Below are 57,671 nucleotides of genomic sequence, written 5' to 3' on the forward strand. Positions count from 1 at the left end.
GTCTATTCTCTTTAATAAAAGCATTTAAGCTTTCAACAATAGGCAAGAGCTCTTTAACTGGCTCTTGTATAAATATCTGTGAGCCTTCACTGGTAATACTTACCTGACTGATATCTTGGTTGAGTTTAATTAATGGCGCAAGTGATGTATCTATCGCCTTCCTGACAAATAATCGAATAAATACAATAACTGTAATTATGGTGACTATAAAAATAACGTCAATCAACCAAAGTACAAAATCAACTTCCTCAGAAGACGCTGCATAAGCTAAAGTCAGTGGCTCATCATTTGTTTTTTTATATGTGTCTACTGATGTATTGTCTTTTTCTTGTGGTATAAAACGACTATAAAACACCCGACCATCTCGGCCATCAGATAATTGTATAGGGAGTATTTTTGACTCGCCAATTTCTAAGCTTTCATATGGTAGGTTTTTAACTTCAAATAAATCTAAACTTTTTGAGCGGGTAAAAACACTTTCTTTGCTCCATAATTGAAAGTACTCAGGCTCTATTTCCCCTTCGAACTCGGGCAAAAACTCACTAGAAAAGTTAAACGAAAAACCTTCATTAGTTTTATGTACTAAGGTCATTAACATACCTGCTTTGGATTGCAGGCTGCGATCAAACTCATTATCTATCCAACTATCAACAGCAATGTCGGTTGCCAACAAAATGCATAAAACAAAGCTAGTTATAGTTACCGAGAGTGTAACAACTAATTTACTGCGAATAGATTTCATTATTGTCCTTGTACAATATAACCAAAACCACGTTTGGTCTGAATTGGCAGCTCCCCTCCTGCAACTCTTACTTTTTTGCGAGCAGATGATAAATGGGCTTCAATCGAGTTCTTTGATATCAAATCATATTGCCCTGCAAGGTAGGTACTTAGCTTTTCTGCACTAAACACTTTATTTTGATTGCTAAATAAACATTCGACAATTTTGTACTCGTTGGGTGTTAAGTCGATAACATTGTCAGCAACTTTTAGCAGTTTTAACTGTAAATTCAGTGCTAAATTATCAATAGTTATGATATCACTCATCATCTTCAATCCTCCACGGCGCATTAAATTTAGCAGTCGAGCGTGGAGCTCATCAAATGAAAAGGGTTTCGTCAGATAATCATCCGCTCCTGTTAAAAGCCCTAAAACACGGTCTTCAGGTTCTTGCTTAGCTGACAAAATTAAGACTTTAGAATCAAGCTGTTTGGTTCTTATGGTTTGCAATAAAGTAATACCATCGATACTCGGTAACATAATATCAAGTATTATAAGCTCATACTCACCTGTCATCGCCATACTCAGCCCTTGTGCACCATCACCGGTGTCATCAACCGCAAAGCCTAGATTTGCTAAGCCAATTCGTAAACTACGCCTTAGTGACGCTGAATCTTCAATTATTAATAACTTCATGTGTTAATCATTCACCTGAAATGCATCTTCATCATTAGGTTACGCCATATAGCTTAAGTTTTACTTAAGACTTGCTTAAGTTTCCATAGTTTAGCCAATATTAAGTTTAGACTCAGGATTTCTTAAGTTTCGGTTTTTAGTATTGCTGCAATTATTAAGATCGAGCACAACTATGACAGCAAATACTTCCGTTTTAAAACCCTTGTTGCGTTTTACTATTATATTGATATCAATCTTTATAACTTCCCGCATTGCTTTATTGTTTTGGCAACATTCAAGATTAAATGATGGTGATATTTGGCCGATCATATCAGGAGCAATCAGAATAGACTTAAGTAGCATTGGATACTTAGCAACTATTGGGGTTTTTATACTGATACTGCATGTAGTTGCACGCCCTAAAACAGAGCTTTTCCAGCGTATTTTTACACTTTACGGTAGCTGCGTTGTAACTGTAGTTGTTATTGTAGAAGCATCAACACCTGCATTCATCAATCAATATGATGTAAGGCCTAACCGATTATATATTGAATACCTTGATTACCCACAAGAAGTCTTCTCAATGTTAGTGCATGGCCATCTTTTTGCAATGCTAAGTACATTGCTTTTGGCCTCGTTAACAAGCGTTTATAGCTATCGCCTTTTATGCAGAGCATTCACACAACCACCGTCACTGAAAAAAGCATCCAATTTATCCATTCTAATGGCTGCTTTAATAATCTGCTTATTTGCTGCTAGAGGTACATTAAATCACCGACCGCTTAACCCTGCATTAGTCTATTTTTCTCAAGATTCACTAGTAAACTCACTTGTTCTTAACTCCACTTACAGTGTTGCGTTTGCGCTGAAAAATATGGGTAACGAAAAAAGTCCCAGTAATTTGTATGGCACAATGCTTCGTCAACAAATTATAGATACGGTCAAAAAAGCTTCTTATCGAAAACAGTTTGTCGCTGGAAATATTCCAACCTTGGCGCACAACAAGCCTTTTGTGTCTGGTGTTAAAAAAAACTTAGTTATAATACTTGAGGAAAGTTTAGGTGCCCGATTTGTTGGAGAACTTGGTGGGTTAGATATTACGCCCGAACTTGATAAGCTATATCAACAAGGGTGGGGGTTTGACAACCTTTATGCTACGGGCACGCGCTCCGTAAGAGGTATTGAAGCAATTACTACAGGTTTTACACCATCACCATCTCGCTCAGTAGTTAAACTATCTAAATCGCAGCATAACTTTTTTTCACTAGCGGATGTATTCAGTCAAGAAGGTTACAAAACACAGTTTATCTACGGCGGTGAAAGCCATTTTGACAATATGAAAAGCTTTTTTCTAGGAAACGGGTTTAACGATATTGTTGACATCAACCATATTGATAATCCCCAATTTATCTCCTCTTGGGGGGTAAGTGATGAGGACTTATTCAATCAAGCAGATAAAGAACTGACTAAATTAAGTAATTCGACAGAGCCATTTTTTAGTCTTGTATTTACTTCTAGTAATCACGATCCGTTTGATATACCACAAGGCAAAGTATCGCTACCCAAAGGACATAACCCTGAAAACTATAAGCGTGATCTTGCAATTAAGTATGCCGATTACGCACTAGGTAAATTTATAAATAAAGCAAAAACACGGTCGTACTGGGAAAACACCGTATTTTTGGTTGTGGCAGACCATGATGTGCGTGTTTTTGGCTCTGAACCTGTCCCTTTGAAGTCTTTTCATATACCAGCTGTTATTTTAAACAGCGATATGAAAAGTAAACGCGATCCAAGACTCGTTAGTCAAATTGATCTACCTGTTACTTTGATGTCACTTTTAGGAATTGACCAAGCAACCCCTATGCTGGGCTTTGATCTGACTAAAAGTTATCCAGTTGAACGCGCAATGATGCAGTACTACGACAATTTTGCATACCTAGAAAATGATCGCGCTGTCATCCTAATGCCAAATCAACAAACCAGCTATTGGCGCTATAACAAACAAACCAAAATACAAGAAAAAAATGAACAGCTAAACGTTGATCAAACGTTGACTGAAAAAGCACTAGCTCATGTGTTATTTAGCAACTTAGCTTACACCGAGCAGCTTTATCGTTTAGCTGATAAAAGTAGTGATAAGGAATAACTATGGAAATTGCTTTTAAAAGATTTTGTATTTCGTCTTGGCAAGTAAGTTACAGCCAATTTGTTTGCTTAGTTTCAATGTATATCGTTATCGCATTTAATGGCTTGTTTTTATACAATACTTTTATGGCTGCAACACAGTCAGGGCATATAAATTGGCTTTTTATCGCGTCGGTCCCTTTATTGCTTTTCTCATTGACTGTTTTAGTTTTAAGTTGGTTGTCCTTAATTACTTTTGTTAAAGCTATACTTCTATTTAGTGTTTTAGTTTGCTCATTTTTGTTTTATTCAACACTTAATTATGGCGTTATTTTTGACAAGAGCATGTTACAAAATATTGTTGAAACAAATTCAGGTGAAGCATTTTCATACTTGAACTTTCAGCTTGTGTTATTTATTTTTTTATTGGGGATTGTACCTACTTACTTATTTTCCAAGTTCACAATTATTGGGAGTTTTAGAGTTCGTTTAAAAAGTTTTACGAAGCTAAATCTATCAGCTTTGCTCTGTTGTGCCTTAATCGCTGTACCCTTTTATAAAGAGTACGCTTCTGTTGGCCGCAACAACCGACAGCTAACAAGTTATATCACCCCGTTTGCATTCTATACAGCAAGTTATAAATACCTGAGGAATAATTACTTTTATCCACCATTACCTTTCAAGGTACTCGATAACTTGCCCACTTTAAAAAATAAAACGAGCACCTCGCTAACTGTAATGGTTGTCGGGGAAACAGCTCGGGCGGCTAACTTTTCACTACAAGGCTATAGTAGAGCAACGAATACTTATACTCCCAAGTTAGGCGTAAAGTATTTTAGTGATGTTTCATCGTGTGGAACGGCGACGGCTATTTCAGTCCCCTGTATGTTTTCACGACTGAACCGCAAAGAATATGATTCTCGGCTTGCTAGTAGTCAAGAAAATGCTCTAGACATTATTCAGCGTAGTGGTGTTGAAGTAACATGGATTGATAATAACAGCAGCTGTAAAGGAGTGTGTGTTCGCATCAAATCAGACAACATTGAGCCGAATAAAGAACATCCGTTATGTGATGGTCATTACTGTTTTGATGAAATATTAGTTACAAAACTAGCAGACAAGATAGCGACTAGTAACGCTAAACATAAATTGGTTGTTCTACATATGATAGGTTCACATGGACCAACTTATTATCGTCGTTATCCTGAACACGAAAGTTTGTTTAAACCTGATTGCTCTCGAAGCGATATTCAGAACTGTAGTACAACTGAACTAACAAACACATATGATAATACTATCGCATACACAGATAAGGTGTTAAGCCAGTTGATAAAAGTATTACAAGCAAGTAACGAAACAAAGAAGTCACTCCTATATGTGTCAGATCACGGTGAGTCACTTGGTGAGAAAGGTTTATACCTTCACGGGTTTCCATATGCATTAGCACCAAGCGAGCAAACCCATATCCCAATGATTTTTTGGAGTAATAAACTCGCTAACTCTAAATTTAATCATTGTATTGAGTTACAACGCTCAAAAGTATTTTCACACGACAATATTTTTGACACTTTACTTGGCTTAACTCAAGTAAGCAGCAGTCAATACCAACCTGAATACGATATTTTTAACGCCTGTAAGGCCCTAAGTCTATAAAGAGAGTTTCCAATGCAATTTGATAGTGCAAATAAGCCGTCAGGTATTAATCGAGTAGTTTTAGCTTTTAAAAATTCACAGCGTGCATTTAAATGGCTTGCTAAAAATGAAGCTGCTTTTAAACAAGAGCTTTTTTTACTCGCTTTATCGCTAATTATTATTTCGATTTGGCAGATAGGTATTTACGAAAAGGTCATGCTACTAATCTCTGTTTTATTTGTGATATTCGCAGAGGTTGTTAATACAGCAATAGAAGCAACAATAGACAGAGTTGGCTTAGAGATTCATCCATTGTCAGGTCTCGCTAAAGATTTAGGCTCCGCAGCAGTATTAATTGCGCTATTGATAAGTTCATTCGTCTGGATTTCTGTATTTATAAGCTATATTGGTTATTTTTAAAATTTATCCAATCTCAATGATCGCTTATCGCTCATTTGCGACCGTCGCCTAAACTCGTTTTGGGGCAGAAACGAGTTACGGCTGATAGTCGGCTTATGGCACTGAGCCGAACTTCGGCAAAGGCCGATTAGGGGTCAGTCGAGCCTCTCAATCACAAAGTCGCTTTGAACAGATACCTCTAGATATAACGATGGCTGTTTTTAATGTATAGCGAACATCTCACGCGCATACTTCAAGCTTTTATGCGCGCGAGGTTCTCTCATCGAAACATAATCATTTTTTATTTCAGAGACGCTATGACATCGGTTCATCGAAATAGTTATGAGTTTCTTTATATGCAGGTCTCTGTTGGAGTCTAAAGATATATGCAGCAACCTTAGGTGATGGGGCAAGCATACCAAAAGTAACCGCAGAATCTAGTAATCCGCCGAAAACGATGTCTGCTGCTGTAAACTCATCTCCTAAAGCCCAGCCACTATGGGGAGTCATCGCTTCAATAGTCGCAACGACTCGCGTTTTATCACCCCATCCAGCTGTTGCTGAGTTAGGATGCTCCATATTTGAAGCCGCCAGGGTTAAAGCCGGCTCAATGGTATTTCCAGCAATGAATAGGTATCGGTAATATTTTGCTCTTTGATTAGACCCAATAGCAGGGGCGAGCTTCTTATCCAAATATTTATCAGAAAGGTATGCACATATCGCAGCTGTTTCTGTAATAACGTTTCCGCCATCTACCAGAGTTGGCAATTTACCCATTGGATTGATAGTTTGCAGATCGCGCAATTCAGGTGAATCTTCAGAAAAATTAATATTGATTTGTTCATGTTGTTCGTCTAGCTCTTTTAACATCCAATCAGTTGTAACTGATCTGCTCATTGAATTGTAATAGTGCTTCATCTTGTAATGTTCCTTTCTGAATAAGTTCAATTGTTAAAACACGGGTGAAATTGGTAAATGCTTTTTAAAAGTTTAGGCTCTAGCCGCTGTTTTGAAGTATATTTGTAAATATGTCACTTATTGACACATTAAATTATGGCGAAGACAAATTTTAAAGATCGTGTTGCAAGGCGAAGTCGTTTGCTTGGGCTGCTTCGTTCTGAACAGCATTGGACAACATCTGATTTACGAGAACACTTAGATGTTAGTCAACGAACCTTGATGCGCGAATTGGCAAGCCTAAAAGAAGAGGGATACCCAATCGAGTCAGATAGAGGTCGGGGAGGGGGTGTTCGTTTAGCTGGTCGATGGGGTATTGAACGGCTAATGTTAAGCCATAAGGAGGTGATTGAATTATTACTGGCGCTCTCAATAGTTGAATCACTAAATCTTCCCTTCATGACAAGCAATTTGGAAGTAATCAAGCAGAAGTTATATCAAGCATTTCCTGTAAATCAGCGTTCTAGAGTAAGCAGAATTCGCAAACGGATATTTGTAAGCACACATGTTAGGAGCGCAGCACCGTATCAACCATCAGATGCTAATATTGATATATCACAGACTTTATGTGAATCCTTTCTTGAGCAACGTTGTTTGAATATTAATTATATTTCGGAAAACAAGAGATGCTCTTCGAGGACAATAGAGTCTCACTATCTTATGCTCGCTTGGCCTGTTTGGTACATTGTTGCTTGGGATCATCTTAGAAATGCACCTAGAATCTTTCGTATAGATAGGATAAAAAGTGCTGAAATAGCGTCAAAGAGTTTTAAGCTTCGACCGGAATTAATTGCGAACGACCCTTACGCCCATTATTTCTCATCAATTTAATCTGTTTTATTGTATTAGTAAATGTCAGCTCATGGCATTTTTTTAAAGTTCGGCTGTGGGCTAGGAGAAAACTTGAAAATAAATTGAAAATAGATTGAAATGAAAATAAATTAGACACCCATCTTAAATTTTGTCTGTAGATTATGATTTATCGCCACTGACAATATTCATTCATTATCGTGCAATAAATTTTCATTCACACATATCAAAGTTACTTGTAGATTTCATCGCCGAAAAATTATCTTCTAACTCATAATGGGGCAGAAAAGAGTTAAACCGAAAAGGCAGCTTATGGCACTTGGGCAAAGTCCGCCTAGAGCGATAACCGGTCATTGGGATTGGCTAAATATCGTCGTTAATTGATTGGTTAAACTGCTCTTTACGCATATATTCATGAGCGCTGAGCGCATATTGTTCTATTTAACTTTTCTTTAAAGTTTTAGAAAACTTAAAACAATAAAGTAGACACCCATCTTAAAGTTTATATTTCGGCAATTTTTTACTAACGTTTAATTAGTATGAAAATTAAACTGGGTGAAATATGGCTACTGCAAGAAAACGTCAAATAAGTTTGACAGATACAAAATACTACCACTGTATTTCACGTTGCGTTCGTCGTGCATTTTTATGTGGCGAAGACCATTTTACAGGCCAATCATACGAGCACCGTAGAGGTTGGGTTGAAGATAAACTGTTAGAGTTAGGCAAGGTATTTTGTATTGATGTGTGCGCTTATGCTGTAATGAGTAACCACACCCATTTGGTACTCTATGTTGATGATAAAAAAGCCAACAGACTTAATGATAAAGCGATTGTTATTCGCTGGCATAAACTGTGTAAAGGCACCTTGCTAACGCAGAAATACGTGCAAGGAGAAAAGCTAAGTAAAGCAGAGCTCCTCTTTTTTAATCAAACGGTCACACAGTATCGCGAACGCTTATCAAGTATTAGCTGGTTTATGCGGTTGTTAAATGAAGATATAGCGCGTAAAGCGAATAAAGAAGATAACTGCACAGGCCGATTTTGGGAGGGCCGTTTTAAATCACAAGCCTTGCTTGATGAAGCCGCACTCGCCGCCTGTATGGCATACGTTGATTTAAATCCTATCAGATCAAAAATGGCAAACACGCCAGAAGAGTCATCACATACGAGTATTCAAAAACGCATTGAAAGCGCAACAAAAAGCAAGCAACCAAAAAAACTATTGCGTTTTGCCGGCATGCCACGTCAAATCATGCCAAAAGGGTTACCGTTTGAACTTAAATCCTACCTTGAACTAGTTGAATTAACAGGGCGTTGTATACGAGAAGGCAAACGCGGGTATATTGAAAGCACACATTTACCTTTACTAGAAAGAGTAAATATATCCTCAGAAAACTGGTTAAAACTGACCACGCAATTTACGCGCGTATTTCATGGCGCAGTAGGTAGGAGGACCTCACAAGAGAGTTACTGTGAAAACTTGAACAGAAAACGGCGTAGCAACGTTAGCAACAGCGAAAAGCTACTGGCATAAAGTTTAAAAGTCTTCGATAAAGAATTAAAACTGCATTCATGCAGTTGTTTTCGTGCGTGTAATCTAGGTTTAACAGCGATAACCGCTCACTTAATAAACGATTTAGAGGTGGTAATAGAAAATAGATAAGTTTTAGCCCAAAAGAGTAAACTTAATAGCACTGTTTTATTTGCTCAATTAAAGTGGCTGTCTAGTTTATTCGCTGTCTAGTTTATTCGCTTACTTAATAAACGATTTAGAGGTGGTAATAGAAAATAGATAAGTTTTAGCCCAAAAGAGTAAACTTAATAGCACTGTTTTATTTGCTCAATTAAAGTGGCTGTCTAGTTTATTCGCTTAAGTTTAAGAGCATCATGAGATCAATAAATCTCGACATGAATGGCACCGTTTTGAGGCTTAGTAAGATAATTTAATCTCGATTTGTATGGCACAACTTAAGGCCATAATAGGATCAATAAATCTCAATTTAAGTGGCGCTGGCCACAAATAAAAATAATTCTCAATTTATTTTAAAAACTAATTGCGAACAGTTAGCGTTTAGATTAATATACAGACTCAAATGTAATTGAGAGTGGTTTGTATTCATGTATATCTGTTTATGTCACGGTGTGACAGATAAAAAAATTGAACAAACAATCGACGAAGGTGCGATGACGATGCGTGAGCTCAGTAAAGAGCTTAAGGTCGGGAGTCAGTGCGGTAAATGTTGTTGCTGTACTAAAAAAATCCTTAATCGTAAGCTTATTGAAATAGCTGATATTACAGATCAAGTTGCGTAGCTACAGTATTAGTTACAAAGCAAAAAAAAGCAGCCTAAGCTGCTTTTTTTGTTTTTAATCTGCTCACATTTGCGATTGTAAGTAGTTTTCAATACCCGTGCTTTTAATAAGCTGTTGCTGGGTTTCAAGCCAATCGATTTGCTCTTCTTGCTCGTTTAAAATGTTATCAAGTGCTTCGCGGCTAATATAATCTTGTTTGCTTTCAGCAAGTTTAATTGCATCTTTAAGATCATCGAGTGAATCGAGTTCAAAGCTCATATTAGCGTTGATCATTTCTTCGCTGTTTTCACCAATGCGTAAACGGCCAAGATCTTGTAAATTAGGCAAGCCTTCTAAAAATAAAATACGTTCGATTAAACGATCGGCATTTTTCATTTTTTGAATAGACACTTTGTAATCAGCTTTATCAAGTACACTAAAACCAAAATCTTTAAACATGCGTGCATGTAAAAAGTATTGATTAATTCCTACCAGCTCATTTGCTAGGACTTTGTTTAGTGCAACAATTACGTCTTTATCGCCTTTCATGTGTTTGCTCCTATTCGCCCATTTGTGATTGGTGATAGTTTTGGCTACCAATTTTATCAATTAAGCCAAGTTGTTGCTCTAACCAGTAAACGTGATCTTCTTCTGTATCGAATAACAGCTTTTCTAAGATTTCACGAGACTGATAGTCTTTTTCTTGTTCACAAACAGCAATAACCTCTTTAACACATTCAACAACTTCAAGTTCAAGAGTTAAGTCGTTTTGCATCATGCTTTTAACGTCATGACCAATAATCAAGTCACGGCGTTTTGTCATATTTGGAACACCTTCTAAAAATAAGATGCGCTTGATAAGCCAATCGGCGTGATCTTTTTCTTCTTCCATCTCATGATTTAGGCGAACATAAAGTTTATCTAAACCCCAATCGTCATACATGCGAGAGTGGATAAAATATTGGTCAATGGCTGCAAGCTCATTGGCTAATAACTTATTGAAGCTGTCGATAACTTTTTGATTACCTTTCATAATTGTGACCTTCTAAAAGATTGATTGTAGGTAGTGTAGTACAAAAATCACTTTTTGCAAGTATTTTCCTTTTAAATCAGTTGGTTACTATTGATTTTGATTCTCGTTTAAGTTTGCATTGTTGGTTTAATTATGAACAGATTACGATTTATATTTCTGCTGCATTGCTTAAGGTCTAATCTAACTCGTTCTTTACTCTGTGTAATGAACGAGTTAGAGAAGCAGAGTATTAAAACTGGTATTTAACACCGACAGTAGCGGTTGTACCGAGGCCTTTTATATTATAGCCGCCGTATGTATATGACTGAGCGCGGGTAGGGAAGTAGTCTTCATTGAGTAAGTTTTCAATGCCTATAAAACCCTGCCAGTTATCGTCAAATTTGTATTGACCGCTTAAGTTAAAAATATTGTAGCTGTTGACGGGACCTTGATCGCCAACATACTTGCCATCGTCATTTGGTGCAAAGCGCTTTCTATCGCTAACATGTAGGTAACTCAGTGTCAGTGATGTTTTATCATCAGGTTGCCAGTTTAAGTTTGCTGTTGCTTTTGGCGGGCTTATTTGTTTTGAGCCTAAGTACACATCTGCTTCGGTATTTTTACCTTCAACATAACTATAGGTTGCCAGTAATTTAAGGTTTGAGGCAATTGTGTAATCTACTAGCGTTTCGTAGCCCCAAATTTCTTGTGGTGCACGTACTGGCTCATATACACCAGTCACTTCGTTAAATTTGTTAGTTGTGCCTAGTTCAGAGGTGCTGCGATAGGCTGCGATTTCAATACGTAGGTTTTCAAACTGTGAGTTAAAGCCAATTTCGTAATTATCGATAATTGAAGCCTGGGTTTGAATAAGCCCAATATCGTTTACTGTTGCTGCGCGAAGTAGGCGCCCAACATCTGATATATCAGAGCCTTGCGAGTAACTTATAAATGGGCTGAATTTTTCACTAAGGTTGTATTTAATACCAACGTTATAAGTTGTAGCATCGTAATCAATGGTGTCACCTTTTACATTGATCGGTATTGAGCATTGAGTTGGCGTTTTACATAGTTTGAGTGTGCGGTAATCGTCTACGCTTAAATCAATGCTTTCTTGGCGAACACCTGCTTTGACAATAAGGTCATTCGCAATTACCCATTTAGTTTGTAGAAATCCCGCAACGCTTTTCATATCCATCTCAGGAACCCAAACACGACCATCTACCAGTGGTTGTGAAGTGACATCATTTAATGCATCAATGCCATAAATAAAAGAAGCTTCAATTGTGTCGAAGTCTACTTGTGTATTAAATGTAGCACGCGCGCCTTTTTTGTCTGAGCTGATGACTGATTGGCCACCATCGAAGTTTTCCTCAGGGTTTGCGAGGTTTGGTGAGAAGAAAAATACGTTTTCTATATCTTGCATATAGAGATCTAGCGTCATTTGGGTGTTTTCAAATAATGCATAATCTGTGTATTTTAGGGTAATATTTTCGTTGCCTTCAGGGCCTTGTGGTTTACCTTTTTTTTGTAATTCTGGTGGTACATGAATTGCGTAGGTTTTTTCACCTAAACTCATATCACCATTTACATCACCAAGGTCTGTTTTTTGCTGTGAACTAAAGTAGTTATAGCTAAATTGTAGCTGTTTTTCGTCGTCAAAATCATAGCCAAGTTTTGTAAAATAGTTTTCTGTAACCGCATCGGACAAGCCGTATTGCAGACCTAGAATATCGCCTTGCGAATCACGCTGAACGCCGTTTTCTTCATAGCTTGCCGTTACTAAATAGCTAAATTTGTCAGCGCGACCGTTTATGGCAGCTGACAATCTTGCGCCAGCGCTTTCTTCTAGTTTTACTGCGCTAAAACGACTTGATAGGCTGATTTCGCCCTGTGTTTTATCATTACTTTTAGCGTGTTTGGTTATGTAGTTGATAATACCGCCGGAAGCGCCATTGCCGTAGATAGAGGTTGCGCCTTTGATAACCTCTATTCTGCTTATGGCACTTGGGTCGAGCGTTTTAATGCCTAAAGAACCATTACGCAATGGTGTTGATTGCGGCACACCGTCAATCATCACCAGTGGAGCGCGGCCGCGCAGTGTTTGACCTGTGTTACTTGAACTCCCAGTATCAGGCGCGAGGCCCGGCACCATTTGCGCAAGCAGGCTTTGTAGTTCAGGGTTAACTTTTAAATGCTCTTCAATCTGCTTTTGATTAATAACGGTAATTGATGCAGGGACCTCATCAATGCTCTCAAAAACACGGCTACCGGAAACAACAATACGCTCCATTTGTTCATCCGTTAGTTGCTCTTTTTTAATAGTGTCATCAGCAAAGGTTGTGGTGCTAACAGCAAGTGCCAGTAAGGTTAGAGAGGTTTTAAACATGAAGATCCTTATTTTTTCTTATTACTGTATTTAATAGGCTGAACTTGATGGGCGGTATAGTAAATGCAAAGAACTGTAAAGGCAATATGAATGATAATTATTTTTATTACTGACATTTAAAGGTGTTTGATAAGTATCTTTTAACTATTTCAACGGGGTTGATACATAACGCAACATTTACCTTATTGTGTATGATTTACTTGATGTTATGACTGAAGATTGTTGTAAAGCGACAATTTAAAAGAAGACTTAGCTGTTATTGATATTTAAATGTTTTTTTAATGTTATTCATAAACAATGGTTTACAATTAATCTTCGAGGTTTTATTTAGGTCGCGGTGTCATTTTATTTAAAGTTGCTTTGTTCGGTATTTTTTTTGCTAGCGTGTAAGTACGTTTTATTAATAGCGTAATTTATTCATTAAAATTGCTCTAATTCACTTGGAGGTGAAACATGGTAACCAGTAGTAATGAAGATCATGCGACTAAAGTGGCCGCTGTTTTTGAAAGTGAAGAACAGGCTAACAGGGGATTCGAAACTTTAAGTCAAGATGCGCAATTTGAGCAAAGCAACATAAATTTTATTGCTCCTCATGATAACAATTTTGGCGAAAAGGTAGAGCCAGAGGATAAAAATATAGGTAAAACCTTACTCAAAACCCACATTGTGTTTGGTGTTATTGGTTTAGTTGTAGGCTTAGTCATAAGCACGGCCTTTTTATTTATTGGGGTGGGGTTTATTCAAAACTTTGTTTTCGAAACTTACGCAGGTATAAGTACTGTGACTATTTTTATTGCTCTATTAGTGGCTGGTCTTATGTCAATTCGTCCAGATCATGACCCGTTGATCAACAACGTTAGAAAAGCAACTAGCACAGGAAAATGGGTGCTAATTGTTCATACTGATTCGGGTGAAAAAACTGAAAAAGCAGAAACATTACTTAAGCCCTTTGCGACATCTATATCTGCAACGTTGTAAGTATGCAGTGCGTATACCCAAACCACCTCAAGATGCGAGTTCCAGTTGGGATTAAAAGCGATTTAGGCAAGGCATAGATTGCAAGTAATAGTGGTTCTATTGTTAAAATCTATAACGCAGTTTAAATTGCTTTTAAACCAACCCATAGGGCGTTTCACAGAGACTTACTCTCTACGTTGTTACTTCTTAAAAGGGACTGCCATTCTTGCAAAGTAACGCCTTGATATTAAGCCCCTGTGAAACGCTGAATTCTGCATCTTGAGGTGGCTTGGGTATATAAGCGGTATTAACGATAATGCCGCTTATACCAAAAATAGACACCTGAAATCGAAAACAACAGTGGCAATAATGCAAGCAGCAACCACAGTGCTTGTAGCAATGAACCTGCAAAATCACCTATATGAAATTTATACTTAAAGTTCCATGCTTGTGTTGTAAAGTTAGCTTTTGATGCGTCATACTTTTGAAGCACTTGACCTGTGTATTGATTGGTCCATACCCAGCTGTAGGCGTGACTCTCACCAGGATTTTTAATTCGTAAAGCAATTGCGTAATGTGGTTCTTTTGGTAAATAAATACGAAACAGTACTCCTTTAGGAAACACAGATAAGCCATTTTCTAGGGCAACTGCGAATTGATCACGGTTAATATTCTTTGGTACCGTTAAAGTTGGTGCTGTTGGCCGAGCTTCAACAGTGTTTTGTGTAGTGAACTCAAGTACTGCTTTTGTTTCATCTTTAAAATTAAACGCCATTCCTGTGAACGCTATTAAAATTAACACTAAAAATAAATAAACGCCCAGTACTGTGTGCAACTGATACAGCAAAATTCGTAATTTGGCTTTAGGTTTAATGACAAGCCGCCTTATGCGGTTTTTAGGTTTTATCCATAGATATACGCCAATGAGCATGTTTATTATGAAAATCAATGCACATATAGAAACCCAATTTTTAAGTGGCTTTTGACCATCACTATCTTCATAAAGTAACCAACGATGCAGAGCCATGGTGAAACCATAGATGGTTGAATAATAATCATATTTTAGAAGGATATCAGCGTTATAAGGGTTTACGCTTACGTATTGTTTGTTAGACAGTTGTATTTGCCAAGCAAATTGTGGTTGTTGCTCAGGCATAAGCATGGTGACTTTTTGCTTAGTGTGAACTTCAATCGTATTGATAAGAGCTGGGTAGGCGATTGTGGTTTTTTCGGGAGTCACTGTCCAAAAATCAGGGTTGATTAGGCGTTGAATGTCCTTAGCATAAATTAATAATGCACCCGTCACGCTCAAACATATTAAAAATAACCCACTGATCAAAGTCAGTATTAAATGAGTACGACGTAACCACAGCTTCAACTGCTCACCTATAGTTTGTTAAATAAAGATGAGCGAGTATAAATGATAGTACGATGCATTTTCAATTCTATCGAACTGGCTAATTAAATACATTTTAAAGAGCTGTGATTATCTTATTTCGATAATACAGTACTCAATAGCAAAGTTATTGTGTAAATAGGATTTTAAAGCATCTAAGTCTGGGGTTTTGTCAGCGCAAATGACTAGTTCACAGTGTGTTGTATTATCATCAGATTGCCATGCTTTTAAACTAAGTACTTTGCTTAATGAAAACTCACTAGTTAAATTTGATATTATGTTTTGGCGTTCGAAGTCAGCGGGGGCTGCTTGCATCAGAATTCGACAACTTTGCATAAGTAAAATTACGCCATGATAAATCACATAAGCAGATATCAATATTGTTGCCAGCAAATCTACTATATACCATTGATAAAGTATGATGAGGGTACCGGCAACAATAACCACCACCGAAGCCATTGCATCTGAAACATTATGAATAAAAGCCGCTCGTATATTGATACTTTTTTTTGCCCCAGCAAAGTAGGTAAGCACTGCTGTTGCCAAATCAATTATTAACGCAATTGCTGCAACCCACACTACAATCCAACCATCAATCGGGGTGGGGTTAAAATAACTCTTTATGGCTTCAATAATTAAAAAGCCACCGATGACGATAAGCGTTGTACTATTTAGTAATGTGGCTAAAATCTCTGCACGTTTATAGCCAAAATGGTAGTTATCATCTGCTATTTTATTCCCTATTTTTCGGGCGATTAAAGCAATGAAAATTGCGGCTGCATCACTTAAGTTATGCAGTGCATCAGCAATGAGGGATAAGCTGCCCGAAAAAATTCCTCCTACAACTTGTGCAGCTGTAAGGAGTACATTAATAAAAACAGCAAAAGCTAATTGGTAGTCACTTTTATTGTTATTTTCAGCGCTGTGATCATGACTGTGCCCCATTACAGTTCCTGCTTATTACTCTAAAGTTAAGTTTATAACATGAGGTTCTAATTAAACCTAGGGGGGGAATGAGCAATTGCCTGACCATATAAGAAAAACCTGATGGCGGTAAAGAGGCTTTGTTGTTTAAATAAGATCTGTTATTATTTAGTCGATCCGTTTACTAAGGTAATTTATTTGAAGCATTCAGTGGTGTTATTATTAGCCTTTATGTTACTCCAACCTATGTTGGATAGCTTTGACGTCGCTGATTATAACGGTGCTATTAAACAGACTTCTTCTATTTTACAGCAGCAATCTGAATTAGATAAACACTGCACTAGTAATGGCGATCATATCCTTCATCAAAGCGAGCATAAACAGCTTAGCGCAGATTTATCTGATGCGCTTGAGGACAGTCATTGTCATGTTTGTCATGTGCCCGTATATTTCAGCACTTTATGGCACTACCCCGTTTCTGCAATTGAAGGTGAGACAATAAAACTCTCTGATATTCGTCTCAGCTCACGTTTAATCGTGCCTGACTTACGCCCTCCCATCCTTTCATTAATAAGTTAACACTGTTTAGCCTCTTGGCTATTAATTTATTAGTTTGAGAATTAATTAACGCTTTAAAAGTCTGTATTAGCTTGTCTTAACGCTAAGTCATACATTGTATATGTATTATGCGAAGAAGACTGGTTTGTATGCTTTTAAATCAGCGATAGATTCTTAGTTTATGGGAATTGCATTATGAAGTTTTTTTACCTTAGCGCGCTTATTTTAAGTGTTTCTATTCAAGCGGCGCAAAATGAGCAGCATCAACATGATGAAAGCGAACCACACGTCACCGAGGAGCAAAAGGTAGGGCTTAGTTTAACCCCTACGCAAATGACTCTAGCAGATATCAAAATAGCTCCACTTACAAAACAGTTTTATCACTCTCAGATATATGCGCCGGGAGAAATTAAAGCAAACGGGTACACGAGTTATTTATTGTCACCACGGGTCGATTCAATTGTTGTAAAGCGTCACGCTACTTTAGGTCAGCATATAGAAAAAGATGCTCCTTTAATAACCCTATTTAGCGCTGATGTTGCCACTGCACAAACGAACTATCGACTAGCACAAGCACAGTGGCAACGCTTAAAAAAGATGACATCGGGTACTGTGAGTGAAAAAGATTACTTAACCGCGCAGGCTGAGTATGAAGTCGCTTATAGCCAATTGGCAGCGTATGGTTTGATAAGTAAAGATATTGAGCAGTCAATAAATACTCCACCTAATAAACTTGGTGAATATACGTTGTACGCACAAACTTCTGGTGCAATTTTGAGTGATAATTTTGCTCAAGGCCAACGTGTTGATTCGGGTGTTGAGTTAATGTTGATTGCAGATGAAAGTAATTTGTGGGTAGAAGCGCAGTTATCAGCGAATCAAACTGTAAAAATTGCTAAAGGGGCCATCGTACAAATTAAGGTTAATTCAAAACACTATCCTGCAACGGTCTCGCAAGAGGCGCACACTATCAATCAAGTGACTCGCTCTAGAGTTGTCAGGTTAAATGTCGCTAATGAACAGCATCAACTTCACCCAGGTATGTTTAGCGATGTTTATTTTTCGTTTCCAACAACAGAGCAAGTTTTAGCTGTGCCGCAGCAAGCTTTGGTAAGAACCAAAGATGGTGACTGGGCTGTATTTACCGTTAATGACAATGAAGAATTTGTAGAAAAAGAGGTCGAGCTCGGGGTTAAGTTTGTTGGCTTGCAAGAAATTAGAGGGATAGCAGAAGGAACTCGCATCGTCACACAAGGCGCTTTTTTTGTTGCATCAGAGCAAGCCAAAGGCGGCTTCGATCCGCATAACCATTAGGAGCGACGAGTATGTTTAATAAAATAGTTAATGCTGCTGTCGGCAATCGATTACTGGTTTTTTTAGCGCTTTGCGTGGTTGCTGCGATAAGCGCTATTGCGATCCCTAAATTGAATTTAGATGCGTTTCCTGATGTAACCAATGTACAAGTTGCAATTAATACAGAAGCGCCAGGTTTAGCTGCCGTTGAAGTTGAGCAACTTATCACCTATCCCATTGAAGCGGTTATGTATGCGTTACCCGATGTCGACCAAGTTAGGTCGATTTCAAAAACAGGCTTATCTGGCGTAACGGTGGTGTTCAAAGAAGGGGTGGATATTTATTTTGCGCGGCAACTCGTGTTTGAACGTCTGCAAGCGGCTAAAGAGTTGATCCCAGAAGGAATTGGCTTGCCAGAAATGGGACCGAACACGTCAGGGCTTGGCCAAGTGTATCAATACTTATTGGCGGCATCTCCTGAGTCTGGGCTTGATAGCATGGCGCTGCGTAGCCTAAACGATTGGATTGTAAAACTACTCATTTTACCTGTTGATGGCGTAACAGAAGTACTGTCGTTTGGTGGTGATGTTCGTCAATATCAAGTTAACCTCAACCCAAATAAGTTACTTGCTTATCAATTAGATCAGCAGCAAGTCGTGACCGCACTTGAAGAAAATAACACCAATGTGGGTGGCTGGTATATGAATCGCGGCCAAGAACAATTGGTGATCCGAGGTACTGGCTGGTTTAATGCGGGCAAACCGGGGTTACAAGAAATTGCGCAAACGCCGCTGAAAACCATTAGTGGCACAGTTGTTACTATTGCTGATGTGGCTGAGGTGTCATTAGGCAGCGAAATCCGCCAAGGTGCGGCAACCATGAGTGTTAAAGATGCACAAGGTAATATTACTTCTCTAGGTGAAGTGGTAACAGGTGTGGTGTTAAAGCGTATTGGTGCTAATACAAAACAGACCATTGATGGCATAACCTCGCGTATTCAATTAATTAATCAAGCATTACCTGATGGTGTGACATTTGAGCCTTTGTACGATCAAGCTGATCTGATCACCAAAGCGGTCAATACGGTTGTTGATGCGTTGTTGTTGGCATTTGTGTTTATTGTGGTGGTGTTGGCATTATTTTTAATGAATCTGAGAGCTACATTATTGGTTTTATTATCGATCCCAATTTCAATTGGCTTAGCACTTTGTGTGATGGCGTGGTTTGGGCTCTCTGCAAATTTAATGTCATTGGGCGGGATTGCTGTTGCGATCGGTATGTTAGTCGATGGCTCGGTGGTAATGGTAGAAAATATCTTTCGTCATTTAACGCAGCCAAGCACTCAATCGCATAGTAATGTTGAGCGCATAAAGCTAGCTGCTCAAGAAGTTGCCCGCCCGGTATTCTTTGCGGCGTTGATCATCTTAGTGGTATTTATGCCATTGTTTAGCTTTGAAGGCGTTGAAGCTAAGCTGTTTCAGCCTATGGCAATCAGTATAATGTTAGCAATTATTGCGGCTGTTATTGTTGCGTTGGTGATTGTGCCAGCATTAGCGGTGTACTTATTTGCCAATGGCGTCACGTTGAGACGCAGTGTGGTGCTAGCGCCTTTAGATAAAGCTTATAAGCTGTGTTTGGGCTGGGCAATGAATGTGCGTAAAACCGTGATTGGTATAGCGGGTGTGCTGGTGGTAATTGCGGGCGTGTTATTGCCACAGTTAGGCACCGAGTTTGTGCCAGAGCTTGAAGAGGGCACCATTAATTTGCGAGTAACTTTGGCGCCGTCTGCCAGTTTAGATACGGCATTGGCGGTTGCACCAAAGCTTGAAGCAATATTGCTTGAGTTTCCAGAAGTCGACTATGCGTTGAGTCGTGTTGGTCGCCCTGAAGTAGGTGGCGATCCAGAGCCAGTCAATAATATTGAAATATACTTAGGCTTAAAACCCGTAAGTGAGTGGCAATCTGCTGACAACCGCTCCCAACTGCAAGTGTTAATGGAAACAAAACTAGAGCAATTTCCGGGTTTATTATTTAATTTTTCACAGCCGATAGCCACGCGGGTGGATGAGTTATTGTCTGGGGTAAAAGCGCAGTTGGCGATTAAGCTGTTTGGTGCTGATTTAGCTGTGTTGGTCAGTAAAGGTCAAGCTATTGAACAAGCTGTAAAAGGTGTAGCTGGCGCAAAAGATGTGGCAATGGAGCAAATCGCCGGTGAGGCACAATTAGTGATCAAACCAAATCGCTTAGCGCTTTCTCGCTATGGGTTATCGGTGGGTGATTTAATGACCATTGTTCAACATGGTATTGGCGGTACAGCGGCAGGGCAAATTATTAATGCCAATGAGCGTTATGATATTTATGTTCGCATTGGCGCTGAGTTTCGTGACAGCCCTGAAGCCATTGCAGATTTACGCTTATCATCACCGACTGGTGCATTGGTTAGAGTTGGCGATGTGGCAACGGTTAATATTGAATCTGGCCCACCACAAGTACGCCGTGACGATGTACAGCGCCGATTAGTGATCCAAGCCAATGTTCAAGGGCGCGATATGGGCTCTGTGGTTGCAGATATACGAGCTGCGATTACTGAGCAAGTCGATTTACCAGCAGGTTATGGCATAAGTATTGGCGGCCAGTTTGAAAACCAACAACGAGCTCAACAGCGTTTATCAATCGTGGTACCTATCTCTTTAGCGTTAATCGCACTGTTGCTTTATTTTGCATTTGGCTCAATAGGCCAAGCTATGCTTATTCTAGTAAATGTGCCATTAGCTGTGATCGGTGGTGTGATTGCACTGTATGTATCAGGCCAATATTTATCAGTTCCCAGTTCAGTCGGTTTTATTACCTTGTTTGGGGTAGCGGTACTCAACGGAGTGGTTATGGTTGAGAGTATAAATAACCGTGTGAAAAGCGGTGATAGTTTAGATACCGCTGCATTTAATGGCGCATTATCGCGATTACGACCCGTACTGATGACGGCATTAACCTCAGCACTTGGTTTGATCCCGATGTTACTATCAACCGGCATTGGCGCTGAAATCCAAAAGCCATTGGCAACGGTAATTGTAGGCGGTTTATTCACGGCAACATTTTTGACTTTATTTGTATTGCCAGTGCTTTATACAAAATTTAGTCAGCAGTTCTATCGGAGCAATAACGACAGTAAATAGGTTTATTGAATAACCTAACACAAGACGCTCAAACTTGCGTCTTGTGTTATATAATGCATTATTATAAAGCGAAAGTTTGCAAAAGTGATTAAACATTGGTAGTGGGAACATAATGCTAAATAACCTGATTATGAATAAAGGGCAATCTATACGAACGAAATTGATTGTCACTTTTATTGTGGTTGCACTTGCTCCATTATTTTTAATGTCTTGGTTTAGTTTGCAACATGTAAGCAACTCCCTTGAAAAAAATGCTCAAGTAGAACTTGGTGAATTAAGTAGCATTGGTAGGCAATTTGCCAATATTTGGTTTGCTGACCACATTAAAGATTTACATTTACTTAATGATCAAATCAGTCATAGCCAGCTTAATAAACAACTGTTGATGGATAAGTTTGTTGCTAACTATGATTTTGTCGATGAAATCCATATTATTTTCAATCCCTTAAACACCCCAAACCCAGTTAACAACGGTGCGTTTGCTGCTTTACAGCGTGACCAATTAATCGAAATGTTGGCCGCCATAGAGCAAGGACAACAAAGTGTATTCATTTCTTCAATAGGGAAAGAGCCACATCACTTTGTAGCGGTACCGATGGTAGATAAAACGCGTGGTTTACACGCAATAATCATAGTGGAAGTTAACTTTCAAGGTTTACTCGACAATTTAGAGCATATCGATAACGATAACAAAGAGCTGACGTTTTTTATTGTTAAAAGTGGTGAAATAACCGGTGCTGAGTTATCCCCTAATTTATTGCCTATGGCTGATTTTTATACTAACTCGATAAATACTGAGCAAGTGTTTACATATCAAAAAGCTAATAACACATTACATTATGCAATTTTAACTGACTTGAATTTTGCCAACGCAAAAGGTTGGCAGTTATTGGTGGAAAAACCTGCAGCTGCCATGTTGCAAAGTGCCAGTGACTATAAGTTTGTTGCTGTGCTTGCCAATGCTTTGACATTTGTTGTGGTTTTACTTTTATCTTGGTGGTTTGGGCGGCGCTTATCTCGCCCCCTCATAAGCCTTGCCAATGCCAGTGCCGAAATTACGAAAGGTGAGCGCGCCCATATTCCTATTCTGCATGATAGCTGTGAATTGCATCAGCTATCGATTGACCTTGAACATTTAGTTAGCGGCAAAGTCCAGCAACAAGTACGGCTCGAACAACAAAGCTCAGCACTGCGACTGGCCTTAAAACAATTAGCAGAACAAAAAAGTGCCCTCGATGAGCATGCGATTGTGGCTGTAACGGATATTAAAGGAACTATCACGTTTGTGAATCGCAAGTTTTGCGAAATAAGTGGCTACGCTGAGTCCGAGTTAATCGGTCAAAATCACCGTTTGTTAAGTTCCGGCGTCCATCCGAAAGCGTTTTTTAAAAGTATGTACAAAGCCCTAAAGCAGGGCAAAGTTTGGCGTGCGCAAATCTGTAATAAGAAGAAAAATGGCGCTTTTTATTGGGTTGACACCACAGTCGCACCATTTTTAGATGAACATGGAAGGCCGCAAAGTTATATCGCTATTCGTACAGATATTACTGATTTAAAGCAACAAGAGCTAGATCTAGAGCAGCATAAAACGCAATTACAATTAGTGCTTGATAGCACGGCTGTAGGTATATGGGATTGGTATGTTGATACCGGCAAAGCCTATTTTAATAACCGTTGGGCGAGTATTATCGGTTATACATTAGATGAGCTGCATGCAACCGATTTTAAAACGTGGCAAAAGTACACTCACCCTGATGATTTAATTACTTCAGGGAAACTTTTAGAGCAGCATTTTAATGGTGAGAGTGACTATTATGTATGCGAAGTACGCATGCGACACCGATTAGGGCATTGGGTGTGGGTGCTAACGACTGGTCGAGTCGTTGAACATAACAGTGATGGCTCTGCAAAACGGATGATAGGAACTCACCTTGATATTACAGAGCGAAAAGAAACAGAAGCGCAATTGCAATTAAGTCGCGATCGATTTGCATCTTTAGTTGGTAATATTCCAGGCATTGTTTATCGTCGTAAATATGATGAACAATGGAGCATGCTTTATCTGAGTGAGCAAATAAAGCTCATCACTGGCTATGAAGCAACCGATTTAGTTGATAATTGTAAGCTTAGTTTTGTTGAATTGATCCATCCAGATGATGTGGCTAGTGTCGCTGAAAAGGTGAAAATCGATATAAGTGCAAATCAACCGTGGTCATTAGAATACCGCTTGGTTGGTGTTGACGGCAGTATCCATTGGGTGCATGAAAAAGGTCAAGCCGTGTATGATCAGGCAGGTAAGTTATTATATTTAGATGGTTTTCTTCATGATATTACTGATCGATATCATGCTCAGTCGCAACTCTATCGTCAGCAAAGTCTGCTTGAAGCCATGAGTAAGCAAGGTCAAATAGGAGCGTGGGAAGTAGATTTAGAGACTAACGCAATGTATTGGTCTGACGAAGTTAAGGCAATTCATGAAGTAGACAAAGATTATCAACCTGTTGTTTCTACGGCGCTCGATTTTTATCAACATGGTGAACACCGCGAAAAGATCACTCAGCTATTTTCAGAGGCAGTTAACTACGGCAGTAATTGGGAAGTCGAATCTATTATTGTTACTGCACTTGGAAATACATGTTGGGTTAAATCAATTGGCCAAGCTGAGTTTAAAGACGGCCGGTGCATCCGTGTCTATGGCTCATTTCAAAATATTGATGTTTATAAACACCTTGAGTTGGAAAGTAAAAAAGCCAATCAATATAATAAAAACTTAGCAAGTTTAACGGTTTCGCAGGAAGTATTAGCGGGTAATTTTGATGAGGTGAAAAGCTTAGTTGCGCAGTCTATGTGCGAAGTATTAGGCGTGCAACGGGCCTCGGTGTGGTTGTTTGATGAACTTAATGATGAAATGCATTGCATGAGTTTGTTTATAGAGCAACAAGGATTTGTTGAACAATCGTTAGTTCTAAAAGCCAGCGATTTTCCAATTTATTACCAAACGATATTTGAACAAGGCTTAGTTGCAATAGATGATGTTTATAACCATCCTGCGACAGTTGAGTTTATTCATAACTATATTGCAGATTTGAATGTCAACTCTATGCTTGATGCGGTGATCTCCACTGGTGAAGGGATTTTAGGCGTGTTATGCGCTGAAAGCGTTGGCGAGTATCGTACTTGGAGTCAAAACGAAGAAACTTATTTACGATCGTTAGCTACTTTGGTTGGCAGTGTGTTGATGTCGCAAAATCGTAAAAAAACAGCGGAAGAATTAAAAGTTGCCCTGGTTAAAGCGAATGACGCTGCCACCGCAAAAAGTCAGTTTTTAGCGACCATGAGCCATGAAATACGCACCCCAATGAATGGAGTGTTGGGAATGTTAGAGCTGATAGGACTCGAAACATTGTCTAAACCTGTGCAAACAAAAGTGGCAATCGCTAAAAATAGTGCACATGCGCTCTTATCGGTGATTAATGACATTTTAGACTTCTCAAAAGTCGAAGCTGGAAAAATCGAGCTTGAAAGCATTAACTTTAATGTGTGTAACTTACTTGGAGAGGTTGCAGAATCTCAAGCGCTTGCTGCACAAGATAAAGGTATCGAAATTATTCTGGATTTGGTTGCGGTTGTGCCAAGTCACTTTAGAGGCGATCCGGGGCGAATTCGCCAAGTGCTAACAAATTTACTCAGTAACGCCGTTAAGTTCACGCCTAAAGGTGAGATAGTGATCACAGCTTCAATTACTGCGATTAACAAACAATATCAATTGAGTATGAGTGTAAAAGATTCGGGAATTGGCATTGATAAAGCGAAGCAAAAAGATTTATTTAGCCCATTTTCACAAGTCGATGCGTCGACTACTCGTGAGTATGGTGGGACTGGATTAGGATTGGCGATCAGCAAGCAGCTGTGTGAGCTGATGGGTGGCGATGTGACTTTAGTGAGTGAAGACGGACAAGGTTGTCAGTTTACCGCAACAGTGATGTTGGAGCCGGGTAATGAAACTGAACGCAGCATACCTACTATTGATATAAGTAAGCTCACTATATTGGTAGTTGATGATAACGAAACCAATCGTATTGTGATAAGTCAGCAGCTTGCACAATGGGGCGCTAAAGTGGAGCTCGCTTGTAATGCAACACAAGCCCTTCAGCTATGTAAACAGCGCCTCGAAGACAAACTTAATATGTACGATATTGCTGTGTTAGATATGCAAATGCCAGAAATGGATGGCTTAGAGTTATGCCGAATACTAAAAGCTGACGCTGACTATAAAGCAATGCCTTTAGTAATGATGACCAGTATTGCTGATATGGAAGGAGTCCAGATCTTTAATGATGCAGGGTTTCAAGCGTACTTTCCAAAGCCGATCACTACGGCAGATCTGATCAGTGCCATGGCTGTTATCGCTCACGATAACGGATCAACTGATTTACCTTTAGTTACCTCAAGTTATATTTCATCACTACGAAGCCCTCATGATCAAAAACTGCATATTTTATTGGTTGAAGATAATCCAATTAACCAACAAGTGTCTAAGTTAATGTTAGGTAAATTAAATTATGAAATCACTTTAGCGGAAAATGGTCAACATGCGCTCGACATTTTACAAGGCGCACCCGCAGGGCGGTTTAATTTAATTTTAATGGACTGCCAAATGCCAGTTATGGATGGCTTTGATGCCACTCGTGCTATTCGAGCAGGGCAGGCTGGTAGTAAGCATCAACAAATCACCATTATAGCGTTAACGGCTAATGCAATGGATGAAGATAAAGAGCAGTGTTTAGCCAGTGGAATGAACGATTACCTTGCTAAACCCATTCAATTACAAACGCTCAAAGATAAACTCGAGCAGTATTAACCAAAGTAATAAAGAGATTTTATGACTGATATTATTTTAAGAGACGCGGTCCCTAGCGATGCCGCCACTATTTTGCACTTTATCACTGAACTTGCAGTGTATGAAAAAGAACCCGATGCGGTAAAAACTAATGAGCAGGCAATTTTAAACACATTGTTTAGTGATGATGCCACAGCACACAGCGTAATTTGTTTAGAGGGTGATACGCCAATTGGCTTTGCCGTTTATTTTTATAATTATTCAACTTGGCTTGGTAAAAATGGCCTGTACCTAGAAGATTTATATGTCAGCCCTGATAGCCGCGGAAAAGGCGCTGGCAAGCTAATAATGCAACATCTGGCACGCCAAGCACTCGCAAAAGATTGCGGGCGTTTTGAATGGGTGGTGCTTGATTGGAATCAACCAGCTATCGATTTTTATAACAGCATGGGTGCAGAGCCCCAAAATGAGTGGATTATTTATCGATTAACAGGGCAAGCGTTAATTGATTTTGCAGAGAGGTAAAAGCTAATATAAATAAAAATCATTTGCATTAAGTTGTTTTGGTGTGTAGATTAAACTCACTAATTTAACTTTGTGCAGGTGATCCAATGGCACGCCCTCAACTAAATGATAGCAAAGGTTTACCGCAAGTCGATCAAGCGCTTAGCCCTTGGCAGTCTAATATAATGGCTGGTAATTATGCATTTGAACGTGGTGCTTTACTCGAAGCTCGCGATAAGTACACCACTGCGCACACACTCGCGGCGCACCTTTTAAACCAATTTAGCCACGCAAAAATATGCCAATCAGTTATTGGTGCTATAGAGCATTGTTGCCCAGCCTTGGTTGTTGCAGCACATAATTTAGCTGACACCTACCGAGCAATGAATCAATGTGAACAAGCGTGTAAATGGCTGTGTGATGTTCACCTCACTTTGAGTAATTTGATTCAACATCCGTGCAATACAGTGCGCGCAGTTGTAGTTCATCACCACTATAAAACCCATTTAGAGCTAGTGCAGTTTGCTAAATTACATAGTAATCACCCGCATCTGATTGAAAAAATTAATCACACTTTAAGTTATTCACCTGATCAAACTGCAACCTTGCATTGATCAATTAACCACAGGCCTTAAAGGAGTAATCATGGCATATACACTACCCCCATTACCTTATGAGTACGATGCACTAGAGCCTCATATTGACGCTAAAACCATGGAAATACACCATACATTGCATCACCAGACCTATATAAATAAAGCCAATGCAGCACTTGAAGGGACGTATTACGCGGAGCAAGACACAGCAACATTATTACGTAAAATAACGACACTTCCAGAGTCATTACAAAAAGCGGTGCAAGAGCATGTTGGTGGTCATAATAATCATTCATTGTTTTGGACTGTTATGAGCCCCGATGGGGGAGGCGAGCCACAAGGCGAATTGGCTCAGGCAATTAATAGTGCATTTAATGATTTTGATAGTTTCAAAACGCAGTTCACCAATGCAGCTGTCAGTCGTTTTGGCAGTGGTTGGGCGTGGTTATGTGTTAATGCAAACAAAGAACTAGTGGTTCAGAGCAGCTTGAATCAAGACAGCCCTTTAATGGAAGGCAATACGCCTATATTAGCACTAGATGTGTGGGAACATGCATATTATTTGAAATATCAAAATCGTCGGCCTGAATACATTGCCGCATTTTATAATGTCATTAATTGGGCCGAGGTGCAGCGTCGCTTCCTTGCTGCAATTTAAGGGTTGAGTGCCGAAAACGGCTAGTAAACTGTGTTTTTTCGCGTAAGCTAGTTGTTAGTCGCAGTTAGTTTGAGCATTAATTTATGGATACCAGCCATTGGCAACGCGCCCGTCAAAGTCGTGATCATCGTTTTGATGGGCTGTTTTTTATTGCTGTCAAAAGCACTGGCATTTATTGTCGGCCTATATGTCCCGCCCCAACCGCAAAAGAACATAACGTAGAGTATTTTCAGTACGCTCATAGTGCGGCACTCGCTGGTTTTAGGCCTTGTATTCGTTGTAGACCCGACAGTGCGCCAGGCAGTAGCGCGTGGCAAGGCACACAAACCACAGCTTTGCGGGCAAAAGCTCTCATTGATAGTAATTTTAGCCAGCCGCAAAGTTGTGAACAATTGGCTGAACGTTTAGGGATCACCAGTCGTTACTTACGCCGTTTATTTGATCAACATTTTGGTATTTCAGTTACTCAATATCGTTTATTTAATCAATGCCATTTTGCTAAAAAGTTACTGCAAGAAACCAGCTTGCCTGTCTCTGAGATAGCCTTCGCAGCGGGTTTTAACAGTATTCGTCGTTTTAATGATGCATTTTTACAGCAGCTACACATATGCCCGAGTAAAATGCGCACCAAGTCTAAGCCTAATACCAGCAAAATAACGCTAAAGCTGCCTTTTAGGCCGCCTTATAATTGGTTAGCATTACAGCAATTTTTAGCAAAAAGATTGATTGCACCGATTGAGTGGTTATCCGACATTAGCTATGGCCGTAGTTTTAAGACTGAGCAATACCATGGTCAGTTTACGGCCACAATTGTAAAAGATAAGCATTATTTTTCAGTGGAAATAGACATAAGTGATCCCCGCTTTTTGCATCCTATATTGGCCAATATACGCCGTGTACTTGATTTAGATGCAGATACTGCTTTGATAGAACAACATTTGAAAACCCATGTTCACGGCGCTTTTAAGTTGACGGAGGGCTTACGCTTACCGGGTATTTGGTCTGCTTTTGAAGCAGGGATGCGGGCAGTGTTAGGGCAGCAAGTTAGCGTGACTGCTGCCCATAACTTAGTCTCGCAGTTAGTTAATGAATTAGGTGAAAAAGACCAAGCGCGTATTTATTTCCCTACACCCTCAGCGGTAGCTAGCAGTGAATTGAGCTTTTTTAAAATGCCGCAGGCGCGTAAAAATGCATTGATTAACTTAGCTAGCTTTTGCCAACAACATCCGCATTGTACGGACTTAGATCAATGGCTGGCACTAAAAGGTATCGGCCCGTGGACGGTTAATTACGCTAAGTTACGGGGGCAAAGTCAGCCAGACATCTTACTTGATGGTGATTTAGGTGTTAAAAAAGCGCAAGCAAATGCCTCAGCTTTTGAGAGCGGGGCATGTTCACCATTTCGTAGTTATTTAACTTTTCAACTATGGCAACAACTTATATGAATACAACACCACACACTATTCAAACGCAGATAATGAGCCCGCTTGATAATGTCATTATTCAAGCAACAAACAAAGGTGTGAGTTATGTTGGTTTTTATCCACCCACTCAATACCCTGAAACAAGTATTGAGCAAGTTACTAACCTTCATATTATTGAATGTGCCAAGCAACTCGAGCAGTATTTTAATAAACAACGACAGAGTTTTTCATTAAGTTTGGATACCCAAGGCACCAAGTTTCAACAAGCTGTTTGGCAAGCGTTAATAGCAGTGCCTTATGGGAAAACGCAAAGCTATAGTGATATCGCAATTGCATTAAATAACCCTAAAGCTGTTAGAGCCGTTGGCGCTGCAAATGGCAAAAATCCAATCAGTATTATCGTTCCGTGTCATCGTATTATCGGCGCCAGTGGAAAATTAACCGGTTATGCTGGTGGGCTAGAGCGTAAACAGTGGCTATTAAAACACGAAGGCATATTGCTTAATTAACGAGACTTCAAAAAGCCAATTAACAACAGGTTTTGTTTAAGGTGACATATAAAAGGTGATGAAAGAGCGAATATGCGCTAGCATACTCGCTCTTTTTTTGGATTTCAGTTCAAGGTAATTAAATGGCTCAGCTGTATTTTTATTACTCTGCAATGAATGCAGGTAAATCAACCACATTACTTCAATCGGCATTTAATTATCGTGAAAGAGGCATGGAGCCTGTGATATTAACAGCAGCTATTGATGATAGGGCTGGAGTGGGCAAAGTGTCGTCACGTATAGGGTTGCAAGCTGACGCGCATATTTTTGATGCAGATAAAGATGTATTTGAATTGATAAAAAGCCTCAATACTGAGCTAAAACGCCATTGTGTTTTAGTCGATGAGAGTCAGTTTTTATCAAAAGAGCAGGTTTTACAATTAACGGATGTGGTTGATGAGCTGGGTATTCCTGTGTTGTGCTATGGCTTGCGTAATGACTTTAGGGGTGAGCTTTTTATTGGTTCACAATATTTATTGGCCTGGGCCGATAAATTAATCGAACTTAAAACCGTGTGTCATTGTGGCCGAAAAGCAAACCATGTTCTGCGCACAGATGAAAATGGTCAAGCGATTGCTGATGGTAATCAAGTGGAAATTGGCGGCAATGACCGATATGTCTCGGTTTGCCGCAAACATTACAAAGCGGCGTTAAATCTCAGCCGTTAATGCCTGTATAAATGTATCGATGGATTCTTTAGTGATACCCAAGTGTGTCACTAAACGAAGCGGTGCACCGGGTGAAAACAATATATTTTGAGTTGCTAAGCGTTGACTAATAGCCGTTAGGTCAATCTCATTATCGACATGAGCATAAACGATATTTGTTTCAACTGTGCTAAGTGCGACATTAAAACCGCTCAGAGTATTGAGTTGCGTAGCTAAATACTGAGCATTGTCATGATCATCGGCTAAGCGCTTTGTGTTGTGTTCAAGCGCATACTGCCCAGCCGCTGCGAGCATACCTGCTTGGCGCATACCACCACCAAGCACTTTACGCCAACGGCGTGCTTTAGCAATAAGTGATTCGCTGCCAAGCAGCACCGAGCCCACAGGCGCGCCAAGCCCTTTAGACAAACACACAGATACTGAATCGAAATGGTTCGTTATGCATGTAATATCGACGCCTAGTTTAGCCGCTGCATTATACACTCTTGCGCCGTCTAGATGCAGCGCAAGGTTATGCTCGTCTACAAACCCACGCGCCTCGTTAAGGTATTCAAGAGAGAGAACTTGGCCACCAATGGTATTCTCAAGGCTGATTAATTTGGTTTTAGCAAAGTGAAAATCATCAGCCTTAATCGCCGCTTTTACTTTGTTTAAGCACAGGCTGCCATCGGCTTCGTTTTCGATAGGTTGAGGTTGAATTGAGCCAAGAACAGCAGCGCCACCGCCTTCAAACTTATAGTTATGGGCACGTTGGCCGCATATATATTCATCTCCACGTTCACAATGTGCCATTAAGGCTAATAAGTTGGCCTGAGTGCCTGAACTACAAAATAATGCATTGGCAAATCCGTGTTTTTGCGCGGCGTAATTTTCAAGTGCGTTGACACTGGGATCATCGCCATAAACATCATCACCTAGTGGGGCATTTTTCATAGTTTGGCGCATTGCATCACAAGGTTGGGTTACCGTGTCTGAACGAAAGTCGATCATTGTTAAGTTCCTTATCGTTGCTTTAGCTTAACGTTTGGCATATTTCTTCGCGTGTTGATTTATCAAAGTAAGACCACGCTAAAAAACGGCTTACTTTTTGCCCCTGAGCCATGTCGATTACTTTAACATCGGCCACTGGATGCTGGCTTAATATTTTCTGTAAAGCTGTTAGGGATTCTTTCTTTGATACCAAAGAGGTAAACCACAAACATTGCTCTGAAAAATCAGCACTTTCGTTGATCATCGTTGATATAAATTGTACTTCGCCGCCTTCACACCAAAGTTCATTATTTTGGCCACCAAAATTGAGCGTTGATTTAGGGGCTTTGCCAAGGTTACGCCATTTGCGTTCGCTGCCCTGTGATGCTGCTTGCTCATTTGCATGAAAAGGCGGGTTGCACAGTGTTAAATGAAATAAATCTTTAGCGTTAATGACATCATGAAAAATGTGTTTAGGATTATTTTGTAATTTAATACTTATTTTGCGGTTATTAAATTGCGCTAGCTGCTTTGCTAGTTTAACTGAAACGGGGTCAATGTCTGTGCCTGTAAATGCCCAATTATACTCAGCACTGCCTGTAAGCGGGTAAACTAAACTAGCGCCAGTACCAATATCTAAAACTTTTACTTGTTTTCCTGTAGGGATCACGCCGTTATTATCATCTGCAATTAAATCAGCGAGGTAGTGTATATAATCGACACGACCAGGTATTGGTGGGCACAGGTTATGCGCCGGTAGGTCCCAGAAATTAACATTATAATAGCTTTTTAATAGAGCTTGATTGAGCGTTTTAACTGCTTTGTTGTCACTAAAGTCGATACTTTTTTGACCTGAAGGTGTTTCAACTAAGTAAGGGGATAGTGCAGGCTCATTGTGTGTTAAAAGCGCAAAGTCATATCCTTGGTTATGGCGATTACGAGGATGAAGTTTTGTTTTTTTAGGCGCAGATTTCATGGGTACTATTTGCAGAGAGAACAAGCATGTAGTTTATCATTTTGATTGCAAAAGTGCTGTAAAATTAGCGGTGTTATATTTTTTAAATACTGGTAGGATGAGTTGCATGGAGAGGATAAAATAATAACACGGTATGTGACTATGTCTGTAACCCAAGAATCGGTATATATTAAGCTCAACGAACAGCAAACATTGCATTTAAGGCGCATTTATAATGCAACTAAATCAGGCCCGGCTGTATTGTTTGTTCACGGCGCTGTTGAAAACGGCAAAATATTTTACACTCACAGTAATAAAGGCTTAGCGCCTTATTTAGCTGAGCAAGGATATGTCTGCTACGTTGCCGACTTACGAGGAAGGGGAGAGAGCCGCCCAGCTATTTCATCTCAGGCTCAATATGGACAAACAGAGGCAATAACCGAAGATATTCCCGCATTTGTATCTAAAATTAAAGAGTTAGAAGGGGAAGCACCGGCTTATTGGGTTGCTCATTCGTGGGGAGGCGTGTTGATGAATAGTGTTTTCGCGCGTTACCCAAACTATATAAATGATGTAAAAGCGTGTGCATACTTTGGTACTAAACGTTCTTTATATAATCATCACCCCAAAAAATATTTCCAAGGTAATGTTATTTGGTACTTTTTAGCACCTATTTTAGCTAAAAAATACGGCTATTTGCCCGCCAAAAAATTAAAATGGGGCAGTGACGATGAAACGCAAAAATCGCATTATCAAAGTATGCAATGGGCCAAAAGACGACCCTGGGTAGACTCTGATGATGGCTTTGACTATGCAAAAGTGGTTAGTAATATGCACTTACCGCCTACTTTGCATATTGCGGGTGTAAAAGATAAAGCGCTGGCTCAGCCAATTGATATCCAAAAGTTTATGGATGAGTCAGGCAAAGGCAAGCAATCACTGCAAATTTATGGGCGCAAGCATGGTCATCAACATGATTATGATCACATTAATATGCTTACTCACCCAAGTGCAAAGCAAGATCAGTTTACTGATCTGCTCAACTGGTTTGCGGCTCATTAAGTAAGGTCTGTAACGTTTTCTCAAAGCGTTTGTAGTGTGCCGTTGCTTTGGTATTAATGGGTTCACGTACAGCACTTTTACTGAGTGTTGTAACAGGTTTTTTTGACTTATAAAACTCAAGGCAGTCAGGTTCAAACTCACAGCCTAAAAAATCGAACACGGTTTTAAGCTGTGATTCAGGCTCGTTTACAAGCTCTTCATACTGCACTGTGAGTATTGAGTGAGAAAAAGAACGATGCCAATGCTCCATCAGCGATTGATATAGACCATAGTATGTTTTGAACTCTGGTAATGAACAAAAATAAGGCTCATTTTCTGCAAAATAATTGCTATATACCGACCACGCCGTTGCGTCAAAGTTACGTTGCATATCAATAAATATTGCGTTGGGATAAAGCAGTTTTATTAACCCCATTGATTGATAATTTGCGGGTAATTTATTAATCATAAATTGGCGAATAGGTTTAGCCTGCTTTAACCTTTGTGTATAAATATCGCGAGCTTGTTCTATTATTGTAGGCGTCAATGCCATTACACAGGCTGGGTATGAAAGTTGTGTTTTATACTCAATAAATGGCACAACATCTCTGCTGATTGTTATATCCTCACCAATGCTGGCACACTCACTGTGACTGGCAAGAATCTGCTCTAATAATGTTGAACCGCTGCGTGGCATGCCAACAATAAACACAGGAGTCACGGAGCCGGTAAAGTTTTTATCTATATCGGTAAAAATTGAAGGGGGATGATTTTCAATTAATGCCTCATAAAAGCCACTCAACTGCTGCGTTTTAAAATCAGCTAATTGAAACTGTTGCTTATTAGCGAGGATATAATAATTTGCAGCTTGGTCGATATCATCAAGCTTGTCATAACTTTTAGCAAGTGCGTAATAACACACCATTTTCAGCCGTAGGTTATTTGTTTGCGTTAGCAAATGATGCAAATTACTGATGTAATTGTGTTGTTTATCAAAGCGACCTAATTGCACAAGTTCATATAGAATGTAGGCTGTGACAGGGTAAAGTCCGATACTCAGTGCTTGGGCAAATGTAGTGTGGGCTTTATCTAATTCACCATGGGTTAGGTAATGCTGTGCAAGGTAGTAGTGTGGATCAGGGTTGTGGCTTGCCAAAGATTTTGCATATTCTAATACTGTTAACGCATCATCAGGGGAGTTCACTCCGTTGAATGCATCTGCTAGTGCATGCAGTGGCTCGAGCATATTTGGTAAGCGTTCACACGCTCTTTGCAAAAGATAAACGGCTGCATCAAAACGCTCTAAACGAAGTGCTATTCGGCCTAAACCAAATAAGGCGCTGCCATTTTGAGGGTCGGTTTTTAGTATTGTTTTATAATGAAATTCAGCGTCTTTTAATTTGTTCTGCGCTAAAAGTTCATTGGCTTTTTTCAGTAGCATGCGTTTACGTATTTGTTTTTTAGTCACTATAAAACGAAAAAGGCGAAATGTGAAAGAGAACTCTTCCACATTTCGCCAGATACATTAATTAACGTTATAAACTTAGATTAGAAAGTATACGTCGCTTTTACGTAGTAGAAACCACCGTTGATACCATAAGGCGATGTTTCATAATACTTACCACCCCAGTTATTGTTAGGTGCTACGTCAAAATCAAGTTCCTCTGCATCTTGGTCAAGTAGGTTTTGTGCGCCCACTGAGAAGCTCATTTCGTCATTTAGGAAGTAGGTCACTTCAGCATCTAACGTAATCGCAGCATCTGCTGTTTTAGCCGTTGCATCATAATCTACATGCACGCCTTGGTATTCACCGTAGTAATTTACGCGAGTAAATGCAGAAAAGCTTTCCCACTGCTGTGCCCAGCTAAGTGTTGAACGATGATTAGGTAAGTCATTTTCAAGACGGCTTACTTTAAATTCACCAGTAATTGGGCTTGAACGTGTAACTTCTGTGTCATTCCAGTTGTAGGCTAAGCTAAATGTAGAGCTTCCACCGAGTAAATCAGCAGAATAGTTCGCAACCAAATCAACACCTTGAGTGGTTGTATCAAAGTCATTAGTAAAGAAACTTACTTGCGCTAAACTTTGTACATTTGGTACACCTGCGGCTTCCAGTGTGTCTTTGTCTGCTTGGCTTAACTCGATTTTTTCCGATTGACTGATACGATCTTCAACTTGAATATTATAGTAGTCAACGGTAAAGAATAAGTCACCAATTGTGTAAACAGCACCAAACGTATAACTTTGCGATTCTTCAGGTTGTAGTTCTGTACCGCCAAGTTGCACTGCAATTGGGTTCGTTGGTGGTAATAGCGCTGAATCTACTAACACACCGCTGCTTAAGTTTGTTTGCACGTTACTAACATTGGCTTGACCAACGGTAGGTGCGCGGAAACCAGTACTGATTGAACCACGAATATTTAAGTCATCAGTCAGGTGATATTGACCTGTTAACTTGTAGTTTGTTGTAGAGCCAAATGAGTCATAGTCTTCATATCGAAGTGCTAACCCCAGTAAAAACTCTTCTGTGAATGGTGCTTCTACGTCCATATAAGCAGCGTAGTTACGACGAGTGTATTCGCCTGCATCTGATGGTTTAAAGCCAGGGAAACCATTTGAACCAATACCAAAGCCTTGATCCGTAAATGGGCCGGCAGTGAATGAGGCTACATCGCCAGAGGTGACAGTAAAGGTTTCTTCATGCCATTCAAGACCACCTGCAACGTTCACGTCGTACGCTAAACCCCAATCAAAGCCTTTTGATAAGTCAAAATTAAAGTTCTTCTCGAGTTGTGAATATTTACCTGGACTAAAATCACGCGGACTATCTAAACCCAAAGAGGCATTAACCGTATCGTAAATAAAGTAGCGTGATTCGTTAAAGCCAACAGTACCACTTAGGTCATAATACGCGCCTTCAAGGTAACCGCCTGTGAATTCACCTTTGGTACCAATGGTTAAAGAGGTATCAACAATATTACCGCCAAAATTGGGTGTAAAACCACCCGGTATTTTTTCGTTGAATGCAAAGCAATTTGCAGCTGTTAATGAATCCAGTGCATTTTGATCTGGTGCACCATTGGCTTGAAGTTCAACTAGAGGACAGTTAATTTGTTCATCATAACCATCGAGAGAACCAACTAATACGGTCGGAGTTGCTGCATCCCATGCGTCTTGGCCTTGAGGATCATCATCACCAGGGCGACGCATATTAACACCATTTACATCACGTATGTTTCCGCCATAAACGCCCGGGCGTGTTGTTGGATTACGATAATAGAAACCACCACGCACGTCACGTTCAGAGTAGTTACCAAACATATAGAATTCAGAATCATTGGTTAGCTCAAGGCCAACGTTACCAAAAATAGAGATATCGTCATCTACTTTAGGTGCGCCCCAAACTTGTGCTAAAGAAGAAACATCTGGCACACCTGCAGCTGCAAGTGCAGCAGCATCTGGGCGTTGTACTGAGCGGCTTGTTGCATCTGCTGTTTTATATTGGAAGCTTAAGTTTGCAAAACCACTATCAGTAAACGGTAAGCCGACGTTACCAGAGATTTGCGTTGTATCACCGTCGCCTTCGTAGTATTCACCTTGACGAACTTCGAAACTACCGCCTTCTGAGGCATCTTTTAGTACAAAGTTCATTACGCCAGCAATGGCGTCAGAACCGTATTGTGCAGCAGCGCCATCACGCAGTACTTCAACTTGCTTTAACGCAATGCTTGGAATAACTGAGATATCAGCGCCTTGTGCGCCATCATTAATACCACCTCCTAAAAAGGCAATAACTGATGCACGGTGACGGCGTTTACCATTTAATAAAACTAATGTGCTGTCAGATGGAAGGCCACGTAGGTTAGCAGGACGAACGAGTGATGCAGCATCACTAATAGGATTTTGGTGAACGTTAAAAGAAGGCACAGACCCTTTAAGGAGTTCTAGCATGTCAGTGTTACCTGATTTGCCTAATTCTTCTCCACCGATAATATCGATAGGTACAGGTGAGTCACCAATTGAGCGTGGTGCCGAACGAGTACCAACTACGGCGATTTTTTCTACATTTTTTTTAACTTCGGTCGTTTGTGCTTCTTCTGCCATAACAGTGCCTGACATAAATAGGCCGGCTGTTGTGGTAGTTAAGGCAAGCTTAACAGCTTTATTCAACATGTTGTTTTTCAATTTCATTCTAATTTCCCCAGTTAGAATTATTATAATTTCCACACCAATATTAGTCTGTAAATCAAATAGGTGTAATTTATTTATACATATTGTTAACCAGTTGTGCAAGATGTTAAAAAGAAACGGTTTTTTTTATTTTTCTATAGAGGAAATTTGAATGTGGCTAACCCACATGATATATAACGATTTTTTCCAAGGAGTATTTTACGAATTGCTCGAAATTAGAGCTAAAAGGCTTGATTTTAAAAATAATTAATTTAATTTATTTAATGGCTCATAAGAATAATTTGCCATATTAAGAAACTTGGCCGTCGTTATTTGTTGAATCACGCCATTGCTTTAGCGCCTCACGGTATTCATCCCACACACACGGGCAACAACTGCCGCCGCCACAGCACTCGTCGGGAGCGGGTCTTTGTGGTTTATTTGTTTTTTCTTGCGTTTTTGGTTCACACATTTGCGGCTTCATTTACACGGGTACAATTTTTTGTTCTAAGTTACTCAAGTATATCACAGCAAATGTAAATTCTACTTTGTGAACGTGAGTGGCTGTGTGAAAATGCTTTCATGAGACTATATAAAGTAATTCACCGTGCACCTATTAGAGTTGTTAAAATAGGTAAAAGACGCCAGCAACTGCGTTTTAAGCGTGCTATGGTCGCGTTAAAAATTGCTTTAGCACAAGAAAAAAAAGAAACCAAAGAGATGCTCTCTATTTATCGTCGTTACACCCACGGTAATGTAACGAAAGAGGAGTTAACCCAGGCGAATAATCAATTTATTGATATTCTCAAAGGCTTAGGGCTTGGGGTGTTCGCTGTTTTACCATTTGCTCCCGTTACTATTCCTTTAGTTGTAAAACTTGGTAAGTGGGTAGGCGTGGATGTTTTGCCTAGTTCTTTTAATATTAATAAACCGCTAAAAGAAATAGATCAGCAAATTGCTGAAGATGAGCAAAAACATCACTCAGATGATCAATCTGTAAAAAAATAATGCCAGAACGAAGGGAGTAAACGCTTAAGCTATACCTTTTGTTTAGGGTTGTTGGTATGCTAGGTATAAATTTTTACTAAATGAGTCGTTAAATGAGTGCGTTAATTTGTCATACTCCTTCTGGAATACCTTTATCTTTTGTTACAAAAAGTAACCTTTCAGAATGGTTAGATCAGCAATCCATTTTTTTACAAAATTGGTTGAAAAGTTGTGACTTCCAAAGGCAGGGTCTAGCTTTAGTTGTTAATGAGCAGTCAGGTTCATTGGCTCATGCTTACTGTTTAGTTGAAAGTCTAGATGATTTTTGGCTAGCGGGCGATCTCGCATCAAAATTACCTGAAGGTCTTTACAAAATACAAGATCTTGATGATAAGTTAGAACAAATTGCACTTGGCTTTATGTTGGGTGGATATGAATTTAACGAATATAAAGCTAAAGCAGCAGTAAAAGCTCAATTGGCAATCGAAAACAAAGACGTATTTACGCGTTTAAATCAACAAGCAAGTGCAATTAACCTTGTGCGTGATTTAGTCAATACTCCAGCTGCAGATATGATGCCACAGCATTTATCACAAGTTATGGCTGATCTTGCAACTACCTACCAAGGGGAGTTCAGCGAGTGGGTTGGCGATGAGTTGCTTGAGCAAAACTACCCAACGATTCATATGGTTGGCCGTGCGAGTGAAAATAAACCGCGCTTGCTTGATTTAAAATGGGGCGACAAAAATGCACCTTTAGTAACCCTTGTTGGTAAAGGGGTGTGTTTTGACTCTGGTGGGTTAGATTTGAAGCCGAGCTCAGGCATGCGTAATATGAAAAAAGACATGGGGGGCGCTGCTCATGTTATTGGTCTTGCACAGCTTATTATGGCCGCGGGTTTACCTATTCGCTTGCGTGTGCTTGTACCAGCTGTAGAAAATGCCGTTTCGCGTAACGCATTTCGCCCAGGCGATGTGGTTAAAACCCGTAAAGGCATCATGGTAGAGATTGATAATACGGATGCAGAAGGGCGTCTGGTATTGTGTGATGCGCTGAGTGAGGCACAAAACGATGACCCAGAATTATTGATTGATTTTGCAACCTTAACAGGTGCATGTCGTGTTGCATTAGGAACTGAGCTGCCTGGTTTTTTCTCGACAAACCGTGATGTGGCTAATGGTATTATCGACTCAGGCATGGGGGTGAGTGACCCTGTTTGGCAACTTCCGTTATTTGATCAATACAAAAGCTTTTTAAAGAGTGATGTGGCTGATATGTCTAACTGCTCAAGTACACCATTTGGTGGTGCAATTACAGCAGCACTTTACTTAAAAGAGTTTGTCGAGCCTGCAACTGACTGGGTCCACTTTGACGTCATGGCGTGGAACTTACGTGCATTACCAGGTCGCCCTGCAGGCGGCGAGGCACTCGGTGTGCGTGCTGTATTTAGTTATTTAGAAAGTCGTTTTCACTAAACTTCATAAAGTTCTATAGGTAAATCATCGGGATCGGCGAAAAATGTAAAACGCTTCCCGGTGATTTCGTCTATTCTGATCTCCTCAACATCAACACCTTGCGCTTCTAGTACGTGTTTTGCTTGTTTTATATCATTAACTGAAAATGCTAGATGCCTTAGTCCCTGTGCTTCGGGGTAACTAGGTCTGATAGGTGGATCTGGAAAAGAAAAAAGTTCTATTTGACTGCCATCTGGTAGTGCCAGGTCCAATTTGTAAGAGTCTCGTTCAGCACGATATTGCTCATGAATAATGGGCAACTTAAGTATTTGAGTATAAAAATGTTTAGCACGTTGATAGTCGCTGCAAATAATAGCAACGTGATGAATCGCGAGTAGTTTCATATTGTTCCAATAAAAAAAGCGCGAATATTCGCGCTTTAAACGAGCTAAATTTTACTTATTGCTTACATGCAGCCGCCGCTGCAGAAACAAGCTCTAATCCTGTTTTACCACAAGGTGGTAAAGTTGCATCGCTTATTGCAATTGGCGTTACCCGATCACCCCATTTTATATAACTAGCAGCCCAAGTTAAACCAGCCCCAAATGCTGCAGACATAATATTTGCGTGGGGCTTAATTAAACCTTGTTCAACAGCTTCACATAGCGCAATCGCTATCGTTGCAGCGGATGTATTACCATACTCGCCTATGTTCACCATCACTTTTTCATCAGCGACTTTTAAACGATGTTGGATTGCTTGAATAATTCGAAGGTTTGCTTGGTGAGGGACTAATACATCGATTTCATCTAAGCTTAAGCTCGCCTGAGTTAGGACATCATCACAAGCTTCACTCATACCTTTAACGGCACGTTTAAATATTTCGCGGCCTTCAAACAATAAATCAGATGGACCCGCTGGGCTGTATTTATCTATATCACTGCCAAAATTGGTAATGTGTAAAATATCACGATCTTCACTGTCGCAGCCTGTCTTGGTGCCTAGTAAACCAGCAGGCGTATCAGCAGCCTCTAGAACCACAGCACCCGCACCATCACCAAATAATACTGCACTATCTCGACGATCCCAGTTTACATACCAGGTCATGCGCTCAGCAGCGATCACCACGGCTTTTTTAATCATACCCGCTTGAATTTGTGCTGTTGCTGTTTGCATTGCATATAAAAAGCCAGAGCATGCAGCATTTGTATCCATGGCAGCGGCGCCGATAGCACCAATATTTTTTTGTACCAATGAAGCGGTGTTTGCAACCATAGTTGACGGCGTACACGTTGCCAAAAGAACAAGATCAATGTCTTTGGCATCAATACCAGCACATGCAATAGCATGTTTAGCTGCAACCGTTGCAAGTTCAGCAGTACTCACATGACTGACTCGGCGCGCTTTTATACCTGTACGAGATGTGATCCATTCATCGTTAGTATCAACCAATTGGCTTATTTCATCGTTGCTAATGCGTGCTGGTGGAATGCATTTACCCCAACCAGTGATATGTGCGTAAGACATAGTGTGTTCTCTTTAAGTGGTCAGACATCTGTCATTAATGATGCGTTTATACCAAAATTCAGCTTATAACACTAGTTTGAAGCATGTTTACACTGTAAATACTGGTATTTAAAACAATTTACATCAATGGTAGTCGACAAATTAGCTATATAAAATGAATTCGGCTGATATTATTGTTATTCATACAAATATGATTAATCTAGGTCGTTCAAACGTAATGCGATAAATTAATACATCAACCTAGGCGTATGTCATTTTATGCTGTGCTAGCGATTTGTTGAGTAATAGTATGTAACTGGTTATTATCTATAAAAAAGTGAACTGCTAATTTATAAAGGGCAGTGACGATTTAACCCACTAAAAGGGTTTTAAACAACACTAGGAGCTACTATGGGTAGCAAAATTAAGGCGTCATTATTTAATCATTTAATCGAGTCTGAACGGCAATTACTCGAACCAGAAGTTCGCCAATCGGCCAACGCTTTAGATGCTTTACTCGATGATGATTTTATTGAAATCGCCAGTAATGGAACGGTTTTTAATAAGTTTCAAGTACTCACACGTCTTCCCACAGAAGTAGTTCCACAGTTTTATAATCAAAACTTTAAAGGCCGCATGCTCAGTGACGATATGGCTCAATTAAGCTATCAAGCTGCTTATAGACGCTCAGCACGGGCTGAGTTTAATTATTCCATTCGAATGTCACTATGGCGCTATACGGATTCGTCTTGGAAAATGGTGTTTCACCAAGGAACGCCATGTACTGTTTTTTCTATCTCAATGGATGAAGATTAACTCTTTTTTTAGGTTTATTGATATGGCATTTTTAACGCGGACAGATCCCGCTATTAGCCGATTGTTAATGCTACGTTCTGGTGCAATTGCAATACAACTACTTGCAGTAATTGCTGTTTATTTTCTGCTTGAGCATCAAATTGCACTTTATGAGTTATTGCTTGTTATCTCACTAGAAGCCGCATTTCAAATTTTTAGCGTAATTGCTTATCGTAATGTAAACAAAGCCAAAGAAATTGGCATGTTAATGCAGCTGACCGCGGATGTATTATTTTTAGCCATATTATTATCGCTCAGTGGAGGCGCAACGAATGCGTTTGTGTCGCTATTACTATTACCCATTATGATTGCTGCGGTGAGTGTGAGTGCAAAGGGCTTAGTATACATTGCAGCTTTGGCTATCACGGCTTACAGTTTGCTACTATTAAAAGTGCCTCAGCATAGTATGCATGATATGGATATGACGAGTCATTTTATCGGCATGTGGGTCAATTTTGTGATCAGTGCCAGCGTAATTGCTTTGGTGGTTGGGGCAATGAATCGTGCTTTGCGTTTTCGAGAACAAACCATCGCTAGTGTGAGAGAAAAGCAGCTACGTTCCGAGCAGATTGTCACACTTGATGGTGCGGCGGTACAAATAACGCATCAACTGGCGAGTCCAATAGCTAACCTACAGTTGATTTTAGAAGAGCTAAAGGAAGAGCTGCCTAATAATGAACTGATCACTGAAATGCAAAAGCCTCTCGCACAGTGCACAGCACAATTAAATAATTTCAGAGAGCTGTCAGCGCAATTGAGAACACACAGTAAAATAAATGCTGTAAAGTTATTAGATCTAACGCAACAAATTCACGACACCATGCTGTTACACTACCCAGATCAGCAGCTAAAATGGCAAAATGAAACGCCTAATGTCAGTGTTAAAAGCGATGCGATGTTATTACCCGCGTTATTAAATTTATTACAAAACGCGACAACCGCAAATCAACAAAACAATCAAAACCAGCTATCGTTAAGCTGGCAACTTTCCAACCAAGGTAGTGAGCCAGAGCTTAACCTGTTGATCCGCGATTATGGTAAGGGCTTCACCAAAGAGCAACTGAGTCAACTTGGGGGGCAAGTTATGCCAAGCCGCTCAGGAATGGGGTTAGCCGTGATGTTATCAAATGTTACGTTTGAGCGCTTACAGGGGTCTTTAACACTTTTTAATCATCAACAAGGCGGTGCTGTGGCAAAAGTAAAATTGGCAATAACAAGCGAAGGTGAATAATGAAACTGCTTATAATCGAGGATGATGAAAGCCTAGCCAGCACTTTATCAAGACGATTAACTAAACAAGGGTTTACTTGCAATGTGGCGCATAATAGGCAACAGGCTTTGATGTTAGCGGAGCAAGTCACACCGAGCCATATCTTATTAGATATGAAACTTGCTGATGACAATGGAATGGATCTTCTCTCCCCGTTGCGGGGTTTATTACCTCATTGCCAAATTGTTTTATTAACTGGTTTTGCAAGTATTGCAACAGCCGTAGAAGCGATGCGATTGGGCGCTAATGATTATTTAACCAAGCCGGTAGATATGCCGACCTTAGTAAATGCGTTGTGCCCAAATAATCAACTGCAAAAAGAGGTCGTTAATTCACCTGATTCGGTGATGTCAGCTGAAAGAGTAGAGTGGGAGCATATTCAACAAGTTCTGCATTGCAATCAAGGGAATATCTCTGCAACAGCTCGCCAGCTAAATATGCACCGGCGTACATTGCAGCGCAAATTACAAAAAAAACCTGTAAAACAGTAATTGCATAATTATGAGAGCTGTATCAGAAAAGTCAGATTTTCAGGATAAACAGGGACAGTGATTTTCTTGGAGATTAGGGTTTAATCTATTAAAATCAAATGGATACACCTTTTGTGTTTTTAGCTCATTAAAGTATGTATTGTTTTGCTAAGTGCATTTGTTGCCGCAATGGGATTCATTAACTAAAGTAAAAATATTCATTTTATTTAAGTTGTCATGATGAGCCCTTATGGATATTTCCCATGTTAACCTTTTTGCTGTTTTTATTGCTGCGTTATCTTCATTTGCGTTAGGTGGGATTTGGTATTCCCCATTACTTTTTCAACGCGCTTGGATGGAAGCATGTGGATTGACTGAATTAGATTTGAAAACAGTAAACCCTAAAAAGGTTTTTGCCGGGAGTTTCGTTCTATCGTTATTAATTGCCCTCAGTTTGTCACTTTTTTTTGGACCAACCCCTACTTTAGGCGTGAGTGTAGGCGCTGCTTTTCTAATTGGGCTTTGTTGGGTAGGAAGTGCTTACGGGATCACTTATTTGTTTGAACAACGCCCACTTAAATTGTTTTTGATTAACAGCGGTTATCATATCTTACAATTTACAATCATGGGGTTAATTTTGGGTTTGCTGCCCTAAGCTGATAAACTTCAGGCCTATTATTTGAACCTGTATTCTTGTGAGCTATGGCAAAACCGAACAAAAAAGGCCCAACGAAAACGGTAGATGTATTTTGTGGGCATTGTAAAACTCAGCTTTATAAATACCGCAAAGGGGGAAAAGGCGCACTCGTTAAGTGCTTTGTTGAGCGAATAAGCCAAGACTTCACTTCCACACCATGTATATGCCCTCAATGCGGGCGTCCCTTTGCCCGAGAAACTATGATCCGCGGCGCACCTGCTTATAAAATGATTGGTGGTAAAGTGACATTTAAGTGACTTTGCAAAGCCTCAATGGACATGTTACAAAGCAAACATTGTGGTAACATTTTTTGAACGGTTACCTTACAGATTTTTAATTGCAGTGAGGTATTTGAGTATGGAAGGATATAATTTTGATGCGTCGGTTTTAATACCCATATTAACTATTTATAGCCTTATATTCATATGTTCAAACCTATGGGTATCAGCTGAGCACTCAGTATCGAAAAGAAAAGTTGTTCTTTATTCGTTCTTTATTGGCATGTTCCTCACATTAATTTCGCCTTTGTATTTGTTTTTTAGATTATATAAATATCGCTTTAAACACACTTGAATATCAGTGTGTTTTTGCGGTTAAAATTACTTTCAAAAAGGCTAACTGCTAAATAGTTTTGGTTTATTACTCGGTTATTTACTCTGTATTACATCGAGGTGGGGCAATACAATAACAAAGAACCGCTTTCCTCTTATGCAGATCAAATCAAGCGAGGCGATTCAACTGACTGTTGAATACGTATAATCAAAAGCCATCAGATACTTTTGCGTAGTAAATGCATTATGCAAAAATAAAATGCGACTATTTATTTAGCTTAAGCTCCTTTTTAAATTCAGTTCGTTTTAAAAGCGGACATTTATCCTGTGTCAATTTTTCTACCCTGCTAAACTTACTCGGTTTGCTGTTTCAATGAATGAAAACAACCCTCCCCATGGAATGGGCCAGTAGTGTGGGTAATTATAGTAATGGACAAGGGAAACCCCGTGATTGCACTTTTATTTGATATTATTGGTATGACAGGTACTTTTTTAGTTGTGGGCGCGTTTTTTATGCTGCAACTGGGCAAAGCAACACCGACTGGTTTGCTTTATAACATAATGAATTTATCTGGTGCGATATTGTTACTGATAAGTCTTTGTTATAATTTTAATTTGGCGAGTTTTGTTATTGAGATTTTTTGGATAGCGGCGTCTTTAATCGGCTTGTACAAATATTTAAAAGCAAAACCAGTGACCTCAAACGCTTAACACGCGAAAAATTTTAGAAAAACCCGTACGCCGTGACACATTTGTATTAATATTGTAAATAGATGGTTATAATGCACCGTCGACCTTTTTTATTAATTACAGGTGTTGTGGCGTAATGACTTTGAAGCAAACTTTTTGTCTGTATTTGTGCTTAAGCGCAGCCCCTATTTTAGCTGCAGAATCTGAAGATTTATTTTCAATGAGCTTTGAAGATTTGCTCAACGTTCAAGTTGACATTGGCTCTAATACCTCAGAAACACTCGCCTCCGCTCCTTCCACTATTACCGTATTCAATAAACAAAAAATAAACCTTTTAGGTGTCGACAGTGCCTACGAACTAATGAATTTCGTCCCAGGAATGCAATCTACACGTGGAGATTGGGTAGGCGCAGTACCAAAAGATCATGCGCGTGGGGTCTACTTAGATAGCGGCAATGTATTAGTTATGATCAACGGCGAGCGTATTAATGAATCGTCGTTTGGCAAAGCATCTGTTTACATGCCTTTTATACCCATCGAGATAATTGAAAAAGTTGAGTTTATCCGTGGTCCAGGCTCTGCACTCTATGGCAGTAATGCGTTTATGGGGGTGATGAACGTTGTCACAAAACACGACGTTAATGAAGTCACAGCGATGATAGGTTCAAACGGCAAACGAGGGGTATCGCTCAGTGCTCATTATCAATTTAATGAAGATGTAAACGCATTTACTTCTTTGGCAATTAATAAAAAAGAGGGTGATTATTATCCTCAAGGTGTACGAGACCCTTTGGAGTCAATATATTTTGAAGCGGGTGTTGACATAAACGAGCTTCAGTTAAGAGGACGTTACAACAAAGTTGAGCTTGATGAATTTATCAACCTTGCAGGTTATTCTAAACAAAATCAACATCAAAGTGAGAATCACTTTGTTTCAGTTGCCTATGATTGGCTGCAAAATACAACAACACAATTAACAACAAAAGTGGCGTATTCAGAGCATGATATTCAAAGTGCCGGATTAATATTAGCGGCTAGCAATAACCCCTTCGCAGAAAATGATTTTTTAAATGGTCCTGCGTGGACAACGTCTGATTTAAAAGTAAACATTGACTTTAAACACCTACTCACTAACGATTGGGTTGTTAATGCAGGGTATGAGTTCTCGGATGCGCAGCAAAAATCAGCTGGTGTACGAACAAACTTTTATGATCAAGCAAGTGGTAACATAATCCTTGATGATGCTTATTATTTAGGCCAAATTAGCACCATCAAAGAGTTTGCTCCTTTTGCCAGCCTTAAAGCCTCATTTGAAACACACAGTGTGTACGGGCAGTTAAAAATCCCGTTGTCTGAAACTGTTACAGTTTTTCTTGGTAGTCGTTTTGACGATGTCAAAAATATCGAGAGTAAGTTGTCACCACGTTTTGCTACTATTTATCAACCAACACCTGCGAATACATTTAAGTTACAGTATGGTGAATCATTCAGAACCCCAGTAACCAATGAATTATATTCAAATGATGATGTTACTGTAGGTAATCCTGAGCTGCGATCTGAATATGTTAAAACGACAGAGCTTGTATGGCGTCATGAGGCTAAGTCATGGCATTCAAATATGGTGCTATTTCACAACCAATTACACGATTTTATCTCCACCATACCGCAGGAAAATAAGACCAACATGTTCACATTTTCAAATCAGCTTGATGATACAAACCGTGGTGTTGAGATTGATAGTAGATGGAATATAACGCCAGAGATTTCGTTGACAGGTACTTATACCCAGTACTTTGATGAGCCCATAAAACCGACTTTTAAACGGTTTGCAAGCATTATAAGTAGTTACCAGTTGGACCAATGGTTGTTCAGTATAAACGCTTTATGGCGTGGCGAAGTAAAAGGTGAAACTTTAACGGCGGCCCCCTTTGTACAATCAAGCTATATGCTATTCTCAGCAACATCACGATATTCGATAAACGATAAAAGTCATTTAACTTTAAAAATGTATAACCTATTTGATAAGCAGTATAATACCTATGATCCTCGCGTAGCTAATGGTGCAGTAGCTGGCGTATCTAGAGAAATATCGTTAAACTATTCAATGGACTTTTAAAAGGGACGAGCGCCCTCATGTTTTTCTTTAGGTAAGCGATACATAATGCAGCGCATTTCAATAAAATATATGGCGGGCTCAGGTGTTCTGCTTGTACTACTGGTTTGCGCATTTTGGTTTGGGCGTCAGTATGATTTACAACAAAGTGCAGGGCAAGCTAAACAGCAAGTCACGCAGTTAAGCCGATATTTAGATACCGAACTGGCTCGATTTTCTGCAATACCCCACCTTGTAACAGACAATCAATTATTGTCTGGCTTTATTCAAAATGATAATAAATCGACCAATGCGGTTAATAACTACCTAGCAGATATTCAGCAATCAAGTGGTGCATCTGATGTATACCTATTAGATTTGAAGGGGGATGTTATTGCCTCGAGTAACTGGCAGTTAGACTATACATACATAGGAAACAATTTTGCTTTTCGGCCCTATTTTTATGAAGCTATAGCGGGCAATAAGGTGGCTTATTTTGCGCTTGGCCTACGTTCAAATGAGCGAGGAATTTACTTTTCAGAACCTATTTACAAAGATGACGCTGTTATCGGTGTTGTCGCATTAAAAGTAAATGTATCGAAATTTGAAAATGACAGACAACTCCTTAATGCATCACAAACGAGTCACTTTTATATGACAATGAGTGATGGTGTGATTGCAATTGCTAGTAAAGCCCCTTGGCGATTAAACACTCTAAGAACGTTTAGTGAAACTGAGCGACAGGCGCTTATCTCTAAACGAAGCTACCTTGATCATATTCCAAAAAAAATAGTATCTCATATTAGTAGCAGCCGAGATATTAGGTTATTGAATATAATGCAGGGGGCAGGCCTTGCTCAGTATGTTTTTGCTGAATCAGACATTGAACAGCTAAACGCAAAGATTACTGTATTAGTGGATGTGTCGTCGGTTAACATTGCTCAAGTTCCTCGTCTTTTTTGGCTCAGTGTTTTTTATATTATTACTTTAGCTATTGGTTATGTCTTAATGTCTCGTTTTGCAGGCTATAAAAAGTTACTTTATTCGCGCCATAGTCTTGAGCAAGAGGTTATAGAACGTACAGATGCATTAGAAAAAGCGCAAATTGCATTAGTACAATCTGCCAAGTTAGCCACAATTGGGCAATTGAGTGCAGGCATAAACCATGAAATTAACCAACCTCTTAGTGCAATGAGTACTTATTTGTTCAGTGCAAAAAAACTGATTGCTAAGGGTAATGTTCAAGCAGCAGAAGATAATATTGTAATTGTGCAAGGGTTGATAGAGCGTGTACATCAAATTGTAGGTCAATTAAAACACTTTAGTAAACCAGCACAAACACAACTACGCTCACAAAACCTATCTCAATTGTTAAAAAATGCGATGTTGATTGCTAGTGCGCAACTTAAACAAAATCAAATTACAGTACGGCCCATCGAAATTGACGATTCGGTTACTGTTTGGGTCGATGGTATTAAGTTTGAACAAGTTTTAGTGAACGTAATCACAAACGCGAGCCAAGCAATGGCAGAGCAAAACGTTAAAGAGCTGAGCTTTGAGCTTGAGCAATTTGACGGGCGAGTGAAGTTTTCAATACTCGATACTGGCCCTGGTATTGAACAGCACGCACTAGGAACCATTTTTGAGCCATTTTATAGTACCAAGTCCAGCAATGGTCTAGGCCTTGGTTTATCTATTTCAAAACAAATTATACACTCATTTGACGGTTGCTTAACTGCGCATAACCGGCCAAGTGGAGGAGCACAATTTATTATTACCTTAGCCTCGGATAAAGGAAGTATATGACTGAGTTAGAGCAACAGTGTAAACAGGTTATTGTGATTGATGATGAAGCAATGATCCGAGACTCTATCAAGCAGCTGCTTGAGATAGAAGGCTATGAAGTTCAATGCTTTAATGACCCACTTAGCGCTTTATCTAAGCTTACTCGACGATTTAACGGTGTCGTGATCAGTGATATCAATATGCCGAAAATGGATGGTTTAGCGATGCTCGAGCAAGTCCGAGCATTTGATAGTGAGCTCCCCGTCATATTTTTAACTGGGTTTGCAGATGTCTCAGTTGCAGTCAAAGCTATGCAATTAGGGGCGTACGATCTCTTTGAAAAGCCACTCAACGAACAACTGCTGGACTGCCTTGCACGCGCTTGCGATAAACGAGCCTTAGTGATGGAAAACCGAGCCTTAAAGTTAGCGGTTGAAAAAACATCTGCACCAGGGGTTAGAATTTTAGGCGAAACGCCACAAATGCAGCATATGATGCATCTTTTAAACACGGTAATTGATACTCCCGCAGATGTGATGATAGAAGGTGAAACTGGCACAGGTAAAGAGCTGGTGGCTCGATATTTACACGACCAAAGTAGCCGCTCCAATTGTAATTTTGTGGCAATAAATTGCGGTGCAGTGCCTGAACAATTAATCGAAAGTGAGCTTTTTGGTGCTGCCAGTGGCGCTTATACCGGCGCCACACAGAGTCGCCAAGGTAAGTTTGAGTTTGCACAAGGCGGCACGGTCTTTCTTGATGAAATAGAAAGTACGCCAATGTCATTACAAATTAAACTACTACGTGTACTTGAAGAGCGAAAAGTAACCCCCGTTGGTGAAAATAAAGCGATTGATCTAGACGTTAGAATTGTTGCAGCGACTAAAGTTGATTTATTAACCTTGGTTGATGAGGGAAAGTTTCGCGCTGATTTATACTACCGCTTGAATTTGGTGAAAGTGAGCATTCCTGCGTTGCGCGATAGAAAACCAGATATTCCTTTATTGTTTAAGCATTTTAGCTCGATAGCCGCAACACGTTTTCACAAACCACCGGCACCATTAAATGCTCAGTCTCAACAATATTTATTGCAGTATGATTGGCCTGGGAATGTGCGAGAGTTACGAAATCAGGCTGAACGTGCAGTTTTGTTAGGTGCTGATCTTGCTTTTGAGGCTAAGAATGTCAATCAAGCAACCCCTCCTGTAGATCTAAGTTTAGCCGAAAAGGTTAGCTTTTATGAACAATCATTATTGGAGGAGGCGTTAGAGCGCCATCAAGGCAGTATTAAAGAAACTATGCAAACATTGCAACTTGCCCGAAAAACACTCTACGACAAGATGAGTAAGTATGGTTTGAATAAAGATATGTTTAAAGAGTAGCCACCTAAAATGGGTGGTTTTGGTGACAGCTGTGTATTTTAATTGTGTGACTTTCTACCCATTCTAGTTTCTACTACTTTTGAGGTTAAATTTAACGTACTGATTTTAAATGTATTTAATGTTTATTTAACGATTGGCAACATATTTGCCTTTATTACTAGGAACAACAAATCATCCTAATAATAATGAAGGCACATAATGACTATAATAGATAAAAATCAAACATTACTAATTGCAGCTTCTACGGTTGCATTGCTTGCACCTTGGCAAAATGTTCACGGCGCAGAATATAACATTTACGGCAAGGCAGAAGTTCAAGTTGCGAACACGGACAAAGGCATAATGCGCTACGCCAATGAAGGCTTGCAAATCGATGCGCCTTTTTCTCGTATTGGTGTTAAAGGTAATCACAAATTAACTGAATCACTTAGCGCCGTTTTTAAGTACGAAGTACAGGTCAAAGGGTTTGAACATGATAATACCAATGACCCATTTAGTTCGCGTAATACTTACTTAGGTTTAAAAGGTAACTTTGGTGAAGTGGTTATCGGACGTAATGATACTCGATTTAAATATTCTGAAGGCAAAGTAGATAACTTTAATGAAACCCAAGCAGATATCGCTCAGCTTTTACCAGGGCAGGATAGACTGGGTGATACACTAACGTACACATCAAAATCTTTTTCGGGTGCGCAGCTATCCCTCACTTATGCGCCTAAAGATGACAGTGCAAATAACGAAGCAGGGTTTGCAGCAACAATAATCTATGGTGATCGTGGTTTAAAAAATAAAGATTACTATGTCGCAATTAGCCATGTTGACTCCTTAAACAATATTAATGCTACGCGCATAGCTGGTGTACTTAAACAAGCACAGTGGCAATTTGGCGCAATCTATCAGCGCAGTAAATCAATAGATGGTAGCAAATCAGGCAATGGCTATGTGGTTAGTGCCAGCTACAAAATGGGGCAGTGGGTGCCTAAAGTACAATTTGCCAGTGATGATTCGCAGTTACGCCATGCTAACGATGGTAGCCAGTGGACTGGTGGTGTAGATTATGTATTTGACAAGCAAACAACAGCTTACCTTTTTTATACTGATCTAGATCTTGATCATCAAAGCGATAGCAGCCTTGCATTAGGCCTTAAGTACAAATTTTAAGGAATAAGTGATGAGTGAAATAATTAATAACAATCAAGGTAAGTCACCGCTTATGCAATATATTATGCTGTTGCTAGGTCCGTGCATTATGTTAATCACCTGTTTAGTTGATCCTCCATCGGGGCTGAGTGTTGCGGCTTTTAGAACCGCGGGTTTAGCATTTTGGATGGCATCATGGTGGGTCAGTGAAGTAGTGCCTATTCCTGCGACCTCACTTTTGCCACTTGTGTTTTCACCTTTGGCAGATATTGCTTCAATTAAGAGCGTGGCCGCACCTTACGCCCATCCGTTAATCTTTTTATTTTTGGGTGGATTTTTAATATCTATTGCCATGGAACGATGGGGATTACACAAGCGTATAGCACTTAAAACAATGCTTTATGCAGGGTCAAAACCCAGTTACCAAATTTTAGCAATGATGCTTGTGACTGCCTTTTTATCAATGTGGATGTCCAATACAGCAACAGCAGTGATGATGTTGCCTATAGCACTATCTATTACACACTTAGTGCAACAATCTAATCCACACAACAATGGGTTTGGTAAAGCGTTGTTGTTGTCCATCGCTTATGGTGCCAGTATCGGTGGTATAGCTACATTGATTGGTACACCACCCAATGCGTTAATGGCTGCTTATTTGTCAGATAGCTATCAAATTGAAATTGGTTTTTCACAATGGATGATGGTAGGTGTGCCTTTGTCTTTGGTTATGTTGGTTATTTGCTGGGTTTGGTTAACTCAATTTGCCTATAAAGTAGATAAGACTGAGGCTGGGAGTGTAAAAGTAGACACTAAATCGTTATTTAGTACGCAGTTACTTGAACTCGGTTCAATGCAACGTACCGAAAAAGGCGTTTTAGCCGTATTTGCACTGGCTGCTGTGTGCTGGATTTTCAGACCTCTACTTGCTGATTTTTCTGGTTTAAATATATCTGATACCGGTATTGCAATTGCTGCAGCACTAATGTTGTTTGTATTACCTGCAAATAAAGGCAGTAATGAACGCATTTTAGATTGGCAAAGCACATCAGGTGTTCCTTGGGGTGTATTATTGTTATTTGGTGGTGGCTTAACCCTTGCTGCTCAAATTAAGTCTTCTGGTTTAGCCGAGTACATTGCACACCTGATTGATGGTGCAGACACAATACCTTTGGTTTTGAGTGTATTATTGGTGGCAACTATGATCACATTCTTAACTGAAATAACAAGTAATACGGCAACGGCCGCAGGGTTCTTACCCTTACTTGGGCCAGTTGCTGAATCAATCACTGGAACTCCATTAGTGTGGGTTATTCCTGCTGCAATAGCATGTAGTTGTGCCTTTATGATGCCTGTTGCAACGCCGCCTAATGCGATTGTGTTTGGCTCGGGACAAATACAGATGCGAGATATGATCAGATCAGGGTTTGTCTTAAATATCATTGCAATCGTGCTGATCACATTAGTTACTATGACTATAGCTGCATCAGTGTTTAATTTTTAACTCCAACGGCGCTCGTATTTTGAGTTGCCTTGGTTAGCATTACCCAACCAAGAGTGCTTATACTTTAGGGCGTGTTGACCTTTCGTGATTAATTTTGCAGCAGTATGTTTGGTATTTAGGTAAGGCAGCGCCTATGCAGTGTGGTTGTTCCCCATAAATAGGCGATAACGCAATATAAATGCCAAACATGCGCTTCCCAAAGGGTTCTTCCTAGGGGCGATTGACTCTTTGTTACCTACATGGATGTAGGTAAGGGGCGCTAGCAGGACGCGGTAGCTTTGCTCGGTTTTTACTTAGCCTGCTAGGTTACAAACCTCGCGCCGCGATTAAATCGCCCCTAGATTGAACAAATTTCAATCCACAAAGGTCAACACGCCCTAGTATAAGCACTCTTTATTGCTCCTCAGTATAAACACAGTTATAGTATTTTCCTGGTAATTTTAATGAACGGATTTTCTTTTGACTGACAGTGCTAGTATCTCTGCTGACTTAACGTCTGCTTTCAACCTCATGCAAACACGCTTTGACAGTGTCCCTTATCCCACTATAAAAGATCGTATTAATCTTTTAAAAATACTTAAAAGCAAACTCATTGAGTCTGAAGGTGAGATAGTCGCTGCTATTTCAAAAGATTTTGGCTACAGAACAGGTTTTGACACTGTTTTAGGTGATATCTTACCGACAGTGAAAGCCATTGCTTATAATATTAAGCATCTCCCTAAATGGGCGAAAGATACGCCGCGTCGGGCAGGTATTTCGTTAGCACCTTCTAAAGTCTCTGTAAGTTATCAACCAAAAGGAGTCGTGGGTGTTATTTCTCCGTGGAATTACCCGATTCAGCTTGCACTCGTGCCAGTAGCAACGGCGCTAACTGCAGGTAACCGTGTGTTACTGAAGTTAAGTGAGTTTACACCTCATACTAATCAAGTTTTAAAGCGACTTTTTAGCGACGAATTAAGTGAGCATTGTACTGTAATTGAAGGTGAGACACAGGTAAGCCAGCAGTTTTCAGCTTTGCCATTCGCGCATTTGTTTTTTACTGGCTCTACCAACGTTGGGCGCCATGTAATGGCCGCCGCAAGCAAAAATTTGACTCCTGTGACCTTAGAGCTCGGTGGAAAGTCGCCAGTGGTCATAACACCCGGTACCGATATTAATAAATCTGCAAAGGCTATTTTGTTTGGTAAAATGTCTAATGCTGGCCAGATTTGTGTCGCGCCAGATTATGTTTTAGTTCCTAACGAGTTAAAACATCAACTAACTCAAAGCTTATGCTCTTTGTATAAAAAATATTATGGACTGGGTGTAGAGGGAAAAAATTTAACATCAGTAGTAAATACTGATCATTACGAGCGATTAAATAATTTACTTGAGGATGCAAAAAGCAAAGGCGCACAAGTAATAGAGCCTCTTGACGATAATATGAACGATCAACAAAAGCATCGTATGGGGTTGCACTTAGTGACACATGTGAATGATGATATGTTGGTAATGCAAGAAGAGATATTTGGGCCAATATTACCTATCATGGGTTATGACAATTTAACGGACGCTATAGCGTATATTAATAACCATCCTCAACCGCTGGCATTGTATGTGATGGGTCATGATAAGGCTGTTAACGAATCAATAGAGTTGCAAACGCAAAGTGGCACGCTTGCATTAAATGACACGCTTATGCAAGTAACAGCGGAAGATGTCCCATTTGGCGGTTTAGGTGAATCTGGTATGGGAAATTATCATGGTAGAGAAGGGTTTATGACCTTTAGTCATGAGAGAAGTAAATTAATAAGTGGTCAATTTAATCCACGGTTAAACTTACTGCTTTCTCAAAACTCATTGCTTATTAAATTACTTAAGTGGATGTATTTGCGTAATTAACAAATGCAAAGTCGCTATTTAATTCATAAAGCATCACCAATCAGTAATAAAGAGTCTTTAAATTGCCCGAAAACGTGCTGTTTTTAAACAGCTTTATCGGGCATCAATTATATGAGTGCTAATTACTGTTAATAGATTCGGTCTTCTCCTGCATATAATCCTGCTTGAATTCGCTCATAAAGCACATTTGCTTTTTCTTTAGCTTCAGTTATTTGTGCAGGTAGCATTTTTCTTTCATCAAGCTTACGGCTATGGCTTGCGTTTAAGTTTCCGTTAAACTCGGCTACTGAGTTCCAGATATATGATTTTTCTATATTCTTTTCAACACCTAAACCTTCATAATACATTAGTGCAATATTGAACTGAGCTAAGGAGTAGTTGTTTCCAGCTGCTTTTTCATACCATTTTAGCGCTTCTTTGTAGTCAAGTTTGACGCCAGTGCCATTTGAGTACATCACTCCGAGGTTAAATTGTGCTGCTGGCAAGTTTTTTTCTGCAGCTTGCTTAAATAATGTCACGGCCATTTGCTTATCAAGCTTAACGCCTTTACCTTCTTCATAAAGCACAGCGAGGGCAAACATAGAGTCAACGTGGCTTTTGTTAACTGCTTGCTGGTACAAATCCGCCGCTTTGCGGTAATTACGGGTTACACCGTGACCGTTTTCGTATAACTGTCCTAGCTCATAAATACCCGGTGCAAACCCTTTATCGGCAAGGTAATTAAATTCTTTTAAGGCCTCTTCAAATTGCCCTTCATTGGCGGCTTTAATGCCTTCTTCTAGACCTGCATGACTAAAACAAGGCACACTTAATGCACCAATCATTAACAATACTTTTAATTTCGGTTGCCACATGACTAAACCTCCAATAAGTTGTAACTGTATAATTTTAGTTCTAAGCTGCAAAAAACCCAACTTATAATTAAAAATCGTAATAATGAGGGTAAGATACAGATATTAAGGGATAAATTAAAGAAATAAAAAAAGCCCCTCAGGGGCTTTTTGATTCATATCAACCGTCACCGATATGAGCAATGTAGCAAGTAAATGTGATCTGAAAATGAAATACTTTGGGTCGAGTAAAGTCTCTCACTGAAGCGGCACGCTCTTCATCAACACACAGTTTATGGGGTCAGCATCCATGCTGGGTACTCTATCCTTAGGCACTGAGGTCGGTACATAAATAAATGAGCCCGTGTTGATGGGAATGATTATTACTTACATATTCGCGCAGGTCAATAGTTAAATGAGAATTATTATCAAGTTTGTGATCGTAATTATTTTATATTCAGTATAACTAATGCCAACAAACCTATGGGCAGAATAACGAGGGATTATACTTACATGTACAAAAACAATAAAAAGTTAAGTTTAAGAAATGGGCTGTTGATTATCTTCATCTTATTTGTCAGCGGATGTTCAGCAAGTTTCACCTACAACAATATTGGTTGGCTGTCAGGTTTCTGGATTGACGATTATGTAGATCTAAATAAGCAACAATCGCAGACGGTCAAATTATTGATCAAAGATACGCGTGACTGGCATAGAACAAGCCAATTACCGCTTTATAAAGCTGATCTAATTCATTTGCAAAATATACTAAACGATTCACCATCTGAGCAGGCACTCATCGAGCATTTTAATAATTCAAGAGGCCATTGGCAGACCTTGGTCGACAAAATTGCCCAACCGTTAATAGACGTCGCTAAATCCCTTGA

The 57,671-nt window shown here is 39.7% G+C and carries 49 protein-coding genes (2 of these 49 cut by a window edge); 33 read left to right on the forward strand and 16 right to left on the reverse strand.

Annotated elements, in window-relative coordinates:
• Together C7Y70_RS15460 and C7Y70_RS15465 are read right to left on the reverse strand one after the other, a co-directional pair.
• Positions 1-742: the 5' portion of an ATP-binding protein gene (locus tag C7Y70_RS15460; RefSeq protein ID WP_135475688.1), read on the reverse strand. Its footprint begins 665 nt before the window's first position; only the first 742 of its 1,407 coding nucleotides appear in the window; it begins with the start codon at positions 740-742; the stop codon falls past the left edge of the window.
• On the reverse strand, positions 742-1,416 hold the full coding sequence (locus C7Y70_RS15465) for a response regulator transcription factor (protein WP_058429029.1): 675 nt from the start codon (positions 1,414-1,416) through the stop codon (positions 742-744). The genes C7Y70_RS15460 and C7Y70_RS15465 overlap by 1 nt, the downstream gene beginning before the upstream one ends.
• 172 nt (positions 1,417-1,588) lie before the next feature.
• Here C7Y70_RS15465 and C7Y70_RS15470 point away from each other — a divergent pair, with 172 nt between their 5' ends.
• Genes C7Y70_RS15470 through C7Y70_RS15480 form a run of 3 tightly spaced genes read left to right on the forward strand, consistent with a single transcriptional unit; the run spans position 1,589 to position 5,574 of the window.
• Positions 1,589-3,544, forward strand: a complete 1,956-nt coding sequence (locus C7Y70_RS15470; protein WP_135475690.1) for an LTA synthase family protein — start codon at positions 1,589-1,591, stop codon at positions 3,542-3,544.
• Between the two features lie 2 nt (positions 3,545-3,546).
• Positions 3,547-5,175 carry a phosphoethanolamine--lipid A transferase gene (locus C7Y70_RS15475; RefSeq protein WP_135475692.1) on the forward strand — a complete coding sequence of 543 codons (1,629 nt, stop codon included), beginning with the start codon at positions 3,547-3,549 and terminating at the stop codon, positions 5,173-5,175.
• A 12-nt stretch (positions 5,176-5,187) separates the two neighbouring features.
• Positions 5,188-5,574: a diacylglycerol kinase gene (locus tag C7Y70_RS15480; protein ID WP_024599461.1), complete on the forward strand. Its 387-nt coding sequence runs from the start codon at positions 5,188-5,190 to the stop codon at positions 5,572-5,574.
• Positions 5,575-5,868: 294 nt separating this feature from the next.
• Here the strand turns inward: C7Y70_RS15480 and C7Y70_RS15485 are convergent, their stop codons facing one another.
• The gene (locus tag C7Y70_RS15485; RefSeq protein ID WP_135475694.1) at positions 5,869-6,471 is read right to left on the reverse strand and encodes a glutathione S-transferase family protein; all 603 of its coding nucleotides are present in this window, start codon (positions 6,469-6,471) and stop codon (positions 5,869-5,871) included.
• A 135-nt stretch (positions 6,472-6,606) separates the two neighbouring features.
• Here C7Y70_RS15485 and C7Y70_RS15490 point away from each other — a divergent pair, with 135 nt between their 5' ends.
• From C7Y70_RS15490 to C7Y70_RS15505, 3 genes are all read left to right on the forward strand, one after another.
• Positions 6,607-7,341, forward strand: coding sequence for a WYL domain-containing protein (locus C7Y70_RS15490; protein WP_135475696.1), 735 nt, complete (start codon positions 6,607-6,609; stop codon positions 7,339-7,341).
• A 541-nt stretch (positions 7,342-7,882) separates the two neighbouring features.
• The gene (locus C7Y70_RS15500) at positions 7,883-8,857 is read left to right on the forward strand and encodes a transposase (RefSeq protein WP_135475697.1); all 975 of its coding nucleotides are present in this window, start codon (positions 7,883-7,885) and stop codon (positions 8,855-8,857) included.
• A 584-nt stretch (positions 8,858-9,441) separates the two neighbouring features.
• Positions 9,442-9,636, forward strand: a complete 195-nt coding sequence (locus tag C7Y70_RS15505; protein WP_058559189.1) for a (2Fe-2S)-binding protein — start codon at positions 9,442-9,444, stop codon at positions 9,634-9,636.
• A 63-nt stretch (positions 9,637-9,699) separates the two neighbouring features.
• Here C7Y70_RS15505 and bfr (C7Y70_RS15510) read toward each other — a convergent pair whose 3' ends face one another.
• The 3 genes from bfr (C7Y70_RS15510) to C7Y70_RS15520 all read right to left on the reverse strand — a co-directional run bounded on the left by bfr (C7Y70_RS15510) (position 9,700) and on the right by C7Y70_RS15520 (position 13,016).
• Entirely contained in the window at positions 9,700-10,164 is a 465-nt protein-coding gene (bfr, locus tag C7Y70_RS15510) for a bacterioferritin (protein WP_099296997.1), read from the reverse strand.
• Between the two features lie 10 nt (positions 10,165-10,174).
• Positions 10,175-10,648: a bacterioferritin gene (bfr, locus tag C7Y70_RS15515; protein WP_087531591.1), complete on the reverse strand. Its 474-nt coding sequence runs from the start codon at positions 10,646-10,648 to the stop codon at positions 10,175-10,177.
• A gap of 229 nt (positions 10,649-10,877) precedes the next feature.
• Complete coding sequence (locus C7Y70_RS15520) at positions 10,878-13,016, reverse strand: TonB-dependent receptor (protein ID WP_135475700.1); 2,139 nt, start codon at positions 13,014-13,016, stop codon at positions 10,878-10,880.
• A gap of 453 nt (positions 13,017-13,469) precedes the next feature.
• Here C7Y70_RS15520 and C7Y70_RS15525 point away from each other — a divergent pair, with 453 nt between their 5' ends.
• Positions 13,470-13,994, forward strand: coding sequence for an ABC transporter permease (locus C7Y70_RS15525; RefSeq protein ID WP_135475702.1), 525 nt, complete (start codon positions 13,470-13,472; stop codon positions 13,992-13,994).
• Between the two features lie 286 nt (positions 13,995-14,280).
• On the opposite strand, the gene C7Y70_RS15530 is transcribed toward C7Y70_RS15525, so the two are convergent.
• Together C7Y70_RS15530 and C7Y70_RS15535 are read right to left on the reverse strand one after the other, a co-directional pair.
• Complete coding sequence (locus C7Y70_RS15530; RefSeq protein ID WP_135475704.1) at positions 14,281-15,351, reverse strand: PepSY-associated TM helix domain-containing protein; 1,071 nt, start codon at positions 15,349-15,351, stop codon at positions 14,281-14,283.
• 108 nt (positions 15,352-15,459) lie between these two features.
• On the reverse strand, positions 15,460-16,314 hold the full coding sequence (locus C7Y70_RS15535; RefSeq protein WP_135475706.1) for a cation diffusion facilitator family transporter: 855 nt from the start codon (positions 16,312-16,314) through the stop codon (positions 15,460-15,462).
• 177 nt (positions 16,315-16,491) lie between these two features.
• Between C7Y70_RS15535 and C7Y70_RS15540 the strand changes: the two genes are divergently transcribed.
• From C7Y70_RS15540 to C7Y70_RS15585, 10 genes are all read left to right on the forward strand, one after another.
• Positions 16,492-16,872, forward strand: a complete 381-nt coding sequence (locus tag C7Y70_RS15540; protein WP_135475708.1) for a hypothetical protein — start codon at positions 16,492-16,494, stop codon at positions 16,870-16,872.
• A gap of 174 nt (positions 16,873-17,046) precedes the next feature.
• The gene (locus C7Y70_RS15545; RefSeq protein WP_135475709.1) at positions 17,047-18,165 is read left to right on the forward strand and encodes an efflux RND transporter periplasmic adaptor subunit; all 1,119 of its coding nucleotides are present in this window, start codon (positions 17,047-17,049) and stop codon (positions 18,163-18,165) included.
• A gap of 11 nt (positions 18,166-18,176) precedes the next feature.
• On the forward strand, positions 18,177-21,317 hold the full coding sequence (locus C7Y70_RS15550; protein WP_135475711.1) for a CusA/CzcA family heavy metal efflux RND transporter: 3,141 nt from the start codon (positions 18,177-18,179) through the stop codon (positions 21,315-21,317).
• A gap of 112 nt (positions 21,318-21,429) precedes the next feature.
• Complete coding sequence (locus C7Y70_RS15555) at positions 21,430-26,178, forward strand: PAS domain-containing protein (protein ID WP_135475713.1); 4,749 nt, start codon at positions 21,430-21,432, stop codon at positions 26,176-26,178.
• Positions 26,179-26,199: 21 nt separating this feature from the next.
• Positions 26,200-26,682, forward strand: a complete 483-nt coding sequence (locus tag C7Y70_RS15560) for a GNAT family N-acetyltransferase (protein WP_135475715.1) — start codon at positions 26,200-26,202, stop codon at positions 26,680-26,682.
• An 86-nt stretch (positions 26,683-26,768) separates the two neighbouring features.
• Positions 26,769-27,275 carry a hypothetical protein gene (locus tag C7Y70_RS15565; protein ID WP_135475717.1) on the forward strand — a complete coding sequence of 169 codons (507 nt, stop codon included), beginning with the start codon at positions 26,769-26,771 and terminating at the stop codon, positions 27,273-27,275.
• Positions 27,276-27,306: 31 nt separating this feature from the next.
• Entirely contained in the window at positions 27,307-27,915 is a 609-nt protein-coding gene (locus C7Y70_RS15570) for a superoxide dismutase (RefSeq protein WP_135475719.1), read from the forward strand.
• Positions 27,916-27,998: 83 nt separating this feature from the next.
• Positions 27,999-29,360, forward strand: coding sequence for an AlkA N-terminal domain-containing protein (locus C7Y70_RS15575; RefSeq protein ID WP_099296985.1), 1,362 nt, complete (start codon positions 27,999-28,001; stop codon positions 29,358-29,360).
• Positions 29,357-29,848, forward strand: a complete 492-nt coding sequence (locus C7Y70_RS15580; RefSeq protein ID WP_245321559.1) for a methylated-DNA--[protein]-cysteine S-methyltransferase — start codon at positions 29,357-29,359, stop codon at positions 29,846-29,848. The genes C7Y70_RS15575 and C7Y70_RS15580 overlap by 4 nt, the downstream gene beginning before the upstream one ends.
• 122 nt (positions 29,849-29,970) lie before the next feature.
• Positions 29,971-30,555, forward strand: a complete 585-nt coding sequence (locus C7Y70_RS15585) for a thymidine kinase (RefSeq protein WP_099296984.1) — start codon at positions 29,971-29,973, stop codon at positions 30,553-30,555.
• Here the strand turns inward: C7Y70_RS15585 and ltaE are convergent.
• Complete coding sequence (gene ltaE / locus C7Y70_RS15590) at positions 30,538-31,545, reverse strand: low-specificity L-threonine aldolase (protein WP_135475721.1); 1,008 nt, start codon at positions 31,543-31,545, stop codon at positions 30,538-30,540. The genes C7Y70_RS15585 and ltaE overlap by 18 nt on opposite strands.
• A 22-nt stretch (positions 31,546-31,567) precedes the next feature.
• Positions 31,568-32,500, reverse strand: a complete 933-nt coding sequence (gene rlmF, locus C7Y70_RS15595) for a 23S rRNA (adenine(1618)-N(6))-methyltransferase RlmF (protein ID WP_099296982.1) — start codon at positions 32,498-32,500, stop codon at positions 31,568-31,570.
• Positions 32,501-32,641: 141 nt separating this feature from the next.
• Between rlmF and C7Y70_RS15600 the strand changes: the two genes are divergently transcribed.
• Positions 32,642-33,541 (forward strand): alpha/beta fold hydrolase, encoded by a 900-nt coding sequence (locus C7Y70_RS15600; RefSeq protein WP_135475723.1) that lies wholly within the window; start codon positions 32,642-32,644, stop codon positions 33,539-33,541.
• Here C7Y70_RS15600 and C7Y70_RS15605 read toward each other — a convergent pair.
• The 3 genes from C7Y70_RS15605 to C7Y70_RS15615 form a co-directional block, all read right to left on the reverse strand.
• A complete protein-coding gene (locus tag C7Y70_RS15605) occupies positions 33,519-34,961 on the reverse strand; it encodes a sulfotransferase (RefSeq protein ID WP_135475780.1) in 1,443 nt (480 codons plus the stop codon). The two genes, C7Y70_RS15600 and C7Y70_RS15605, sit on opposite strands and share 23 nt — an antisense overlap.
• A gap of 107 nt (positions 34,962-35,068) precedes the next feature.
• Entirely contained in the window at positions 35,069-37,711 is a 2,643-nt protein-coding gene (locus C7Y70_RS15610) for a TonB-dependent receptor (RefSeq protein WP_135475724.1), read from the reverse strand.
• A gap of 289 nt (positions 37,712-38,000) precedes the next feature.
• On the reverse strand, positions 38,001-38,162 hold the full coding sequence (locus C7Y70_RS15615) for an oxidoreductase-like domain-containing protein (RefSeq protein ID WP_099296979.1): 162 nt from the start codon (positions 38,160-38,162) through the stop codon (positions 38,001-38,003).
• Positions 38,163-38,272: 110 nt separating this feature from the next.
• Here C7Y70_RS15615 and C7Y70_RS15620 point away from each other — a divergent pair, with 110 nt between their 5' ends.
• Together C7Y70_RS15620 and C7Y70_RS15625 are read left to right on the forward strand one after the other, a co-directional pair.
• Positions 38,273-38,698: a hypothetical protein gene (locus tag C7Y70_RS15620; RefSeq protein WP_135475726.1), complete on the forward strand. Its 426-nt coding sequence runs from the start codon at positions 38,273-38,275 to the stop codon at positions 38,696-38,698.
• 92 nt (positions 38,699-38,790) lie between these two features.
• Positions 38,791-40,152, forward strand: a complete 1,362-nt coding sequence (locus C7Y70_RS15625) for a leucyl aminopeptidase family protein (RefSeq protein ID WP_099296978.1) — start codon at positions 38,791-38,793, stop codon at positions 40,150-40,152.
• Here C7Y70_RS15625 and C7Y70_RS15630 read toward each other — a convergent pair.
• Positions 40,149-40,535: a VOC family protein gene (locus C7Y70_RS15630; RefSeq protein ID WP_099296977.1), complete on the reverse strand. Its 387-nt coding sequence runs from the start codon at positions 40,533-40,535 to the stop codon at positions 40,149-40,151. The two genes, C7Y70_RS15625 and C7Y70_RS15630, sit on opposite strands and share 4 nt — an antisense overlap.
• 55 nt (positions 40,536-40,590) lie before the next feature.
• Positions 40,591-41,658 carry a ketoacyl-ACP synthase III gene (locus C7Y70_RS15635; RefSeq protein ID WP_135475728.1) on the reverse strand — a complete coding sequence of 356 codons (1,068 nt, stop codon included), beginning with the start codon at positions 41,656-41,658 and terminating at the stop codon, positions 40,591-40,593.
• 390 nt (positions 41,659-42,048) lie between these two features.
• Between C7Y70_RS15635 and C7Y70_RS15640 the strand changes: the two genes are divergently transcribed.
• The 12 genes from C7Y70_RS15640 (at position 42,049) to C7Y70_RS15700 (ending at position 55,954) form a co-directional block, all read left to right on the forward strand.
• Positions 42,049-42,453, forward strand: a complete 405-nt coding sequence (locus C7Y70_RS15640) for a DUF4440 domain-containing protein (protein ID WP_135475730.1) — start codon at positions 42,049-42,051, stop codon at positions 42,451-42,453.
• A 22-nt stretch (positions 42,454-42,475) separates the two neighbouring features.
• Complete coding sequence (locus tag C7Y70_RS15645; RefSeq protein ID WP_135475732.1) at positions 42,476-43,723, forward strand: ATP-binding protein; 1,248 nt, start codon at positions 42,476-42,478, stop codon at positions 43,721-43,723.
• Complete coding sequence (locus C7Y70_RS15650) at positions 43,723-44,253, forward strand: response regulator (RefSeq protein ID WP_135475734.1); 531 nt, start codon at positions 43,723-43,725, stop codon at positions 44,251-44,253. The genes C7Y70_RS15645 and C7Y70_RS15650 overlap by 1 nt, the downstream gene beginning before the upstream one ends.
• Before the next feature lie 229 nt (positions 44,254-44,482).
• On the forward strand, positions 44,483-44,887 hold the full coding sequence (locus C7Y70_RS15655) for a DUF1761 domain-containing protein (protein WP_099296973.1): 405 nt from the start codon (positions 44,483-44,485) through the stop codon (positions 44,885-44,887).
• Positions 44,888-44,934: 47 nt separating this feature from the next.
• Positions 44,935-45,186 (forward strand): hypothetical protein, encoded by a 252-nt coding sequence (locus tag C7Y70_RS15660; protein ID WP_135475736.1) that lies wholly within the window; start codon positions 44,935-44,937, stop codon positions 45,184-45,186.
• Between the two features lie 741 nt (positions 45,187-45,927).
• Positions 45,928-46,191, forward strand: coding sequence for a hypothetical protein (locus tag C7Y70_RS15665; protein ID WP_099296971.1), 264 nt, complete (start codon positions 45,928-45,930; stop codon positions 46,189-46,191).
• A 115-nt stretch (positions 46,192-46,306) separates the two neighbouring features.
• The gene (locus C7Y70_RS15670; protein WP_135475738.1) at positions 46,307-48,286 is read left to right on the forward strand and encodes a TonB-dependent receptor; all 1,980 of its coding nucleotides are present in this window, start codon (positions 46,307-46,309) and stop codon (positions 48,284-48,286) included.
• Between the two features lie 45 nt (positions 48,287-48,331).
• Positions 48,332-50,068: a cache domain-containing protein gene (locus C7Y70_RS15675; RefSeq protein ID WP_135475740.1), complete on the forward strand. Its 1,737-nt coding sequence runs from the start codon at positions 48,332-48,334 to the stop codon at positions 50,066-50,068.
• Positions 50,065-51,429, forward strand: coding sequence for a sigma-54 dependent transcriptional regulator (locus C7Y70_RS15680; protein WP_135475742.1), 1,365 nt, complete (start codon positions 50,065-50,067; stop codon positions 51,427-51,429). The genes C7Y70_RS15675 and C7Y70_RS15680 overlap by 4 nt, the downstream gene beginning before the upstream one ends.
• Before the next feature lie 198 nt (positions 51,430-51,627).
• The gene (locus C7Y70_RS15685) at positions 51,628-52,590 is read left to right on the forward strand and encodes a porin (RefSeq protein WP_135475744.1); all 963 of its coding nucleotides are present in this window, start codon (positions 51,628-51,630) and stop codon (positions 52,588-52,590) included.
• A gap of 52 nt (positions 52,591-52,642) precedes the next feature.
• Positions 52,643-54,073 (forward strand): SLC13 family permease, encoded by a 1,431-nt coding sequence (locus C7Y70_RS15690; RefSeq protein WP_245321564.1) that lies wholly within the window; start codon positions 52,643-52,645, stop codon positions 54,071-54,073.
• A gap of 459 nt (positions 54,074-54,532) precedes the next feature.
• Positions 54,533-55,954 carry a coniferyl aldehyde dehydrogenase gene (locus C7Y70_RS15700; RefSeq protein WP_210114671.1) on the forward strand — a complete coding sequence of 474 codons (1,422 nt, stop codon included), beginning with the start codon at positions 54,533-54,535 and terminating at the stop codon, positions 55,952-55,954.
• A gap of 128 nt (positions 55,955-56,082) precedes the next feature.
• Here C7Y70_RS15700 and C7Y70_RS15705 read toward each other — a convergent pair whose 3' ends face one another.
• Positions 56,083-56,808 (reverse strand): tetratricopeptide repeat protein, encoded by a 726-nt coding sequence (locus tag C7Y70_RS15705; RefSeq protein WP_135475748.1) that lies wholly within the window; start codon positions 56,806-56,808, stop codon positions 56,083-56,085.
• Between the two features lie 489 nt (positions 56,809-57,297).
• Here C7Y70_RS15705 and C7Y70_RS15710 point away from each other — a divergent pair, with 489 nt between their 5' ends.
• Positions 57,298-57,671: the start of a DUF6279 family lipoprotein gene (locus C7Y70_RS15710; protein ID WP_135475750.1), read on the forward strand. It continues 490 nt past the right edge of the window; the window shows 374 of its 864 coding nt (coding positions 1-374); its start codon is at positions 57,298-57,300; its stop codon lies beyond the right edge, outside the window.

Origin of the sequence: Pseudoalteromonas sp. KS88, assembly GCF_004766475.1 — a bacterium.
Taxonomy (GTDB): Bacteria; Pseudomonadota; Gammaproteobacteria; order Enterobacterales; family Alteromonadaceae; genus Pseudoalteromonas.

Coding starts and splice junctions, on each gene's coding strand:
- C7Y70_RS15525 (WP_135475702.1), top strand. CDS start 13,470: ATGGTAACCAGTAGTAATGAAGATCATGCGACTAAAGTGGCCGCTGTT.
- C7Y70_RS15470 (WP_135475690.1), top strand. CDS start 1,589: ATGACAGCAAATACTTCCGTTTTAAAACCCTTGTTGCGTTTTACTATT.
- C7Y70_RS15560 (WP_135475715.1), top strand. CDS start 26,200: ATGACTGATATTATTTTAAGAGACGCGGTCCCTAGCGATGCCGCCACT.
- C7Y70_RS15585 (WP_099296984.1), top strand. CDS start 29,971: ATGGCTCAGCTGTATTTTTATTACTCTGCAATGAATGCAGGTAAATCA.
- C7Y70_RS15655 (WP_099296973.1), top strand. CDS start 44,483: ATGGATATTTCCCATGTTAACCTTTTTGCTGTTTTTATTGCTGCGTTA.
- C7Y70_RS15565 (WP_135475717.1), top strand. CDS start 26,769: ATGGCACGCCCTCAACTAAATGATAGCAAAGGTTTACCGCAAGTCGAT.
- C7Y70_RS15475 (WP_135475692.1), top strand. CDS start 3,547: ATGGAAATTGCTTTTAAAAGATTTTGTATTTCGTCTTGGCAAGTAAGT.
- C7Y70_RS15685 (WP_135475744.1), top strand. CDS start 51,628: ATGACTATAATAGATAAAAATCAAACATTACTAATTGCAGCTTCTACG.
- C7Y70_RS15570 (WP_135475719.1), top strand. CDS start 27,307: ATGGCATATACACTACCCCCATTACCTTATGAGTACGATGCACTAGAG.
- C7Y70_RS15605 (WP_135475780.1), bottom strand. CDS start 34,961: ATGCTACTGAAAAAAGCCAATGAACTTTTAGCGCAGAACAAATTAAAA.
- C7Y70_RS15465 (WP_058429029.1), bottom strand. CDS start 1,416: ATGAAGTTATTAATAATTGAAGATTCAGCGTCACTAAGGCGTAGTTTA.
- C7Y70_RS15535 (WP_135475706.1), bottom strand. CDS start 16,314: ATGGGGCACAGTCATGATCACAGCGCTGAAAATAACAATAAAAGTGAC.
- C7Y70_RS15615 (WP_099296979.1), bottom strand. CDS start 38,162: ATGTGTGAACCAAAAACGCAAGAAAAAACAAATAAACCACAAAGACCC.
- C7Y70_RS15500 (WP_135475697.1), top strand. CDS start 7,883: ATGGCTACTGCAAGAAAACGTCAAATAAGTTTGACAGATACAAAATAC.
- bfr (WP_099296997.1), bottom strand. CDS start 10,164: ATGAAAGGCGATAAAGACGTAATTGTTGCACTAAACAAAGTCCTAGCA.
- C7Y70_RS15485 (WP_135475694.1), bottom strand. CDS start 6,471: ATGAAGCACTATTACAATTCAATGAGCAGATCAGTTACAACTGATTGG.
- C7Y70_RS15640 (WP_135475730.1), top strand. CDS start 42,049: ATGGGTAGCAAAATTAAGGCGTCATTATTTAATCATTTAATCGAGTCT.
- C7Y70_RS15635 (WP_135475728.1), bottom strand. CDS start 41,658: ATGTCTTACGCACATATCACTGGTTGGGGTAAATGCATTCCACCAGCA.
- C7Y70_RS15650 (WP_135475734.1), top strand. CDS start 43,723: ATGAAACTGCTTATAATCGAGGATGATGAAAGCCTAGCCAGCACTTTA.
- C7Y70_RS15610 (WP_135475724.1), bottom strand. CDS start 37,711: ATGAAATTGAAAAACAACATGTTGAATAAAGCTGTTAAGCTTGCCTTA.
- C7Y70_RS15670 (WP_135475738.1), top strand. CDS start 46,307: ATGACTTTGAAGCAAACTTTTTGTCTGTATTTGTGCTTAAGCGCAGCC.
- C7Y70_RS15630 (WP_099296977.1), bottom strand. CDS start 40,535: ATGAAACTACTCGCGATTCATCACGTTGCTATTATTTGCAGCGACTAT.
- C7Y70_RS15620 (WP_135475726.1), top strand. CDS start 38,273: ATGAGACTATATAAAGTAATTCACCGTGCACCTATTAGAGTTGTTAAA.
- C7Y70_RS15555 (WP_135475713.1), top strand. CDS start 21,430: ATGCTAAATAACCTGATTATGAATAAAGGGCAATCTATACGAACGAAA.
- C7Y70_RS15600 (WP_135475723.1), top strand. CDS start 32,642: ATGTCTGTAACCCAAGAATCGGTATATATTAAGCTCAACGAACAGCAA.
- C7Y70_RS15480 (WP_024599461.1), top strand. CDS start 5,188: ATGCAATTTGATAGTGCAAATAAGCCGTCAGGTATTAATCGAGTAGTT.
- C7Y70_RS15680 (WP_135475742.1), top strand. CDS start 50,065: ATGACTGAGTTAGAGCAACAGTGTAAACAGGTTATTGTGATTGATGAT.
- rlmF (WP_099296982.1), bottom strand. CDS start 32,500: ATGAAATCTGCGCCTAAAAAAACAAAACTTCATCCTCGTAATCGCCAT.
- C7Y70_RS15520 (WP_135475700.1), bottom strand. CDS start 13,016: ATGTTTAAAACCTCTCTAACCTTACTGGCACTTGCTGTTAGCACCACA.
- C7Y70_RS15575 (WP_099296985.1), top strand. CDS start 27,999: ATGGATACCAGCCATTGGCAACGCGCCCGTCAAAGTCGTGATCATCGT.
- C7Y70_RS15675 (WP_135475740.1), top strand. CDS start 48,332: ATGCAGCGCATTTCAATAAAATATATGGCGGGCTCAGGTGTTCTGCTT.
- C7Y70_RS15505 (WP_058559189.1), top strand. CDS start 9,442: ATGTATATCTGTTTATGTCACGGTGTGACAGATAAAAAAATTGAACAA.
- C7Y70_RS15690 (WP_245321564.1), top strand. CDS start 52,643: ATGCAATATATTATGCTGTTGCTAGGTCCGTGCATTATGTTAATCACC.
- C7Y70_RS15545 (WP_135475709.1), top strand. CDS start 17,047: ATGAAGTTTTTTTACCTTAGCGCGCTTATTTTAAGTGTTTCTATTCAA.
- C7Y70_RS15705 (WP_135475748.1), bottom strand. CDS start 56,808: ATGTGGCAACCGAAATTAAAAGTATTGTTAATGATTGGTGCATTAAGT.
- C7Y70_RS15625 (WP_099296978.1), top strand. CDS start 38,791: ATGAGTGCGTTAATTTGTCATACTCCTTCTGGAATACCTTTATCTTTT.
- bfr (WP_087531591.1), bottom strand. CDS start 10,648: ATGAAAGGTAATCAAAAAGTTATCGACAGCTTCAATAAGTTATTAGCC.
- C7Y70_RS15645 (WP_135475732.1), top strand. CDS start 42,476: ATGGCATTTTTAACGCGGACAGATCCCGCTATTAGCCGATTGTTAATG.
- C7Y70_RS15550 (WP_135475711.1), top strand. CDS start 18,177: ATGTTTAATAAAATAGTTAATGCTGCTGTCGGCAATCGATTACTGGTT.
- ltaE (WP_135475721.1), bottom strand. CDS start 31,545: ATGATCGACTTTCGTTCAGACACGGTAACCCAACCTTGTGATGCAATG.
- C7Y70_RS15490 (WP_135475696.1), top strand. CDS start 6,607: ATGGCGAAGACAAATTTTAAAGATCGTGTTGCAAGGCGAAGTCGTTTG.
- C7Y70_RS15660 (WP_135475736.1), top strand. CDS start 44,935: ATGGCAAAACCGAACAAAAAAGGCCCAACGAAAACGGTAGATGTATTT.
- C7Y70_RS15580 (WP_245321559.1), top strand. CDS start 29,357: ATGAATACAACACCACACACTATTCAAACGCAGATAATGAGCCCGCTT.